Below are 55829 nucleotides of genomic sequence, written 5' to 3' on the forward strand. Positions count from 1 at the left end.
CTGAGAGGGCGTAAACCACCTCGAAGAAGACCCCTCCCCCCCCCTTTCTCCCCCGCCTTCCCCCCCTCCTGCCCGAACGTCGGGGGTAGGCGGCCCCGAATCCCGGTTCGGGGCCGCCGCGCTGTGGGGTGCCGGCTTGCCTCAGGTGCAGTTCCGGCCGCTGTTGATGCAGTTGACCGCCTGGTCCATCAGGTTGTCCGGCATCACGTTGATGAAGTCACCGTGGTCGGTGACCGGCTTGTGCAACTGCTCGGGGAAGCTGTCCACCGCGAAGCTCGCGCCCTGCGGCACGTCGTAGGTGATCCGCTGTACGAGCTGCGGCACCGCCGTGAAACCGTTCGGGCAGTTGCCGTCGCGGTCGGAGAACGCCATGTGCGTCCGGTGGTTGGCGCTGTCGATGGAGCGGCCGTCCCAGCAGTTCTGGAAGGCGAAGGTGCGCACCACGTTGGCGCCGTTGGGGCACAGGGGATACTTGTCCTTGAGCTGGCGGTCCTCGAACCCCTCGCAGCTCCAGGACGCGTTGGCGTTGGCCGTGCCGTTGGTGAACGCCTTGGCGTCACCGGTGATGATCTTCAAGAAGCGCGGCATGGCCCGCACCTGGCCGGCCTGGTTGCCGCGGAACTGCAGCGTCACCGAGGCGGGGCGCAGCACCGAGCCGTTGTTGCCGTCGTGCCCGGCACCCGGCTTGTGCTCGGAGGTCCCGTCCAGTTGGCGCAGCACCGGCCAGTAGTGGGTGGAGAGGTCGCCGTTTTGGCAGGTGGTGCCGGAAGCGGCGAGTTTGCGGTCGTTGGAGAAGGCGTCGGTCGCTTCGTTGCCGACGTAGTCGTGGGTGTGGTGGGCGCCGTTGCCGACGCCCGGCGTCACGATGACGTTGTCGGAGTTGAAGTGACCGTTCTCGTTACGGCCGCACTCGGTGGTGAAGGTGCCGGTGGAGGCGCGGTCGCCGCGCGGGGCGGCGAACGGCGGATCGCCGGCGTTGGGCTGGACGGAGGTGATGTCGGCGAAGTCGTCGAGCGAGGGACCGCCCTGCTGCCCCTGGTCCTGCCCCTGGTCCTGTCCCTGATCCTGCTGGTCCTGGCTCTGCTGGTCCTGATCCTGGTTGAAGTCGCCTCCCCAGCCCTGCTGCCCCGAGCCGTCCGCGGACTTCGCGGAGTCCTGGCCGGCCGCACCGGTCCCCGTCGGCTTGGTCGTGCAGCCGCTCAGCCCGGTCAGGTAGGTGGGCCGCTGGGCGCTCTTGGCTATCGCGTCGGCCATCGTCGCGATCGTCCGGCCGCGCTGCTGCTTCAGCCGGTCCAGGACGTCCTCGCCGCCGCCCGCCGTCATCTTCCCGTAGGCGTCCGCCACCTGGCGGTCCAGCGCGGCCAGGCCCTTGGACACCTGCAGTCGCGCCGCGCGCGGCACCTGGCGCAGCTCGTCGCCCACGTCCGGGCAGGAGACGGTGACCGCGGACACGGTGTGCCGCTGGTGGCCGGCCGCCGCGTCCGGCTCGGAGTCGCCGGCCAGCGCGGTGGTGGCGACGGCCGCCAGACCGCCGCCACCCAGCAGCAGGGCGGCCGCCGAGATCAGCATTCTGTTCGTCAACCGCGAGCGTTTATGGGCTTGTTGTTTCTGCCTCATGAGATCACTTCGCTTTGTCGGGGGTGAGGGGTGGGAGGGGTACCGGGTGCCGTGCCGGGCCGGGACATCACCGCCGCGGTCCGGCCCGCGCCCGCCCGGAGTTCATTGGGAGTGGAGGGTGTTGAAGTCGACCTTTCCGGTCTTCTCCAGCATCGTGATGTGGTCCAGGACGACGGTGTTGGCCCGGTTCGCCAGGGCCCGCACCATCGAGTTGCGGGTCTGGTCACGGACCATCGCGACCAGTCCGAAGACCTTGCCGTGGGCGCGGCGCAGCAGCTCCGCGAACACCGGGGCGAAGTCCTCGCCCTGCGCCGCGTTCATCTGACCGAGCCAGCCCTGCTGATCGGCGTTCGGCTGGTTGGGCAGCGGAATGCCCAGCGCCCGCCCGGCCTCCACCGCCCGGCGGTCCAGTTCGGTGTGGCCGGCCACCAGATGGTCGCCGGCCGCGCGCACCGCGGCGGTGGTGCCGCGCTCCTGTGCCTGGCGGCCGGCGGGTAGCTCCCACAGGCCGGCCAGCCTGACCTTGCGCACGAAGTCGCGGTCCAGCGCGGTCAGCGGACCGTAGCGGGTGGAGAGCGTGCCGCGTCCGTCGTCCTCGTAGGCCGGCCCGCTCTGGGCCGCGGCCGCGTTCTCTCCGAAGAGGTGCACCGGCAGCAGCAGCGCCGCGAGCGTGGCCACGAGTGCGCAGACCACCAGCCCGGTGGCGATGGTCCGCCCGGATACTGCGGAGTTGTTGACGATCGACCGCACACGGCCCTCCCGGTTGGTCCCAGTGGTGGCGTCCCGCCGGACCGGCCTGTGCGGCCCACCGGGAACGCCACCGGACGCTAAGCGCCGCGGGCCGTCCGCGGGCCCGGGTCCTCACCCCTGGACAAATAACGGCCGGACCCGGCGCGGCGCTGCTACGGTGCCGCGGGCGGGTCCGGCCGTGTGCCGGGCGCGGACGGCCGCCGCGCGCCGCCCTCCCGTCGCGTGCGCGCCGCGGTCCTCCGGGTGGGGCTCAGCGCGGATGCGGCCCCGTGGCCGCCGGCCGGTGGCGGTCCTCGCACGGCCGCCGGGCCGCGCGCTCGCCCGCGGCGTAGAGCGCGTCGATCTCCGCCGCGTACGCCCGGACGATGGCTGCCCGCCGCAGCTTCAACGACGGCGTCACCAACCCGTCCGCCTGGCTGAACTCGCCCGGCAGGACGCGGAACGCGCGGATGGATTCGGCGCGCGAGACGGCGGCGTTCGCCCGGTCCACCGCCCGCCGCACCTCGGCGTACACCTCCTGCTCCGGCGACAGCCCCTCGCTGTGCGGGCCCTGCCCCGCGCGCAGCCGGTGCCAGTGCGCCAGCGCCTCCGGATCGAGGGTGATCAGCGCGCTGACGTAGGGCCGGTTGTCGCCGACCACCACGCACTGGGAGATCAGCGGATGGGCGCACAGCCGCTCCTCCAGCGCCTGCGGTGCCACGCTCTTGCCGCCGCTGGTGATGATGATGTCCTTCTTGCGGCCGGTGATGACCAGATAGCCGTCCTCGTCCAGGTGCCCGAGGTCGCCGGTCGGCAGCCAGCCGTCGTACAGTCCGCCGTCCGGCGCGCCGTCGTCGTCGAGATAGCCGGCGAACACCACCGCACCGCGCACCCACACCTCGCCGTCCAGCGCCAGATGCACTGCGCTGCCCGGCAGCGGCCGCCCCACCGTCCCGAACCGCACCCGGCCCGGCGGCTGCGCGGTGATCGCGCCGGTGGTCTCCGTCAGGCCGTAGCCGTCATAGACGGTGATGCCGGCCCCGGCGTAGAGCAGCCCCAGCTCCCGGCGCAGCGGCGAGCCGCCGGAGACGGCGGTGCGCACCCGGCCGCCGAGCAGCTCCCGCAGGCGGGAGTACACCAGCCGGTCGTAGAGCGCGTGCCGGGCCCGCAGGAGCGGGTCGGGGCCGCGCCCGGTGCCCCGCTGCCGCTCCGCGACCGCCTCCGCGTGGCGCACCGCCACCGTCATCGCCGCCTCGAACTGCCGCCGCCGGCCGGCCTGTTCGGCGGCCCGGCGGGCGCGGTCGCAGAGCTTCTCGAAGAGGTAGGGGACGCCGAACAGGAACGTCGGCCGGAACGACGCCAGCGCCGGCAGCAGCGCGTCCGTCGACAGGTCCGGCTGGTGACCGAGCAGCACCCCGCCGCGCAGGCACGCCACCTGCACCGTCAGGCCGTAGACATGCGCCAGCGGCAGGAACGCCAGCAGGGACGGGCGTTCGCCGGGCGCGGCCAGCAGCCCGCCCCAGCCCGCGCAGAGCGTGTCGCACTCCGCGGCGATATTGGCGTGGGTGATGACGCAGCCCCGGGGCCGGCCGGTGGTCCCCGAGGTGTGGACGATCGCGGCGACGGCGCCCGGCGTGACCGCGTGGCGCAGCCGGTGCACGTCGGCGTCGGCCAGCCGGGTGCCCTCCTCGCGGAGCCGCCGTACGCAGTCCCGGTCGAGCTGCCAGATCCGCCGCAGCCCCGACCCCGCGTCGCAGGCCGCCGCCACCGTCATCGCGTGCGCCTCGTGCTCCACGAGGATCGCGGAGACCCGCGCACCGGACAGGATGCAGCGCAACTGCTCGGCGGAGGCGGTCGGATAGACGGGTACGAGCTCGGCGCCGATCGCCCACACGGCATAGCTGAAGAGCGTCCACTCGTAGCGGGTCCGGGACATCAGCGCGACCCGGGTCCCCGGACGCACCCCGTCGGTCAGCAGCCCCTTGGCCAGCGCCATGACCTCGTCGCGGAAGGCGGCCGCGGTCACCTCCCGCCAGGTGCCCGGCGCTCCGGCGTCGCGGCGGGCGAGCTGGACGAGATCCGGGCGCAGTTCGGCGGTGTCGAAGACCGAGTCGGCGAGACCGCCGGTCCGCAGTGGAGCCGCCAGGGCCGGAACGCTGATATCGCGCACAGCACCTCCTAGGTGTTCCCCCTGATCCGCCGCAGGTCCCGCGGCAGGCAGGGCAAGCTACCGGCCGGTCTGCCGGTTGCCCAGGTCTATGGCTACTCTTGAGCGGAAGACGACAAGTCCCGCGCACGCGACGGCGCGGCATGATCAACCACTCGGGGAGGAGGACGCCGGATGCACCGCATCGCCGATGCCTGGCGGCTCTCCCTCTCCGCCCTGTTCTTCCTCCTCGCCGGATTCCTGCTGTCGCAGTCCGGCCTCGTGACGGCGCTCACCGCCGCCGCGACCGCCGCCGCCGTGCTGCTGCTGTGCAGCGCCCTGTTGATCGCCGCCGTCGCCCGCCCGGTACCACCGGGCCGCGTCCGTACGGCCATCCGCGACCGCGAGCGGCGTACGGCGTTCCTGCCGCAGCGCGATCCCGACGCGGCGGGCCGCCCCCGCCCCCGAGCACCGGGCCGCGCCCTCCCGACGGCCGCGTAGGCGCACCGCTTCCCGCTGCGCCCCGCGCGGCTCGTCACGCCGATGCCCCGGCACGTCCGGGGCCATCCACCCGGCACGACGAGACCCGTGGAGGGCTCCCCCATGTCCGTTTTCGGCATACTCGGCGACGCGCTGGCGCGCGGCGCCGCGGCGATCGACCCGCTCTTCGGCACCGCGGCCACCGCTGTCGCCATCGTCCTGTTCACCCTCGGCGTGCGCGCCGCGCTGCACCCGCTCGCCCGCGCGGCGGCCCGCGGCGAGAAGGCGCGCGCCGCCCTCGCCCCGCAGCTCGCCGCGCTCCAGCGCAAGCACAAGGACAACCCCGAACGCCTCCGGAAGGCGATGGCCGACCTGTACGCCGAGACGGGCGCCTCCCCCCTCGCCGGCTGCCTGCCGACCCTGATCCAGCTCCCCGTCTTCCTCGTCATGTACCACCTCTTCTCCACCGGGGGCGGCGGGCTGCTCGACCACACCCTGCTGGGCGCGCCGCTCGGCGGTCACTGGGGCCAGGCCCTCGCCGACGGCGGGGTGTTCGGCCCGCGGGGCCTGGTCTACCTGGGGCTGTTCGCCCTGATCGCGGCGGTCGCCACCTGGAACTTCCGGCGCGCACGGGCCGCGGTCGCGGCCGCCCCGCAGCCTGCCGCGGGCGACCGGGGCACGCCGCCCGGCCCGGGCGGAATGGCGAAGATCATGCCGCTGCTGTCCTTCGGCACGCTGATCACGGTGGCCGTGGTGCCGCTGGCCGCCGGGCTCTACACGGTGACGACCGTGACCTGGACGGCGTGTGAGCGGGCGCTGCTGCACCGGGAGCGGGGCCGTGCCGGAACCTCCGTCGCGGGCAGGCCCGCGACCGAGGAGACGGGAATCGTTACTACCGCTCAGTAACGGTCCAGTCCGTGAACGAGGTCTTGCGGAGTGGACCGCCTTCTTGGAGGATCGACCAAATCGCTCGATGGCCGTCCCCCATCGGCCGGACCGGAAGGACCCTTCCGGTCCGACCTTCGACCACGGGAGTTGTACCGATGAAGCTGCTGCGTGTCGGAACGGTGGGGGCGGAACGCCCGGCGCTGCTCGACCGGACCGGGGTCCTGCGGGACCTGTCAGGCCATGTACCGGACATCGACGGGACGCTCCTCGCGGACGACGAGACGCTGGCGCGCATCCGTGCCGCCGCGGACTCCGGCGGACTGCCCGCGCTCGACGCCACCGGACTGCGCACCGGCCCGCCGGTGGGCCGGATAGGCAAGGTCGTGTGTATCGGGCTGAACTACCACGACCACGCCCGGGAGACGGGGGCCGCGATCCCCGAGGAGCCGATCATCTTCATGAAGGCTCCGGACACGGTCGTCGGCCCCGACGACACGGTGCTCGTGCCGCGGGGCAGCGTGAAGACCGACTGGGAGGTGGAGCTGGCGGTCGTCATCGGCCGCACGGCCCGCTACCTGGAGAGCGACGAGCAGGCCCTGGCGGCCGTCGCCGGCTACACCATCGCGCACGACGTCTCCGAGCGCGCGTTCCAGATCGAGCGCGGCGGCCAGTGGGACAAGGGCAAGAACTGCGAGACGTTCAACCCGCTGGGCCCCTGGCTGGTGACCGCCGACGAGGTGCCCGACCCGCAGGCGCTCGGCGTCCGCCTGTGGGTCAACGGCGAGCTCAAGCAGGACGGCTCGACCGCCGACCAGATCTTCCCGGTGGCCGAAGTGGTCCGCTACGTCAGCCAGTTCATGACCCTCTACCCGGGCGACGTCATCAACACCGGCACCCCGGCCGGCGTGGCCATGGGCCAGCCGGAGCCCAAGCCGTACCTGCGGGCCGGGGACGTCGTGGAGCTGGAGATCGACGGCCTGGGCCACCAGCGCCAGGAACTGAAGGACGCCTGACGGCCGTCCGGCGACGAGGGGCGAGGGCGGCCGGTGCCCGAACAGGCACCGGCCGCCCTTGGCCGCCGCGCCGCTCCCCGTCGCTCCGGCGGTGTTCAGCCCGCCGGATGCAGATAACGCTCTGGATCCAGATAACGCTCCAGGGCCTCGACGACCAGCGCGTGGTCGTCGGCCTGGGGCAGGCCGGAGACCGCGACCGCGCCGATGACGCCCGTGCCGCGCAGTCGGATCGGGAAGGCGCCGCCGTGCGCGGCGTAGCGGTCCGGGTTCAGCCGGCTGAACTCCTCGAACGTGCGGCCCTTGGCGCGGAAGCGGGCGCCGACCAGGTAGGAGGACTCGGCGTAGCGCTCGACGACGGCGCATTTGCGGGCGATCCAGGCGTCGTTGTCGGCGGACGTGCCGGGCGAGGCGTAGTGGAACAGCCGCTGCGCGCCGCGCCGGATGCCGATCGTCACCGCGGCGCCGCGCTCACGGGCGAGCTCCACCAGCAGCGAACCCAGGCGCCAGGCGTCGTCGTTGCCGAACCTCTCGAACACCAGGCGCTCCTCCTGGCCCGTCAGCTCACGGATCTCCTCGGCCGCCCCCGGCGTACCGGCCGCGCTCACGCGCCCGCCCCGATCCGGACCGTACGGCCCTCGGCGGCCGACAGCTTCGCGGCCTCCAGGACGCGCAGCGCGGCGGCCGCCTCGGCGGCGGTCACCGGCGGGCGGCCGCCCTCGCGCAGCGCCCGCGCGATGGCCTCGTAGTAGGCCGGGTAGTCGCCCGGCAGCGTCGGCACGGGATCCCCGCCACCGGTTCGCGGCGACTCGCCCGAGCCCAGCAGGCCCCAGTCGGACTCCGGCTCCACGCCCCACGCCGTACCGTCCGCCCCGGGCCGCAGGCCGGCCCGCAGCGCGGCCTCCTGCGGATCGAGGCCGTACTTCACATAGCCGGCCGTGCTGCCCAGCACCCGGAAGCGGGGGCCGAGTCGGGCGGTGGTGGCGCTCATCCACAGATGGGAGCGGACGCCGCTCGCGTGGGTGAGGGCGAGGAAGGTGTCGTCGTCGGCGGCCGCTCCCGGGCGGCGGATGTCGGACTCGGCGTAGACCGAGACCGCCGGGCCGAAGAGGGTCAGCGCCTGGTCGACGAGGTGACTGCCCAGGTCGTAGAGGAGTCCGCCGATCTCGGCCGGGTCACCGGACTCGCGCCAGCCGCCCTTGGGCCGCGGCCGCCAGCGCTCGAAGCGCGACTCGAAGCGCTGGACGTCCCCGAGCACACCGTCCTCGACCAGGGTGCGCACGGTGCGGAAGTCGTTGTCCCAGCGGCGGTTCTGGAAGACGGAGAGCAGCAGTCCCCGGTCGTCGGCGAGCGCGGCGAGCTTCTCGGCCTCGGCGGCCGTCGCGGCGAGCGGCTTGTCGACAACCACCGGCAGACCGGCTTCCAGCGCCGCGGTGGCGAGCGGCACATGCGTCTTGTTCGGCGTCGCCAGCACGATCAGATCAAGGTCGGCGGCGCGGTCGAGGACGGCCTCGGGGGTGGCGACCGTACGGACCTGGGGGTGCTCGGCGCGGGCCTGCGCCTGCCGGTCGGGGTGCGCGGTCGAGACGGTGTCGAGCACCAGGCCGTCGGCGGCGGCGATCAGCGGGGCGTGGAAGACCGAGCCGGCCAGACCGTAACCGAGGAGGCCGACGCGGAGCGGGGCGCGGGTGCCGGGGGTGTCGGAGGGGTCGGAAGTGCCGGGGGAGCTGCTCATGGCGTCCACTTAAGCAACGCTGTTGCCAAAGTGCAAGCGGTGCGGACAATGGGTGGGTGACCAGCAACGATCCCGAGAACCAGGGTGCCCTTCCGACGACCGTGCGGGAGGGGGAGGAGCGCGCGCCGGGGGGCGCGGCCGAGCCCGGGGCCGCCACCGGCGCCAACCTCCCCGCGCTGCGCGGCCACAACACCGCCCTGGTCCTGGGCCTGTTGCGGGCGGCGGGGGAGGCGGGTGTCAGCCGGCTGGAGCTGGCCGAGCACACCGGGCTGACCCCGCAGGCCGTCAGCAAGATCACCGCACGGCTGCGGGCGGAGGGCCTGGCGGCGGAGGCGGGCCGCCGCGCGTCGACGGGCGGCAAACCGCGCACCGTCCTACGGCTGGTGCCCGGCGCCCGGCACGCCGTCGGCCTGCACCTCGACCGCGACGAGCTCACCGCCGTCCTCACCGACCTCGCGGGCGAGGCGGTCGCGGTCCGCCGCGCCCCGCTCGCCTTCGAAGCGGGCGCCGCGCGGGTGCTCGCCGGCGTCGAGCGGGAGGTCGCGGCGCTGCGCGCGGCGGCCGGCGGACCGCCGGTACTGGGCGTCGGCGTGGCCTGCCCCGGCCCCCTGGACCACCGCACCGGCGTACTGCACCGGGTGACCGGCGCCCCCCGGTGGGACGGCTTCCCGCTGCGCGACGCGCTCGCCGCCCGGCTCGGCCTGCCCGTCGTGCTCGACAAGGACACCAACGCCGCCGCGCTCGGCCTGGCCCAGCACGCGCCGGGCACCGGGTCGTTCGCGTACCTGCACCTGGGCACCGGGCTGGGCGCCGGACTCGTCCTCGGCGGCGCCCTCTACCGGGGGCCGCGCACCGGCGCGGGCGAATTCGGGCACCAGATCCTGCAGTGGGACGGGCCGCGCTGCGACTGCGGCCGGCGGGGCTGCGTCGAGGCACTGTGCCTGGCGGCGGTCGCGTCCGGCGACCGGGCCCGCGCCGCCCGGGTATGGGGCGTGGCCGCCGCCAACCTCGTCGAACTGCTCGACATCGACCGGATCCTGCTGGGCGGCCGCACCGTACTGGCCGACCCGGACGAGTTCCTGACCGGCGTGGCCCAGGAGCTCACCGAGCGGGCCCGGACGCGGGGCGGACCCACGCCGACGGTGGAAGTGGCCCCGGGCGGGGCGCGCGTGGTGGCGAACGGCGCGGCACAACTGATCCTCGCGCCCCTGTTCGGCCCCCACACGCCCACTCTCGCCACCCACCGGGACACCGCCGGCCACACCTCCCGGCCGGTGGGCGGCGGCCGTCCGTCCACTAACCCGGACGGCCGGAAAGTCATCTGATAAGGGGGGATTCGGCGTCTGGTCGGGTGCACCCCTGCCCGGACCTCCCCGCGGCGCGCGCCGGACGTGGCAGGGTCCTGAAGTACGCCGCAAGTAGGCCGCAAGTACGCCGCCCACCACGGTCCTTCACGGTCCTCCGGTCGGGCGCGTGTGCCGCATGCCTGCTGGCGATGTCCTGTCCGATGCCGCAGCCGACGCCGACGCCGACGCCGACGCCGACGCCGACGCCGATGCCGCAGCCGACGCCGACGCCGACGCCGCAGCCGACGCCGATGGCGTTTCCTGCCCGCGCCTTCACGGCTTCTTGTCTCCCTGCCTGTCCCTATATCTGCCCCATCTGCCCCATCTGCCCCATCTGTCCCCGTACCCGTCCCACGCCGATGTCCTCCGCAGCCCCTCAGCCCTCACCGCCCTCACCCTTCGTCCCACCCCTGTCCCCAGCCCGCCGACCGAGCAGCGGAGGATCGTCATGCATCCGTCCGGCGCCCCCACGCCCCCCGTACGCACTGCCCGTTGCCCACGCCCGGACCGCGCTGATCCCTCGTCCGGCCGACCGCTCGGGCCACGGGCCGCCGGTACCCGTAGAGCCGCACGCGGGGCACTCACCGCCGGCCTGCTGACCGGTCTCCTCGGTGGCGCGGCGGCGCTCGGCACGGTGCTCGCTCCCGGCACGGCACGGGCCGAGACCGCCGCGCGGGGCCCGGCCGGCCCGGCCGCGTACACCCGCCCGGACACCCCGGCCGGCCCCGTGCCCACCGTCTCCTGCGGCCGCCCGGACAGTACGACGTTCCCCGTCACCTCCCGCCTCAACGGCGGGCCGCGCGCCTACCCGGCCGGCGGCGGCTGGCAGACCTGGCAACTGGAGCTGCGCAACACCACCGACGCCGCCTGCGAGGACGTCCACCCCGTCGTCGTCCTCCTCGCCGCCCACCACGCGCTGCGTCCCGAACGGATCCGACTGGAGTACCGCGATCCGGCGGGCGGCGGCTGGCGGCCGGTCGCGTTCGAGTCCACCGACCGCGACGAACAGATCGGCGTCTTCGCCAAGGGCGCCGACGACGCGGGCGCGGCGGACGGAGGCGGCGCGCCGGAGGGCGGCCGGGCCAGGACCGGCGGGGCCGACGCCAAGGGGCTGACCGTGCCGGGCAAGGGGACCGCGACCGTCCCCCTGCGGCTGCGCTTCACCCCGGACACGCCACCGGACGACATCACCGCCAAGGTCACCACCGTCCAACGCCGGGGCGCCGACGGCGAATGGATCGCCCAGTCCGACGACTACCGCTTCGCCATCCGCCCCGCCGCCTCCCACGCCCCCGGCCAGCCCGCACCCCCCTTCACCCGCGCCTCTCCCGGCGCCCCGCCCGCACCCCGCCTCCCCGCCCCGCCCTCGCAACTCGCCACCACCGGCCACGGTCCCGTCCTCCTCTTCGGCGCGGTCGCCGCGTGCCTGCTCCTGGGCGGCGGCCTGCTCTTCCTCGCCGCCCGCCGCCTCCGCGGCTGAGCGCCGCTCCGGCCGCCCGTCATCGCCTCGCGTTCGCCACCCGGCGCCGGGCAGGGGAGCCCCGCCGCCCCCTGACTTAGGGTGGGGACGTCGGCCGTACGTGCGAGACGCGCGTCACAGAGGTGGCGCGCGCCGGGTGCGGTACGCGGTCGGCGCCCCTGGTCAACACGCACGGCAGGAGTCCGGCAGTGGCAGAGCGCAAGCCGATCGAGTCATGGCTCACCGATATGGACGGCGTCCTGATGCACGAGGGGATCCCGGTGCCCGGGGCGGACGCTTTCATCAAGCGGCTGCGGGAATCGGGCAAGCCCTTCCTGGTGCTGACCAACAATTCCATGTACACCCCGCGTGACCTGCACGCCCGGCTGTCCCGTATCGGCCTGGACGTGCCGTGGGAGTCGATCTGGACGTCCGCGCTGGCCACCGCCCAGTTCCTGGACGACCAGCGGCCCGGTGGCACCGCGTACGTCATCGGCGAGGCGGGCCTGACGACCGCGCTGCACGACATCGGCTACGTCCTGACCGACCACGCCCCGGACTACGTCGTCCTCGGCGAGACCCGTACGTACAGCTTCGAGGCGCTGACCAAGGCGATCCGGCTGATCAACGGCGGCGCCCGGTTCATCGCCACCAACCCCGACGAGACCGGCCCATCGGCGCAGGGCGCGCTGCCCGCGACCGGGTCGGTGGCCGCGCTGATCACCAAGGCGACGAGCGTCGAGCCGTACTTCGTCGGCAAGCCCAACCCGCTGATGATGCGCCACGGACTCAACGTCATCGGCGCCCACTCCGAGACGTCCGCCATGATCGGCGACCGGATGGACACCGACGTGCTGGCCGGCCTGGAGGCGGGCATGGAGACCTTCCTGGTGCTGACCGGCCTGACCCGCCCGGAGGAGGTCGAGCGGCACCCGTTCCGCCCGTCCCGTGTCGTCGACTCCATCGCGGACATCGTCGACCTGGTCTGACGCCGGGGCACGAGCGCCCGTTGGGGCAGCGCGACCGCCCGCGTTCGGGGCAGCGCGAGCCCCGCGCGGGGGTAGCACGACCGCCCGCGCCCGCGGGCGGCGGCTCGGCTACTCGTTCGGCGCACCGCCTCACCTGGAAGGCGCAGCGCCGGACCGTACCGGGTGCGGGCGGTCTCACCCGGGTGGATCTTCGGAGTATGCGGAGGTTCACCAGGCGCGCACCGGGACTCACCCTCTGTGCCGCGCTCGCGGTCTGCGCGGCGACGACGGCGCCCGCCCGCGCAGGGGACGAGCGCGGCGCGCGGACCTCCACGGCCTCCGCCGCTGCCGCCGCGGTGGGGGTACCGGCGATGCTCGCCACGGCCGGGGACTCCGTCACGCTCGCCCCGGCAGGGGACTCCGTCACGCTCGCCCCGGCCGGTGCGGGGACGACGGCTCCCGCCTCCTCCACGGATTCCCTCGCCCCCGCCCCGCCGGGCGTCTTCGTCACCCCCGCCTCGGCCGTGCCCGGGAGCAGGGTCGGTCTGCGGGTGAGGGGTTGCGCAGCCCGGGCGGCCGGGGCCCGTTCGGCGGCCTTCATCGGTACGATCCCGCTCGCGCGCGGTGGTGACGGGCCCACGGGCGACCTGTTCGGCGCCGCCCACATCCGCGCCGACGCCGTCGCCGGTACGTATCCCGTCACGGTCTCCTGCCCTGGTCGGCCGGGCCGTGGGGGGCGGGTCGGGGCCGATGGGCGGGCCGGAGCGGATGGGCGGGATGGGCGGGACGGGCCCGATCGGCGGGGGGCCGAGCCCGATGGGCGGGACGGCCCTGGCGGTCCCGACAGGCGGGGTGGCCCCGGCGGTCCCGACAGGCGGGACAGCCCCGGTGGCCACGACGGGCTGGACGTGCCGGACGTGCCGGACGGCGTGCAGGGTTCGGGCGGCTCGGCGGGCCCGGAGGGCTCGGCGGGTCCGGGCGACTCGGCTGCACCGGAGGGCTCGGCGGCTCCGGGCGGCTCGGCAGGCCCGGGTGGCTCGGCGGCCCCAGAGGGCTCAGTGGCCCCCAACGGTCCGGCGAGCCTTGCACGTTCGGCGGGCCCGGGTGGCCGCACGGTCACGGTCGTCGGGGCGCTACGGGTCGTCGCCGCCCCCTCCGGAGCGGCCCGTTCCAGGGACGGCGCGCACCCCGCGGCGCGGGCCACCCCCCTCGACTCGGCGGGCCCGGCCGGCCGGCCCGCCTCCGACCACGAACTGAGCAGCACGGCCGCCGTGGGCCTGGTGCTGGCCGGCGGCGCGCTCCTCGTCATCGCGGGACAACTGCTCCGGCTCCGGCTGCGGCTGCGACGGGAACGGCAGGGGGGCGGGGATGGCGGCTGACGACGGCCGGGCGGGCCCGCCCGGTGCCGGTCATGGGCAACTGCTGACCGGCGTGGCCTGGGCGGTCCTGCTGCTGGGCCTGTGGCTGTGGGGCCGCGACCTGACGGCCGGCGCCGCCGGCGGGCTCCCCACCACCGGCGACATCGCGGCCGTCGGCCGCCCCGCCGGCCGCGCCGCACCGGCCGCCCACGGACCGGCACCGGCGGACGCGGCCGTCATCCCCACCCAGGTCACCATCGACGCCCTCGGGGTACGCGCCGCCGTCATCGGGCGCGGACTCGACGCGCACGGCACGGTGACCCCGCCGCCCCAGGCCGCGCCGGACCTCGTCGGCTGGTACGCCGACGGCCCGTCACCGGGCGCGCGCGGCACCTCCCTCCTCGTCGGCCGGGCCGGTGGATCCCCCGCCCACCGCGCCCACCGCGCCCACGCGGACACCGACCCCGACAGCGAACCCGGCCCCCACACCGGCACCCGCAGGGCCGTCTTCCAGGGGCTGGCCGGCATCAAGCCGGGCAACCACGTCGACGTACAGCGCTCGGACGGCAGCACCGCCCGGTTCACCGTCGAGGACGTCCGGCTCTACGACCGCGAACACTTCGACGCCCGGCGCGCCTACGCCACCCGCGAGCCGGGCCGCCCGGAACTCCGCCTGATCAGCACCGCCGACACCTCCGAGACGCCCCAGCCTCCCTCCGATGCCCACGCCGTCGTCGTTTCCGCCTACCTCACAGACCTCGACGCCAACCCGAGCCCAGCCACCGGCTGACCGCCAAACCCCCACCGGACCGCTCCGCCCTCCCCCACCGGACCGCTCCGCCCTCCCGCACCGGACCGCCCCCCTCCTCCCCACGGCCGTCCTCCCCCCTTCCCGACGGCCCGTCATCACGTTTTCCACAGGCCCGCTTTCCCTCCGCGGCCGTGTGCCACGATGGGTTCGGCCGGCGGGGCTCCGCCGGCCGGGATCCTTGCTCCGAGGGGGGAGTGGATGTACGGCAGTCTGCGGAAGGCCGGGAGCGGCCCGCCCGGTGCGCACCGTTCCGGCCGATGGCGCACGGCGCTCGGCGCGGTGGTGGCGATGGGGGCCCTGCTGCTCGCCGGATGCTTATCCGGGCCCGACGAAGGCACGGACGGCGGCGCCATCCCACCCGCACCGAAGCAACGCCCCAAATCCGTCGTGCCGTTCTGGGTCAACCCCGATGGCAAGGCGGCCCGCCAGGTCAGCGCCTACGGCAAGGACCGCAAGTCCGCCGACGCCCGGCTCGTCGGCAAGATCGCGGCGCAGCCGGTCGCCGAGTGGATCGGCGTCGAGGACCCCGAGGGCGAGGCGCGCGGTTTCACCCAGGCGGCCGCCGCCGCCGACCGCGAGGCCCTGCTCGTCCTCTACAACATCCCGCACCGTGACTGCGGCAGCTACTCCCGGGGCGGCGCCGCCGACGGCAACGCCTACCGCGCCTGGCTGGACGGCGTCCTCAAAGGCATCGGCGACCGCGCCGCCACCGTCATCCTGGAACCGGACGCCTTGCCGCACATCGAGGACAAGTGCACCCCGCAGCAGTTCCACGAGGAGCGCTACGCCCTCCTGGCGGAAGCGGTCGGCAAGTTGAAGAAGCTGGCACACACCAAGGTCTATCTGGATGCCGGCAACCCGCACTGGATAAAGGACCCGGGTCGGATGGCCGAGCCGCTGAAGCGGGCCGGCATCGATCGGGCCGACGGCTTCGCGCTGAACACCTCCAACTACCAGACCACCAAGGAGAACATCCGCTACGGCAAGCGGCTGGCCGCGATGGTCGGCGGCAAGCACTTCGTGATCGACACCAGCCGCAACGGCAAGGGCCCGGCACCCGGCGGTGACGTGCCGGAGAACTGGTGCAACCCGCCCGGTCGGGCGCTGGGCACGCCACCCACGACCAGAACCGGCGAGCCGGGCGTGGACGCCTACCTGTGGATAAAGCGGCCGGGGGAGTCGGACGGCACCTGCAAGGGCGGCCCCAAGGCCGGCGCCTGGTGGCCCGAGTACGCCCTCCAACTGGCCCGCAACGCGAAGGACTAGCGCCGCGCCGGGGGAGAGAAGGACGCGAGAGGCGTCACCGGGAGGGGAGGGGGGCGGGGCGAGCTGCGGCGCCGACTGCTCCCGGGCCGGCTGGTCGTGTACTTCGTGTTCGCGCTGTGCCTGTTCGCCCGGGAGTCCTACGAGGAGGTGATTCGCATGCTGACCAGCGGTATACCTGGCAGCCGGGTCCTGGCCCGGGTCAACCCGCTCGTCGCTGTGCCCTAAGCAAGCTACAAACAGCCGTATGCGGGGCTACGCTCGTGAAGTCGCTCCGATGCCATCGCCGTGCTGTTATTGACTCAGCGTCAGGTCAATGAGTTGAGCCTGTTTGCCGGGCCTTCGAACTTGAGCGGTGTGGCACCGGCGCGCGCTGACCGTCTCCCTTTCCCACGACGAAATCGAATTTTCGCGGGAAGGTGGGACCTCCCTCCACCGGAAGGACCTCCCCATGCGCCTGACGCGCACCGCAGCCCTGACCACCGCCACCGCGCTCGCCCTGCTGCTTCCCGCCGCCAACGCCCACGCCGCCGCCATCGCCTGCGGCGGCTCCGTCTCCACCCAGGGCATCGCCGCCAACGGCTGCATCAGCGCCGAAAGGGGCAAGGAAGGACGCATCCACCTCCGCGATATCAAAGCCCACGTCGTCCTGTCCAACACCCGCCCCCACGCCGCCTACGTCGAGTACGAAGCCTTCTTCCGCGTCGTCTCCGGCGGCCACTGGGTCAAAATCGGCAACGGACGCACCCTCGTCCCCCGCCGCACCACCACTGGCCCCATCGAAATCGGCAGCACCACCCGCGTCTGCTTCGTCGTCAACGCCAAGGTCGAGATCCGCGTCCACGTCAGACCCGCAAGAGGCGCCTGGAGCAACTGGACCGGCGCCGCGACCTCCCAGTGCCAGACCTGACCGCCACGGCGCCCCGCGCACGCCGTCCCCGTGAAACCCCAGGCGGAAATTTTCGCGGGGACGACGTGCTCCGCCACGGACCCCAGTAGTCATCCAGCGGCTCCCTGCGCCTCCCTGCGGCTCTCACAGCGGCTTCCCGTGGCGCTATACCGTGTCTTCCGCATCTCCCAGCCCCCGACAGGGGCTTTTGCTCCCGTCCCAGTAGCTGTCCGGAAGGTTCCCCCAGGCCAAGCCCCGGTCGGTGGCGACGAACGCATTGACCGGCAGAGTTCCCGGGTGCCACAGGGCGGTGACAGCAGCCTCGCGCTCAACCAGCAAGGTCAGCAGCATCAGACGGCCGTCCAGAAGGGATCTCCGTCGCCCGCCGCGCGACATGAGCGTCTGAAGCCGCTCGGCCGCACGTATCAGCGACGTCGGCGGCGCCGTACCGCGAGGCGTAGGCGCCGTCGGGAGGGGGGCCGCGGTGCATCTGACGGTGACCCTCGCGCAGTTCGCAGTTCGCAGATCCGGCCGAGGGCAACGTGCGCGGCCCCACAGCGCTCCCTCCCCCGCCTCAGCGCACCCTCACCTCACCCCAGGCCCGCTGAGCCCGACGCCGGTACCTTTACCCAGATCGCCTTGGACGGTGTGCCGTGGCCGTCGACGGCGTTGAGCATGTACCAGCCGGGCGGTACGAGCGACGGGTCGTCCGGCAGCGTTACCGTCACTCCGTCCTTCGAGGTGGTGAAGTCCAACGCCACGGACCGCTGTTCGACGTTGGTGACGTGCGTGAACGAACCGGGGCGCATCAGCCGCATCTTCTTGATGGCCGAGGCGTGCGGGGACCGGTAGGTCGCGGTGCCGCCGAGAGGGACCGTCTTCGGGCCCGGGTCGGTCAGCTCGGGGCGCGTGTCGCGGAAGAGGTACGGCGGCGTGTAGAGGTCGATCTGCTGCTGGAACTCGCCGGGCTTGGTGTTCTCCTTGTCGGCGTAGAGCGAATCGGACCCGAAGGTCATCACCCGTCCGTCCGGCAGCAGCAGCGCCCCGGAGTGGTAGTTGCGGCCCACCAGTGGATCGGCCACCCGCCGCGAGGTGTTGGCCGGCGGGTCGTAGAGCTCCGCCTTGAGGATGTTGGTGTCGCCGCGCCCGCGGTAGTCGCCGGAGCCGTTCGTGGTCAGCACGGTGTCGTCCGGCATGATCACGCTGCTCGGGTAGCGCGCCTTGGCGTAGAGGTCGGGGCCGTTCTTGAAGCGCGGGCTGGGGGCGTGCAGGTCGACGATCCGGGTGCGGGCCGTCGACCGGGGGTCCTCGCCGACGCCCCCGCCGCCGAGCACCATGTAACGCTGTTCCTGGGCGGGCGGCAGCAGCACGGACATCGACGTCTCAAGGATGTCGGGGTCGCTCATGCCGGGCACGGTCTGGAACTTGTTGGACTTCAGATCCCAGATGCCGGGGGTGCGGCCGATGTTGTCGGGGCCGTAGCCGGCGTTGGAACCGGTGTAGAAGATCCGGCCCTGGTCGGTGAGGAAGAGCGTCGGATAGGTGGGGAAGAAGCGTTTCTTGGGGAGGTAGGTCCATTTCTTGGTCTTCGGGTCGTAGACCTCGTTCTTGCCGGGGACGACCTGGCCGATCTCGTCCAGCCCGGAGACCGAGAGGACCTTGCCGTCCTGGAGCGTGGTCAGCGTCGGATACCAGCGGGCCTCGTTCATCGGATCGACGGGTACGTAGCGCTCGGCGACCGGGTCGAATTCGAAGGCGTCCTTGATTCCCTGGAAGTCCTTCTTGTCGAACGACAGCTTCTGCGCGATGCCGTAGAAGTTACGGGCGTCCGCGCCGGTCAGGCCGTGAATGCGGTAGTTGTCCTGGGAGCCGGTGGAATGCTCGCGGCCTTCCTTGAGCGCCTCGACATAGACCCGCGCCTCGCTGTGCGTCACGGTGACCTTGCCGGTCGCCGGGTCCTTGGTCTTTTTCGCCCGCGGTACGAGCACCGGGTCCTTCGAGATGAACGTCTTGCCGTTTTGCTTGCCCGTGAAGAGGGTGCCGGCCGGAAAGGTCCGGGGGCCTTCCGGGTCCTCGTTGTAGACGATCATGAGGCCGCCGGCCTTCTTCACGTCACCGCCGAGTTTCTCGTAACGCTGGGTGCCGCCGGCGACCAGGAGTTTGCCGTCCGGGAGCTGGGTGTGCCCGGAGCAGAACAGATCCTTGGGCGTGGGTATGTTCTTGAAGGTGTTCTTCACCGGATCCCACAGCACCGTGCGGAAGGATTTCGCCCGGAAGTTGGCGGCGTTGTTTCCCGATCCCGCGACCAGCAGCACCTTCCCGGTGTGCAGCAGTGCCGCGTGAATGGTGTTGATGCGGTAGGCGTCCGGGACGTCGACGACATCCCAGTGGCCCATCTCCGCTGTGTATTCCGGCTTGTTGATCTCGTACTGGTGGTACTGCGCCGAGGCGAAGCCGTAGAGGGCCGGACCGTTCATTCCGGCCAGCGCGAGCACCACCGCCGTCGCTATCGCCACTCTGCGCGTGCGACGGCTCGGACGGTACTTCATGTGTGTCGTCCCCCAAGGGCGGTGTGCAGGGTGTGTTCAGCGGTGGCCGGCCCGGTGGCGGGGGCGACCGTCGGGGCGCCGGCCGGGCCGCCCGCCTCGTAAACCGGGCCCCCCGCCTCGTAAACCGGGCCGCCCGACTCGTCAGCCGGGCCGCCCGCCGGCTCGCCAGAGGGGCCGCCCGCCGGTTCATCGGCGGGACCGGCCGTCGGTTCCTCGCCCGGATCACCGGCCGCCGCCGCGGCGGCCTTCCGCTTCTTCCGTGCCGCCCGCACGCTCAGCCGCCAGGCCACGATCGGCGCCGCGGTGATCAGCAGGGCGAGCGCCGCCCAGGTGATCATGGCTGGGTGGCTGTGGCCCAGCACGAACGAGGCGCCCAGCGAGCCGCCGAAGACCGCCAGGAAGAAGAGGTGCACCCGGAACGTTCCGAAGAGCGTGTCCGGACTGGAGGAGTCGCCCTTCGGCGTCACCACGAACGTGCTCTTGCGGCGCAGCACCGCGTCGAACAGCGAGCGGGCGTAGATCGGGGCGGACAGCGCCGACATCACCATGCCCGCGATTCCACCGGAGCCCTCCGGCTCGTGCGGTGAGACATTGTGCCGGCGGTTCCAGATGTACAGCCCGATCTGGAGCGCCGAGGCATTGCCGTAGAGCATCATCCACACCGCCGGGTCGATCTGCACACCCGAGGCGCCCAGGCCCAGGAACAGCGCGCAACTGAGCGCCGCCAGAATCCAGTTCAGCGCCGACATCGGATAGAAGATGACCATCATGGTGTAGTTGAACAGTCGGCCCGGCGGCAGCGTGAACGGCGCCTTCCAGAACTGCTTGAGCAGGGTCTCGTACGTCCCGCGCGACCAGCGCAACTGCTGGGTGAAGAAGTCCGTCCAGGCGGTGGGGCCCTCACCGACCGCGAGTACGTCCGGGGTGTAGACCGAGCGCCACTTGTTGCCGGTCTCCGGATTGCGGTGCCGGTGCATTTCGAAGCCGGTCGCCATGTCCTCGGTTATCGAGTCGTACAGCCCGCCGATCTGTTTCAGCGCGCTGATCCGCACGGCGTTGGACGTGCCGACGAACATCGGCGCGCCGTAGCGGTTGCCCGCCCGCTGGATCAGCGCGTGGAAGAGGAACTGCTGGGATTCGGCGGCCTTGGTGACGAACGATTCGTAATTGCCGTACACCTGCGGGCCGATGACGAAGCCCACGTCCGGGTCGCGGAAGAAGCCCAGCATCCGTTCCAGGTAATTCGGCAGCGGAACGTGGTCGGTGTCGACGGACGCGAAGTAGTCGTAGGCGTCACCGTGCGCGTCGAGCCAGGCGTTGTAGTTGCCGTGTTTGGTCCGGGCGCGGTGCGGGCCGGTGGGCCGGTTCCACTCCGGCACGCCTTTGCGGGAGAAGTGGTGCACGCCCAGGCGGCGGCAGACCTCTTTGACCTCGGGGTCGTCGCCCTCGTCCAGCAGCCAGACGTGCAGCAGTCCGCGGTGCCGCACCCGGACGGCGGCCTCCAGCGTTTTCGTCACCATGGCGAGGGGTTCCTTGCCCGGCACGAAGGAGGTCAGGAACGCGACGCGGGTGCCGTTCTCCGGGACGACCGGGACGGGGTCGCGGGCGACGAGGGTGGCGTGTGCGTTCGAGAGAACGTTCATGCACCGGAAGAACTCGATCAGACCGATCGAAACGAGCATGACGACATCCAGCGCCGGCAGGAAGTCGTAGGCGGGATAGTCGCGTTCGGTCCAGTGCGCCGGCTGCATCAGCCAGGCGAGCAGCCCGAGCGAGACCAGTGGCGCGGCGCCTAAGAGGAGGGCGGCCCGGATGCGGTGCGGTTCGTCGGCCAGCAGTGAGCGGTAGCGGACCTTGTAGGGCCGGTCCGGGTCCGGTTGGGTGAGCGGCCCGGCGAGGCGGCTGTAGTGCTCGTAGTCATAGCGCGGCAGCGGTCTGCGCTGCGCCCGGCGCTGCCAGTGCTGGCGCGGCACGCGCAGGCGTGTCGTCGCGGACGGGTCGTACGAATGCTGCGGCCGGGCGCCGTCAGGCGGCGACGTCATGAATCCATCCCCCCGGCACGCGGCGCGGGCCGCGTGCCTTTGCCGATGGCCCGAAAGCCCGGTCCCCCTAGACCGACTCGGGCGCGGTGGTGTCGGCCGCCGCAGTCCGCCGGACGGTGACGGCCGTCTTCCGGTTGCATGATGAACGCCCCGCCCATGTTTCCAAAACGGCGCGCGCCCCGTACTCACCTCACGACAACCGGTGCATCCCCCTGGTCCCGCTTCCCCCGACTCCCACGGCCCGGGCACTTTTCGGCCGGGGTTCCCGGTCAGGTTCCCGAACCCCCATCTTGATCACAAGACCGGAAGACGGTGGTGAAGGACCGAACGGGGCCGCCGGCGCACCCACGCGAGCGCCGGGCGCCGACCAGGAGATGGCTGAAGAGATGGCCGGATCTTTCGCCCGCCTGCCGCCGTCCGGCACGCGTGCGCAGGCCGGAGCGCCCCTGGGAGAGTGAAACGGGTCACTCGGAAAACGGTTGCCGGGGCGCGCGCCGGCGGCGGGCCGAGGCCGGGGACCGTGGCCGTGGATCGTGCCGACGAACGACTGAGGCCCCTCGCATGGCGAGGGGCCTCAGTCTTACGTGCGCCGCCAGGGACTCGAACCCCGGACCCGCTGATTAAGAGTCAGCTGCTCTAACCAACTGAGCTAGCGGCGCGCGCTGACCTGAAGAACATTACACGAACTTCAGCAGTGGTCCGTACCCGCTCCCGCCCCCTTCACGCACCGGGGAGGCGTGATATCCGTCACGCTCGGTGGTCCCCTGGTGATCGATTTCCCTGGCCTCGGCGCAACCGCCGCCGTCAACATGCGGTACCCACCGCCCGTTGAGAGGCTGACGCCAACGCACCGTACGAGCGGGGAGGGGCTGGTGGGAACGGGAAGAGACGAACCGGAGGAGGCCCGGCGCGGTCCGGTACGGGTGCCGCCGGCGAGGGCCGCGCCGCCCCTCCCGGCCCGCGTCGCGCCCATGGCGTCCGTCACTCCTTCCGCGCCTCCGGCAACCCCGCCCCCCAAGGCAGCGTCTGGTAGGACGCGCGCCCGGCCCGGGCCTCCCGGGACTCGTCCCTCCCTCGGAAAGGTTGATCGTCATGGTGTCGACAGCCAAGCGCACCCTTGACATGCGGCTTCTTCTCGGGCCGGACGACACGGTCCCGGTGGCCGGCCGGTTCAGCTACCGCGCCGACCGCCCCTTCGAGATCGAGGTCGCCTTCCTCAGTCGCGGCCGTACGGTCACCACCTGGCTGTTCGCCCGGGAGCTGCTGCTGAGCGGACTGCGCGGCGAAGTGGGGGAGGGGGACGTACGGATGTGGCCCTTCCACGAGGTGGGCGGGGAGCGCACCCTCCACATCGAGCTGTCGACCGATGACAGCGCCTGCGAGCTGTCGGTACGCGCGTCGGAGCTGACCGCCTGGCTGGCGCAGACCGCGGCGATCGTGCCGCCCGGCCAGGAGGACCGCCACCTCGACATGGACACCCACCTGGCCCGGCTGTTCGCGGGGAAGTGCTGATGACGAGCCCGATAGCCACCATGAGTCTCGCCCCGAGCGATCCCCGCGCGCACGGCTTCCTGCCCGAGCGGCCCCCCGTCCGTTCCATGATCGGCACCTGGACGCGGCTGGACGCCATGGCCCGCGCGGCGGCCGTCGCGCCGGGCCGGGAGGCGGCCGTCTCCCTCGTCGAACGCGCCGCCCGCGCCGAGGAGTTGAGCGATCTGCGCCAGCGCGTCTCCAGGCTGTCGCCGAGGAACGCCGAGGCCGCCGCGATGCGGGTGGCGGTGATCGCGGTGGCGTGCGGCTGGGCCGGTCTGGACCCCCTGGCGCCGGCCGCCCGGCGGGTCGCCGACGAGGCGTTCCTCGACCTGTGGGCGGCCATCGCGCACCGGATCGACCACGACCAGTTCGTCGCGCTGCCCACGCTCGCGCTCCACAACTGGGCGCCCGAACGCAAACCGCGCCGGCACGTGCCGATCGACCAACTGGCCCGCACCGAAGCGCTCGTCCCGATCGTCCGCTGGGCCCCCGAAGGGCAGCCGCTCAGCCGCCTCGACCGGCTGATGCTGGCCGCCACCCGGCTGGAGGCGCACGGCATCTGGCTCTTCCGGCTCGCCGAAACCCTCGCCGGCCGGGCGCCCGACGACTCCTCCACCCCCACGGCGCTGCGCCGCCTGGTCCGCGTCCAGCACGCCCTGCGCGCCCAGCTCCACTCCGAGGGCGCGCAGCTCGCGGCGGCGCCGGCGACCGCACCGCAGCGCGCGGTGCTCGGCGCGCTCGCCGCGCAGGGCGCCCTGGAGCCGCCGGTGCTCCAGGCCGCGGACGCGGTGCTGGGCATCGGTTCGCGGCGCGCGGGCGAGGGCGGGCGGCAGCTACTGCGCCGCCACCTGCCGGCCCGCCACCGCGCCTGGCTCGGCGCGATGGACCGCCACTGCGCGCCGGTCCGCACGCTCGCGCACCGGGGCGGCCCGGACGCGGCCGTCTACCGCGAGGCCCAGGAGTCGCTGATCGCGCTGCGCCGTACGTACACGGCCCTGGTGCACACGGCCGCCGCGCCGGCCGGGGGCTCGCTCATCGCCGCGGCCTGAGCCGGCGGCCGGCGGGTGCGACCCCGCGCGTTCGGTCGTTGTTATTGGTATGGACATGCCCAACGGCGCTGATTAGTCTGCCATTTGGTCTAGACCGCATTTCGGCTCAGGAACTCCCCCCACGTTCTGCAGGAGCGAAGCATGCGCAAAAGTCTCGGCGCCGCCGTGATCGGCCTCGGCGTCCTCGGCGTCTCCGTCCTCGCCACCGGCAGCGCCACCAGCCACGGCTACAGCGACGCGCCCCCCAGTCGGCAGGCCCTGTGCGCCAACGGCACCGTGAAGGACTGCGGCGCCATCCAGTACGAGCCCCAGAGCGTCGAGGCGCCCAAGGGATTCCCGGCCGCCGGCCCCGCCGACGGCGAGATCTGCTCCGGCGGTCATGACGGCTTCGCCGAACTGGACGACCCGCGCGGCGGCGCCTGGCCCGCCACCAAGCTCTCCGCCGGGCAGGGCTACACCTTCACCTGGCGGCTGACGGCCCGCCACGCCACCACCGACTTCGAGTACTTCATCACCAAGGACGGCTACGACCCGGCCAAGCCGCTCACCCGCGCCGACCTCGAACCCGAGCCGTTCATGACGGTGCCGATGGGCGGCACCCAGCCCGACGCGACGGTCCAGCACCAGGGCACCGTCCCGACCCAGAAATCCGGCCACCACCTCATTCTGGGCGTCTGGAACATCGCCGACACGGGCAACGCCTTCTACGCCTGCTCGGACGTCGACCTGTCCTGACGCGAGCCGCCGGCCTCTCCTGACGTGGGCGGCGGCCACCCCGGAAACGACGAAGTGGGCGTCCTCGGAGAACCGAGAACGCCCACTTCACACGTGCGCCGCCAGGGACTCGAACCCCGGACCCGCTGATTAAGAGTCAGCTGCTCTAACCAACTGAGCTAGCGGCGCGCGCTGACGAAAGAAATACTACCTGGTCCGAAGGGGTGCTCCGGACCACGCCCGGCGGACGGCCGGGAACGACGGGCGGCCGGGAACGGCGGGCGGCCGGGAGTGGCCGGCGGCCCGGGACGGACGCGGATCAGATCGCCAGCGACAGCAGGACCGGAGCGGCCCGGCGGTTGAGGGCGTCGGCGGCCTGCCGCAGGCGGTGGGCGTGCTCCAGCGGCATGGACAGCGCCAGGCAGCCGACCGTGGCACCGGCTGTGATCGGTACGGCGGCGCAGACCGTGCCGACGGCGTACTCCTGGAGGTCCAGGACGGGCACCGTCGGGGGCTGGCTGTCGAGCTTGTGGAACAGCACCTTCTCGTTGGTGATCGTCCGGGAGGTGAGCCGGGCGGTCTTGTGGCGCGAGAGGTGGTCCTTGCGCCCGTCGTGGTCGAGCTGCGCCAGCAGGCACTTGCCGATCGCGCTGGCGTGCGCCGTGCGGCGGAATTCGGCCCACTCGTTGACCTTGGGCGCTAGCGGTCCGTCGGCGTAGTGCAGGATCTTCACCTCGCCGTCGATGTACCGGCTGATGTAGACCGCCGCGCCGACCGAGTCGCGCAGCTCGTCGAGGGTGAGCTGGAGCTTGTCGCGCAGGGCCTGGTCGCGGGCGCCGCCCGAACCCAGCAGCAGCAGGGACTCGCCGACGACATACGCGCCGTCCGCGACCTGCTCCACATACCGCTCGCGCCGCAGCATCGACAGCATGTGGGCGAGGTGGCCCGTGGACAGGCCCGTCTCGCGTGCGATCTGGGCGTCGGTCACGCCGTCGGCGTGCCTGGAGATCGTTTCGAGCACGCGAAGGGCGTACTGCACCGATTGGAACGGCGCGGTCGGCTCGGGCTTCAGCGCCACGGTGTCCCCCTAGCAGGTTGTTACCGCTTGCGTCGTGACCTTCGTTGGTGGTCACGGCCGCCGAAATGCGGCGGCCGCTCCCGGACAACGGGGCTCGTATCACGATAGCGGTCAACCGCCCTCGATGGAGGGGGTCTTGACCGAAAAGAAGGGCCCTCCGGCCGGTTGTCCAGCGGAGTGAGACAGGGGCATATGCCAAAGGCACGAAACTTCCCGCGGTGGTGCGCCCCGGTTCGATACCGGGGCGCACCGTTTCCGCGTTTATCGCCCGCCGGCGGAAACCGGCGACGGACGCCGCGCGGGCTCGTTCACAGCACCGCGCTGAGAAATTCCCGGGTCCGCTCGTGCTCGGGCTCGGTGAAGATCTTCTCCGGCGACCCGGATTCGATGACCCGGCCCGCGTCGAACATCAGGACATCGTCGGAGATGTCCCGCGCGAAATTCATCTCGTGCGTGACGCACAGCATGGTGATGTCCGTGGTGCGGGCGATGTCCCGCAGGACGTCCAGCACCCCCGCCACCAGTTCCGGGTCGAGCGCCGAGGTCACCTCGTCCAGCAGCAGGACCTGCGGGCGCATCGCCAGGGCCCGCGCGATGGCGACCCGCTGCTGCTGGCCGCCGGAGAGCTGGGTCGGGTACTTGTCGAGGTGGTCGCTCAGGCCCACCAGATCGAGCAGCCCCCGCGCCCGCTCCTCGGCCTCGTCCTTCCCCAGGCCGAGCACGTGCACCGGCGCTTCGGTGATATTCCGCAGCACCTTCATATTGGGGAAGAGATTGAACTGCTGGAACACCATGCCGATGTTCTTGCGCACCTCGCGGGTGTGCTTCTCGCCGGCCGGGACGAGTTTCCCGCCCTTCTCCTCGTGGGTGAGGTATTCACCGCCGACCTTGATGGTGCCCTCGTCCGGCTTCAGCAGCGTCATCAGCAGCCGGAGAATGGTGGTCTTCCCGGATCCGGACGGGCCGATGAGCGTGACGTGCTTTCCGGACGAGACGGTGAAGTCCAGCGAATCCAGGACGGTGTTGGTCCCGAACCGCTTGGTGACGTGGTCGAAGCGGATCAGCTCGCTGCCGTCCACCGCGGGGTTGGCCGATTCTTTCGAGAGATTGCTGTCAGCGGACAAGGCGACGCTCCAGGACTCGCAGGAGGAGGGAGGTGGGGTAGGAGATCACGACGAAGAGAATGCCGACGACGGTGATCGGCTCCATGTAGTCGAAGGTGGTCGCACCGATGCTGTTCGCCTGGAACAGCATTTCGGCCACGGTGATGGCCTGGAGCATCGGTGTGTCCTTGAACATCGCGATCACGTAGTTGCCGAGGGCCGGGACCACGCGGCGGATGGCCTGCGGCAGGATCACCGCGGTCCAGGTGCGGCGGCGCGGCAGGCTCAGCGCGGTGGCCGCCTCCCACTGCCCCGCCGGTACGGCGTCGATGCCCGCGCGGTAGACCTCGCTGGTGTACGTCGAGTAGTGCAGGCCCAGACCGATGACGCCGGTCGTCAGCGGCCCGAACGTCACGCCCCAGCTCGGCAGCACGAAGAACAGGAAGAAAAGCTGCACCAGCAGCGGGGTGTTGCGGATGAACTCGACGACGGCGCTCACCGGCCAGGTCACCCAGCGGCTGCCGGAGCGCAGTGCCAGCGCCCACACCAGGCCGAGCGCGAAGGCCACCAGCGATCCGTAGACGGTGGCCTGGACGGTGATCCACAGCCCGTCGAGGAGCTGCGGCATGATGTCGCCGACGTAATCCCACGACCAGGTGTTCATCGGTTCCCCCCGGCTGCCGCACCCTGCGGCTCATGGCTTTGGACGGGGAGCTTGCGCGAGAACCAGCCCGACCGCTCCGGCCGCTGGCCGATCGACGCCTTGGCGCGCCGCTCCAGCAGGCGCATCACCCGCGTGACCAGGAACGCGATCACGAAGTACATCACCAGGATGATCCCGTAGACCTGCGCGCTCTCCCCGGTGGAGAGCCGGGCCAGCTTGGCCTGGAAGGTCAGCTCCCCGATGGACAGCAGGGAGGCCAGCGCGGTTCCCTTGAGCAGCTCGATCAGCAGGTTGTTGAACGGCGGCATCATCTCGGGCACCGCCTGCGGCAGGATCACCTTCCGCATCCGCTGCCAGGGCGAGAAGCTCAGCGCGAGGGCCGCCTCCCGCTGGGCCGGCGCCACCGACTGCAGGGCGCCGCGTACCACTTCGGACCCGTAGGCGCCGTAGGACAGGCCGAGCGCGAGGGTGCCCGCCCAGACGCCGGCCAACTGCCAGCCCAGCAGCGGCAGCGCGAAGAACAGCCAGAACATCAGCACCAGCGCCGAGGTGCCGCGGAAGAACTCCACGTAGACACCGGACAGGAAGCGGACGATCCAGTGGCGCGAGGTGCGGGCCATGCCGATGCCGAAGGCGACCACACCGGCCAGCAGGGCGCTGTAGAGGGTGAGCTGGACGGTGATCCAGGCGCCTTTGAGGAAGAGTTCCCAGAGGGGACCGGTCATTTCTTGCAGAGCTCCTCTGCTGTCAGGTCCGTCATGAACTCCTCGGTGAAACCGAACGGTTTGGCGATACGCAGCAGCTCGCCGCTCTTCTTCATCTTGCGCAGCTCGGTGTTGAAGGCGTCCCGGAGCTTGGTCTCGCCGAGCCGGAAGCCGTACCCGCCGCCGTCACGCTGCGGTTTGCCGTCGACCACGGGAGTGAACGGATCGGTCATGCCGACCTTGGGATGGTTGCCGGTCTTCAGTGCCTCGATCATCGTCAGCGCCGTGCCCGCGAAACAGTCGATGCGCCCGGCCTCCAGGGCCTCCATGCCGCCGATCTGGTCGGGATAGAGGGCGATCTGGCTTTTCTTGACGCCGTTTCCCGTGGCGTAGTCGATTTCCGTGTAGCCGACGCCGGTGCCCATCCGCAGGCCCTTTTTCGCGACATCCCGGTACGACGTGATCTTCTCCGGGTTGCCCTTCGGGACGAGGAAGCCGTCCTTCGATTCGTAGTCCGGGTCGGAGAAGAGGACCGCCGCGCAGCGGGCCTTGTTGATGAACATGCCCGCGACGATCACGTCGAACTGGAGCGAGTGCAGCCCCGGGACGAGACCGCCGAATTCCACCGGCACCGGTTCGAAATTCTTGATCCCCAGCCTCTGGAAGATCGTTTTGGCCACGGCGGGAGCCTCGCCGGTCAGCTCCCCGCGGTCGTCGATGGAGGCGTACGGAGGTTCGCTGGCGATGCCCAGGCGCACCGTGCCCTTGTCGATCAGGTCCGCCAGCAGATGCCCGCCGTCCGTCGCACCGGTGATGTCCACTTGTGCGCAGCCCGCGGTCGCGCCGAGGGCGCCCGCCGCACCGAATGCCGCCGCTCCTGCTAGCAGCGAGCGGCGGCGCATCCCTTTTCCGTTGATTTCTGAGGTGTTCCCCTGTGGTGGAGCCATGGGCGCGCGACTACCCGACCCGACCGAAGATATGCCGATAGTTTCCAGCCCTTGATGCAAGCGGCGCGCGGCGGTGACGTAAGGCGGCGACTCTCCGGCTATTTCCGTCAAAAGCGTTGCATCACCGGTGACTTCACCCGGTGGGCGAAGAGATTCCGCGCGGACGTGCATCGTCCCTGGGGGTGCGTCACTATTGATCCGCAAAGGACCGATAGGAGGCCACATGGTTGACCGCTTTATCGAAGTGTCCCTGGACAAGCGCGGCGTGCGCTGCACCGCCAAACTGCTCGACGACCGGGCGCCGGTCACCTGCGACGCCGTCTGGAACGCCCTCCCGCTCGGCGGCGACGTCTACCACGCCAAATACGCCCGCAACGAGATCTACGCACTCATCCCGCCGTTCGCTCCCGAGGAGCCGCCGCTGGAGAACCCGACGATCACCCCGATCCCCGGCGACCTGTGCTACTTCACCTTCAGCGACACGCAGTTGGGCACCGCCTCCTACGGCTACGAACGCCAGGCCAAGCACCAGGGCCGCGCCACCGTCGTCGACCTCGCGCTCTTCTACGAACGCAACAACCTGCTGATCAACGGTGACGCGGGCTGGGTCCCGGGGATCGTGTGGGGCACCGTCGTGGACGGCCTGGACCGGATGGCCGAGGCGTGCCAGGACCTGTGGCGGGCCGGCGCCCTGGGGGAGACCCTCAGCTTCCGCCGGGCATGACGGGCGCGGGGAGGTCCGCGATCCCCGCCTCGTAGAGCGCGTGCGCGGCGCGCAGCACCAGCGCGTCCGCGTGCCGCGCCCCGACCAGTTGCACCCCGATCGGCAGCCCGTCGCCGTCCACCCCGCAGGGCACGGTCGCGGCGGGCTGCTGGGTCAGGTTGAACGGGTAGGTGAACGGCGTCCAGCCCGTCCAGCGGGTGTGGCCCGACCCGGCCGGCACCTCGACGCCCGCCTCGAACGCGGTGATCGGCTCGGTCGGCGTCACCAGCAGGTCGTAGGTGGTGTGGAAGCGGCCCATCGCCTGGCCGAGCGCCATCCGCGTGTCCACCGCCGCCAGGTAGTCCAGCGCGCTGTAGCGCGCGCCCTGGGCGCACACCTCACGCAGCCCCGGGTCCATCCGTTCGCGCTCCGCCTCGCCCAGCGGCTGCACCACCCGTGCGGCGCCGCTGAACCACAGCGTGTGGAACGCCTCCACCGGGTCCGCGATGCCGGGGTCCGCCTCCTCGACGTGCGCGCCCAGAGCGGCGAGCGAGGCGGCCGCCGCGCGCACCGCCGCGGCGACGTCCGGCGCCACCGGCACGTCCCAGCCCAGCGACGGGCTGTAGGCCACCCGCAGCCCGGCGACTCCTTCCGGCCGTTCCAGCGCCGCCCGGAAGGAGTCGCCGGCCGGCGCGAGCTGCGACCAGTCCCGCCAGTCGGCGCCGGTGATCACATCCATCGTCAGCGCCGCGTCCGCCGCGTCCCGGGTCATGGGCCCGACGTGTGCCAGCGTCCCGAACGGGCTCGCCGGATAGTGCGGGACCCGCCCGTAGGTGGCCTTGAGGGCGAAGATCCCGCAGAAGGAGGCGGGGATGCGGACCGAGCCGCCGCCGTCCGTCCCCAGGCTCAGCGGTCCCGCGCCCAGCGCCACCGCCGCGCCGCTGCCGCCGCTGGAGCCGCCCGCGGTGCGCCCCGGGTCGTAAGGGTTGCCCGTCACGCCGTGCCGCGGGCTGTCCGTGACGCCCTTCCAGCCGAACTCGGGGGTGGTGGTCTTGCCGACGAACACCGCGCCGGCCGCCCGCAGCCGGGCCACCGACGGCGCGTCCTCGTCCCAGGCCGCGCCCTCGGCCCGGATGGCCCACGAGCCGCGCAGCGTCGGCGCGCCGCGGGTGAGGAGCAGATCCTTGACGGTCACCGGCACGCCGTCCACCGGCCCGGCCGGCTCTCCCGTCCGCCACCGCTCCGCCGACTCCTTGGCCTGGGCCAGCGCCTCGTCGCCGTCGATCCGGGTGAAGCAGTTGGTCCACGCCTGGGCGGCCTCGGCGCGCTCCAGTACGGCCCGGGTCGCCTCGACGGGGGAGAACTCGCCGGCGGCGTACCCGGCCGTGAGCCGGGTGGCGGTGAGGTCGGCCAGGTGGGTCGGTTCGGTGGTCATGCGTCCTCCGAGCGTTGGCCGCCCCGGGCCGGGGCGGCGGGCGGGGTGCGGAGCCGGTGCCGGGCGGGGACCGTCCGCCGCCGGTGGGTGACCGGCGCCGGCCGTACCGCCGCCGGCGTCACCGCACCGGTACGTACCCCAGGCGCTTGTCGACCAGGTTGCGCAGCGGCTGACCGGCCACCCACTGGTCGAAGTTGTCCTGGAACTGCTCGGCGAGGGCGTCCCGCCAGCCCAGGGTGTCGCCGCTCATGTGGGGCGAGACGATCAGATGGGGGACGTCCCACAGGGGGCTGTCCGACGTCAGCGGCTCGCGCTCGAAGACGTCGAGCGCGGCGGCCGCGATCCGCCATTCGCGCAGCGCCGCGACCAGGTCGTCCTCCACGACGAGCTGTCCGCGTCCGATGTTGATGAACCGTGCCTCCGGCTTCATCAGGGCGAACGTCCGCTTGTCGAAGAGCCCGCGGGTGGCGTCGGTCAGCGGCGCCGCGCAGATCACCCAATCCGCACGCGGCAGCAGGCCGTTGAGCGCGTCGCCGGCGTGCACCGTGCCGAAATCGGGGTCGGGGGAGCGCTCCCGGCGGCCGACAAGATCCACCGTGACGCCCAGTGCCTTGAGGGTCGTGCCGATGGCCCGGCCGATCGGCCCGGAACCCACCACGACCGCGCGGGTGCCGGCCAGCCGCAGCGTCTCGCGGTGCCGCCACCGCCGCTGTCGCTGCAATTCCCAACTTCCGTAAAAATCTTTGGCCATGGCGAGCACGAGGCCGGCCACGTATTCCGCGATCGGCTGCTCGAAAACGCCGCGCGCGTTGGTCACGAGTGTGTCGTCGGCGATCAGTGCCGGGCACAGCAGACGGTCCACACCCGCGCTCGCGGTGTGCACCCAGCGTGGTCGCGGCCCCTCGGTGGGCCAGGCCTTCCGGACGGCGTCGGAGGTGAAATCCCAGGCCAACAGCACGTCGGCGGAGGGGAGTCGGTCGGCGAGGGTGGTGTCGTCGGCGAAGACCACCCGGGCCCGGCCGGCCAGCCGGTCCAGCTTCGGCGGCGGGTCGGAGCCGAGTACGAGGACGGTGCTTCCGGTGCTTTCGGACATAGGCCAGAAACCGTTCTGAAACGTGTGCCCCTTATTTATGAAGAGGACGCCGACAGATGCCTGAGATGCGAGGATTGACCACGCTAAGAAGTCGTATCTACCGTGTCAACAACGGCTCTGTCCCGACGTCCCGGCTTGCACCGGCTGCACCACATCCACGGCCACTGGCCTGGCCATCCAGCCCTTCGTTCTTCTAGGGGCCTTTATGGACGTCTCTTTTCTCGGGGGCCCACAGCCTCAGCTCGGCGTGGGCGTCGTCGCGCCTTTCGACTTCGCGCTCGACCGCGAGCTGTGGCGCTGGGTTCCCGACGACGTGTCCCTCCACCTCACCCGGACTCCCTTCGTGCCCGTCGAGGTCAGTCTCGACCTGGCCCGTCTGGTCAGCGAGCACGAAACCCTGCACGCCGCCGTCCAGGCGCTGTGCGCGGTCTCCCCGCAGGTCGTCTCCTACGCCTGCACCTCCGGCAGCTTCGTCGGCGGCACGGCGGGCGAACGCGCCATGTGCGCCGCCATGACCCAGGCCGGTGAGGTCCCCGCGCTCACCACCTCGGGCGCGCTGATCGAGGCGCTGCGCGAGATCGACGCCCGGCGCATCGCGGTGGTCACGCCGTACACCAAATCGGTCACCGACTCCCTGGAGGACTATCTCGCCGAGGCGGGCATCACCGTCACCGGGCGGGCGTATCTCGGGCTGACCCGGCACATCTGGAAGGTGCCCTACCGCGACGTCGTCGACATGGCCCGCCGGGCCGTGGTCGGCGCCGCGGACGCGCTCTTCATCAGTTGTACGAACCTGCCGACCTACGACGTCATCCCGCAGCTCGAGGCGGAGCTGCGGATGCCGGTCCTGTCGGCCAATCAGGTCACGATGTGGGCCGCGCTGCGTGCCATCGGCGTGCAGGCGGTAGGCCCGTACCAGGCGCTGCTGGATCCGGTGGCCAGACGCGGTCCCGCCGCGATGTCCGGATCGGGGGTGGCGGACGCGGGGCCGCGGGCGACCCCCGAGGCCGCCTTCGCCGGGCCGCCGGCCCCGCCGGAGGGGGAGCTGGGGGACGGCATCGATCCGCCGCCCTATCTGCCCGAGGATCCCGGGCCCCAGCCGCCGGTCTGAGGCCGCCGCACCCGGCGCGCCGGCCGACCGGAGCCGGCGCCCGGCGCGTCCGGAACCGCCGCGGCACCGGGACCGCCGCGCCACCGCAAGTACGAGCGGCACCCCAAGACAGCGCCACCGCAAGTACAGCCACCGCACCACCGCACCCGCAGCCGTACACGCAAGGGAGACCCGCATGGCATCGGTCGGCTTCCTCTACCCCGGCCACTCCGCCGAGGACGACTACCCCCGGCTCGAAGCGCTCCTGGGCGGCACGGTCCGCCTGCCGCTCGTGCACACCGATATCGGCGAGGACGCCCACCGCGTCGACGCGCTGCTGGAGATGGGCTCCGCGGCACGGCTCGCCGCGGGCGTCGCCGAGCTCAAGAGCCGCGGTGCCCAGGCCGTGGTCTGGGCCTGCACGAGCGCCAGCTTCGTGTTCGGCTGGGAGGGAGCCCACGAGCAGGTACGGGAGTTGTCGGCCACCGCCGCGCTGCCCGCCTCCAGTACCTCCTTCGCCTTCGCGCACGCCGTCCAGGCGCTCGGCGCGGAGCGGGTCGCCATCGCCGCGACCTATCCCGCCGACGTCGCCGAGCACTTCCACGCGTTCTTGAAGTCCGCCGGTACGGAGGTCGTGGCCACCCGCGGCAGCGGCATCATCACCGCCGCGGAGGTCGGCACCTGGGGCCGGGAGGAGGTGCTCGCGCTGGCCCGGGCCGGCGATCATCCGGACGCCGAGGCGGTGCTGCTGCCCGACACCGCCCTGCACACCGCCGCGCATCTGCCGGCCCTCGAAGCGGAGCTGGGCAAGCCGGTGCTCACCGCCAATCAGGTGACGGTCTGGGAGGGGCTGCGGCTGCTCGACCGGGAGATCGCCTGCCCGCCGCTCGGCACGCTGTTCACGCGCACCGCGCGCGGGTAGCGGGGGAGCGGCGCGGGGGCGGGACGCCGCCCCGGGAATAAGCGGAGAAGCACTCCGGTTGTCCTCCTCGCACACCAGCGACGCGAGGAGGACCCGCACCGTGAGCGGCGTAGACGGAGTAGACGGCGTGGCCGACGCGGCCCCGGCCACCGGGGACGGCACCCGGACCACCGGCGACGAGACCCCGGCCACCGGCGACGGGATCCGGGCGACCGCCCGGGGCACCGCGCCCGTCCCCCTTTCCGTGCTCGACCTGGTGACGGTCGGCGCGGGCAACACCGCCTCCGGCGCGGTGCGCACCGCCGTCGACATCGCCCGTACGGCCGAGCGCCGCGGCTACCACCGCTACTGGGTCGCCGAGCACCACTCCATGCCCGGCGTCGCCTCGTCCTCCCCCGCGGTGCTGCTCGCCCACCTCGCCGCGCACACCGGCTCCATCCGGCTCGGCTCCGGCGGCGTCATGCTGCCCAACCACGCGCCGCTGGTCATCGCCGAGCAGTTCGGGACGCTGGAGGCGATGGCCCCCGGCCGCGTCGACCTGGGCCTGGGCCGCGCGCCGGGCACGGACGGCGCGACCGCGGCCGCCCTGCGGCGCGGTACCGCCCACGAAGGCGCGGACGAATTCCCGCAGCAGCTCGCCGAGTTGACCCGCTTCCTCGACGACTCCTTCCCCGACGGCCACCCGTACGCCAAGATCCACGCGGTGCCCGGCCCGGTCCAGGCCACCTCGCCGGGCGGGGTGCAGTCCCGCCACCGCCCGCCGCTGTGGCTGCTGGGTTCCTCCGGTTTCAGCGCCCGGCTCGCCGGCTCCCTCGGCCTGCCGTTCGCCTTCGCGCACCACTTCTCCGCCGCCAACACCCTCCCCGCGCTGGACCTCTACCGCGCGTCCTTCCGCCCCTCCGAGGTGCTGTCCGAGCCGTACGCCCTGATCGGCGTCTCCGCGCTGGCCACCGACGAAGAGCGGGAGGCCCGCCGCCAGGTCCTGACCGGCGCGCTGTCGATGATCCGGCTGCGCACCGGCCGCCCCGGCCTGGTCCCCAGCCCGGAGGAGGCCGCGGCGCACCACTTCACCGAGCGGGAGCGCGACTTCGCCGACAGTTGGCTGGCCAACGTCGTCCACGGCACCCCCGATGCCGTCCGCCAGGGCCTCGACGACCTCGCCAAGCGCACCGGCGCCGACGAGCTGATGCTCACCGCCAACGCGCACGGCGGCGCGGTGCGGCTGCGCTCGTACGAGCTGATCGCGGACGCGTACGGGCTGCCGCGGTAGGCCGGCTCCGGCGGACGGGCGGGCGCCGGCGCGGGCTCAACCGCCCGTGCGCCGCCCGGCGTCCAGGAGCGCCTCGACGCGGTCGGGGGCGACCGGGCGGGAGTAGAGCCAGCCCTGGCCGGTGTCGCAGCCGATGCGGCGCAGCCGTTCGGCCTGCTCGGCGCTCTCCACGCACTCGGCGGTGACGGTCAGCCCGAGCCGGTGCGCGAGCGCGACCAGTGCCTCCACGATCACCTCGTCGGCCGGGTTGGGATGCTCCTTCGACCGGAAGCCGCGGACGAAGGAGCCGTCCAGTTTCAGGACGGACACCGGCAGGCGGCTGAGGTAGGCGAGGTTGGAGTAGCCGGTGCCGAAGTCGTCGATGGCGATGCGTACGCCCATGTCGCTGAGCGCCTGGAGGGCCTGGAGCGGCCGGCCCGCCGAGCCCATCACCGCGGACTCGGTCAGCTCCAGTTGCAGCAGCCGCGGCGGCAGCCCGGTCTCGGCGAGGATGCCGGCCACGTCCGCGACGAGGTCGGAGTCCCACACCTGCCGCACGGCCACATTGACGCTGACGAACAGCGGCTGGCCGCCGGGGTGCGCGAGCTGCCAGGCACGCGCCTGGTGGCAGGCCCGCTCCAGGACCCAGCGGCCCAGTTCGACGATCGCGCCGTTCTCCTCGGCCAGGGCGATGAACCGATTCGGCGAGAGTGTCCCGAATTGCGGATGCCGCCAGCGCACCAGCGCCTCGACGCCCTGCGCCCGCCCGTCGTCCAGCCCGACCAGCGGCTGGTATTCGAGCGTGAACTCGCCGCGGTCCACGGCCGGGCGCAGCGTGCTGGACAGCGCCTGCCGGGTCATCCGGTGGGCGTTGCGCTCGGGGTCGAAGAGCGTCCAGCGGGCCTTGCCGTCCTCCTTGGCCCAGTACAGCGTGGTGTCCGCGGCCTGCATCAGCCCGGTCGCCGTCGTGCCGGTGGCCGCCCGCTCGACGACGCCGATGCTCGCCGACACCGACAGCCGCTGCCCGGCCAGGTCGAAGGGCCGTTGCAGGGCGTCCAGCACGCACTGGGCCAGCTCGGCCAACTGGTCGGTGCCGGTGGAGTCCTCCACCAGGATCGCGAACTCGTCGCCGCCCAGCCGCGCCACCAGATGCCCGGCCGGTCCCGGCCCGCGGTCGGCGGCGTGCTCCGCGCAGCGGGTCAGTCGCTGCGCCACCGCGCTCAGCAGCCGGTCGCCGACGCGGTGGCCGAGGGTGTCGTTGACGGCCTTGAAGCCGTCCAGGTCGAGGTAGCACAGCCCGATACGGCCGGTGCCGGACGGTTCGAAGGCGCCGGTCTCCAGGGCGGCGCTCTCCAGCGACGCGGAGAGCCGTTCGAAGAAGAGGGCGCGGTTGGGCAGCCGGGTCACCGGGTCGTGCATCTGGAGGTGCCGCAGCCGGGCCAGCAGGTCGTGCCGGTCGCTGATGTCCGCCACCGACAGCAGCATCCGCTCCTCGCCCGCCAGCGGTTCCACGGTCACCTCCACCCAGACGGAGTGCCCCTCGGGGTGTTTGAGGCGGCGGGTGCAGCGCAGCCGGTCGCTGCGGCCGCACAGCACCTCCCGGTAGGCGGTCCACACCCGCGGGTCCGCGCCGAGGTCGGTCAGGTCCGCGGCGGTGGCGGCGACGAGTTCGGCGGGATCGGTGCCGACGAGTTCGCCGAAGGCGGGGTTGGCGGCCAGCACCAGGCCGTCGCGGTTGAGGACGGCCATGGGCAGGCGGCCGGCGTAGAAGGCGGCGCGGTAGTCGCCGAGTGAGGCGGCGGTGTCGTCGCAGGGCGCGGCGCCGTCCTGGGCCGTGGCCGGCGCGGGGCGGACGGCACCGGATTCTTGGGCCGTACCGTCACGCTCCGTCACTGAGGGAAGCGTCGCTCCGGGCGTGCGGCCCGGGCTGTCGGGGTGTCCGCTCACTGCTCGCTCCCGCATGGCGCTTGTCTCGTGATGGAGGGGGGATCTCGCGCTGGAAAGTGTGGCGATCATAGAGGCTGGTGCGACGGCCGATCCAGCGACGCAGCCGGGATCGTCGGCCCGCATGACGGAACTTCAACCATTTCTGCCCGTCTCTGTTCGCGCCTATTACGCCATTGGTCGTTTATTACTTTCCGTAACGGCGTGGCCGAGGCTTGCCGGTCACTCGTCTGGACCCTCGGAACAGGACGAAGAGCATTAAATCGCCACAGGGTGGAACAGCTTTCCCGATCCGTCCTGGAGGTCGATGTGCCGCGCGCCCAGACACCCGACGGAGTGGACCGCCGCCCCCTGCGGCGCGTCGCGGCCGTCCTGACGTCCCTGAGCGCGCTGATCGCGACGTCCATCGTCGCCGGACCCGCCACCGCCTCCGAGGCGACCCTCTCCTGCGCGCTCGGGCGCACCGACGCCCACCACTCCGAGGGCCTGGACACCTGGAACGGCGCCTACCCCCGCCCCGAAGGCGACCTCGACGCGGTGCTGGTCTTCCTCTCCTTCCCGGACTCCCGGCCCGTGGCCGACCCGCGCGACCTGTCCGCGGACTACTTCCCCGCCACCTCCCGCTTCTTCGACCGCGCCTCCTACGGCACCTTCCGGCTGCGCCCGCACCTGCACCGCCACTGGGTACGCATGCCCAAGCCCTCCGGCGCGTACGGCATAAGGCGCGACTGGGACGCCGGCCGCCGCGCGGCCTACCTGCGCGACGCGGTGGCCACCGCCGACCCCTCGGTGGATTTCAGCCGCTACGACATGGTCTATTTCGTCGCCGACCCCGACGCACCCGGCGTCGACTCCGACGCCACCAAGGTCGTCAACCTCGATCAGCCGATGCACGCGGACAACTCCGACCTGCGCCGCTTCGTCACCGTCTTCGAACAGAGCCCCCCGGACCGCAACGTCCTCGCCCACGAGACCGGGCACGTCTTCGACCTGCCGGATCTCTACCACCGCCCCCAGGACGGCAAGGGCGACTGGGACACCCACGTGGGCGACTGGGACCTCATGGGCAGCCAGTTCGGCCTGGCGCCCGACCTCTTCGCCTGGCACAAGTGGAAACTCGGCTGGATCGGCGACAACCAGGTCGACTGCGCCGAGCTGACCGACCCCACCCCGCACGTCCTGCGCCCGGTGTCCGCGCCGCGCCGTGCGGGCGAGCGGCACCTGCCCCGCCTGGTGGTGGTCCGCACGGGAGCGGACAGCGCGCTGGCGATCGAGGCGCGCGGCGCCGAGGGCAACGACCATGCGGCGTGCAGCGAAGGGGTCCTCGTCTACCGGGTGCGCAGCGCCACCGCCTCCGGATCCGGGCCGGTACGGGTCCTCGACGGGCATCCCGCCACCGAGGCGTGCTGGGGCACCTCGGTCTACCCGCCGCTCGCGGACGCGCCCCTGGGCGTCGGGGAGAGCCTGACCGACTCCGAGAGCGGCGTACGGATCCAGGTCGCCGGGCGGACGGCCGACGGCGACTGGACGGTCGAGGTGGGACGCGGCTGAACGGCCACCCGGCGGACAACGACGAAGGCCCCCACCGAGGTGAGGGCCTTCGACTGTCTGTGCGCCGCCAGGGACTCGAACCCCGGACCCGCTGATTAAGAGTCAGCTGCTCTAACCAACTGAGCTAGCGGCGCCTGCTGACGGGGAAAACATTAGCACCCTGATCGGGGACGGCAAAAATCGGTTTTTCCCAGCGCGGGGTGGGGGCGCGGCCGGCGGGAGAGGGGGCGGTGTCAGGGCGAGGCCAGGGCCGCGATGGGGCGCTGAGCTGCGCCTTCGCCGGGGTCCGCGCTGATGTCCGGGGCGGGGCGCGTCGCCGTGGCCGCGTCCGGGCCCGCCTCGGCCTCCGGATCGCCGGCCGCCGCGCGGGCGGCGCGCACACAGGCCCAGAGCAGCACCTCGGGGCCGGGCAGCCACGGGCTGCGGACGTCCGGCGCCACCAGCCAGCGGGAGGCGGCCGGGGCCGCGGCGTCCTCGGCGGCCGCGTCCGGGCCGTCGGCGGCTCCCGGCCGACCCGGCCGGGGGCGCAGCGGCGGGATGGTCACCGCGTCGCCCCTGCCGTGGCACAGCAGCGGCGGCACGGTGGTGCCCCACTCGCCGCCCGACCTCGTCGGGGGCGCCCCCACCCAGTCGAGCAGCGCGGGCAGCCGCTGGGCGGTGCCGGGGGCCGCGAAGAGGAGGATCCGGCCGCGGTGGGACGCCACCGGCCCGGAGCCGGGCCCCGCGGACCACAAGCGGTCCACCATGCGGCGCCCGAAGAGCACCGGGGCGTTGATCACGTCGAAGGCGGTGCCGCACGGCAGCACGCTCGGGGCGGACGGGTGCGCGGCCCACAGGGCGTGCACGGCGCGCGGATGAGGGCTGGCGGAGGCGAGCCAGTCGGCGCCGGCGAGGGTGACGTACGCCGAGGTGGGAAAGGCCAGGGTCCGGGGAGTGTCAGGCAGCCAGTCGCTCATGGGGACAGGTCTACCGATTCGACGCGTTCCGCTTCCGTTGATTGGCGGAAACCGGGACGGGGCGGGCCGGTGAGGGGTATCTTCCCTCCCCCGCATATGCCAACGGCTCATGGTTGTGGACCATGAGCCGTAGCGGGGCGTGTGTGACACGAGAGGCGGGCGGCGCCTTCCCGGTGTCGTGCTCAGGTCCCGTCGCCGGGCCGGGGGCCACCCTCCCGCATCAGGCTGCGGCCGAACTCCACCATCCGCTGCGCGTAGTCCTCGCTCCATTCCGCCCGCTCCGCGAGCACGGACAGCGGCAGCCGGTCGAAGTGCTTGGGATCGGTGAGCTGGGCCGCCGCCAGCGCCTGGAACTCCGTCGCGCGGTCGGCCGCCGCGCGGAAGGCCAGGGCCAGCTCCGTGGCGCGGCTGAGCAGCGCCCGCGGATCGTCGATCGACTCCAGGTCGAAGAAGTGCTCGGGGTCGGCTGCGGCCTCCGGCGGCTCGAACAGCAGCGGCGCGGGTTTCCTGCGCCGCGGCCCGGGCGCCGTACCGCGGGGATCGGGAGCCGGTCGCGGCTCGGACATGTACGTACCTCCAGGATCGTGTGCCGCATTCCATTGTCCCGCCTCGCGCAAGTAGGCCCCGGTCCCTCGCGCGCCCCCCTTCACGACCGGTTCGGCTCACGCCCGGCATGTCCCTTTCCGGGGAGCCGGAGGGCGGCCCGGGCGGGACGGTGAGCGGCGCCGTCCCGCCCGGGCCGACAGGCCGGGCGGCTCACGGCCGCCACACCACCCGGTGCTCCGACAGATGGGCCAGGACCGCGTGGTTGGCCTCCCAGCCGTCGGGGAACTTCACGGTGACGCTGAGCTGGACGGGCTCGGTCGAGGGGTGTTCGTCCAGCAGGTCCGCGACGCCCGCCCGGCAGACGACGACGCAGGCGTGGCGGTGGCGGGAGGCGAGCACGCACAGGCGGCCGGTTTCCAGGTGGAAGGCCGTGGCGTCGGGGCGGCCGGAGAGCGGGTGCAGCACGACCGTGACGTCGAACTCGCGGCCCTGGAGACGGTTGGCGGTGTCCACCGCGACGCCGCCCACGCCCAGCTCGGCCAGCGCGGCCCGGACCGCCGCGGCCTGGTCGCGGTGGGCGGTGCCGACCGCGATCCGGGCGGCGGTCAGCGGCGCCGGATCGGGGGAGTTCTCACTGGTCGCGGCGCCGCCCCGGTCCAGCATGCGGCGCACCACCCAGGCCACCGCGCGCACCGCCTCGGGGTCCGTACGCGGCGTGTGCCGGGCGGGCAGTTCCAGCAGGCCCCAACCGGACTCGGCGGCCTCGTCCACCACGCGGTCCACCGCCGAGCCGTCCCCGGCCACCGCGAACGCCAGCCGCCGGTCGCCGTGGCCGGTGCCGCTGCGGAAACGGGTGTACGGGTAGAACGCGTCGGAGACCAGTGGCGCGGCCGAGGCGGGCAGCCGCCAGGACACCGGCAGCCGGTGCTGCGGCAGGTCCGGATTGTGGGCCAGGAGGGTGGACACCGCGCTCGCCGACGGGTCGTAGGACAGCCCGGCCCACTGCTCCGCGCCGACCACGCTGAACGGATCGAGCTGTCCGGGGTCGCCGACGAACAGCGCCCGCTCGAAGAGCCCGGCGACGGACAGCAGCGCGTCGGAGCGCATCTGATACGCCTCGTCCACGATGGCGTGCCCCCACGGCTCGTCGACCTTGGTGTAGGCCCACTTCGCGGCCGTCGAGACGACGATGTCCAGGCCGGCCAGATCGGCGGCCTTCGCGGACGTCACGACCGAGGGCAGCTCCGCCAGAGCCGGGTCGAACGCGCCGGGCTCGCTGCTGTGCAGCCGGCCGACCGGCAGCTCCGGGTCCTTCGCCGCGATCCGCAGGACGAGATCGTCGACCTGGGCGTTGGTCTGCGCGACGACCATCAACGGGCGCCCGGCGGCGGCCAGTTCGCGGGCCGCCCGGACGACCAGGGTGGACTTGCCGGCGCCCGGCGGGGAGTCCACGACCACCCCGCGCCGGTCGCCGTGCAGCGTGTCGCGCACGATCGCGTCCGTCGCGGCGGCGGCCGCCGCCGACGGGTCGAACGGCGCCGTGCCGGGCGCCTGCTGAGCCGCCGTCATCGGGCGACCGCCCGGCGGGCGGACGGGCGGTGCGGGAGAGGGGTCACAGGAAGTCCTCCGCGGTGACGGGATCGGGGGCGTCCGCGGGCGCGCCCTCGCCGGCGGTGGCCGGGGGGCCGCCGTGCGTCCAAGGGGTGTCCTCGGGCTCGGGCAGCTCCGGGCCGCCGCGCGGGGCGTGTTCGAACAGCGTCCAGCAGACCGTGTCACCCGGCTCCGGCACCGAACCGGGCTCGGGTGTCCTGGCGCGCCCCATCCCGCCCGTCAGCCGCACCACCAGCCCGCCCGGCTCCGGCCCGGTGTACGCGACGAACTCGGCGGTCTGGGCCCGGCCGTCCGCCAGCGGGCGGTAGAGCCTGGCGCGCTCGGCGAGCTGCGGGCGGTCGGCCGTCCGCAGCGTGACCAGCGGCCGGGGCATGGGCCGCTTGCCCTCGGAGTACGCCATCTCGACGGCGGTGACGCTGCCCTCCAGCGCCTCACCGGCCAGCCGGCGCCCCGCCATCACCAGCGGGTCGTCGAGCGCCTCCTGCGCGTCCAGTTGGGCCTGCGCGGCCTCCCGGGAGGCCAGCTTGCGCGCGGCGGTGACGGCGTCGTCCCGCTTGGGCTGCGGCGGCTCCCCGGCCCGCACCCGGTCGCGGTGCGCGGTGTAGGACCAGCGGTCGCGCTTCCAGCGGTCGGCGACCCGCGCGCCCTCGGGAAGGCCGCGCAGCAGATCGACGCCGTGCCACACCGCCTCCCAGGTCGGCCGCAGTTGTCCTTCGACGAGCCGGCGGACCTCGTCCTCGGCGCCGGGCAGCCGAGCGTCGTAGCGGGCCATCGCGGGGGCCAGCAGCCGGTTGTCGAAGGCCGGGTCCGTGGCGGGGCCGGCCGGCGGGCACCGCAGTTGCCCGTCCGCGTCACGCGCCGACTCCGCGACCTCGGCGGCGGCCCGCCCGGAAACGCCCGGCGGGGGATCGATCCAGGCGAGCAGCGCGCCCAGGTGCTGGTCCTCCAGCACGCTCTGGCCGGTCGCCCAGTGCCGCGTCAGCAGTCCGGTCATCGGCAGCAGCAGGCAGGCGCCCGGCACCCGCGCCCGCTCACCCAGATGAGTGAACCAGCGGCCCAGCAGCGGTACCTGCGGCGGCGCCGGATACGGGGCCTCCGGCTCCTGCTCGGCGGTCCGCCGGAACCGCATCGAGCGCCCCAGCAGCCGTACGAAGTCGATTCCGGCCGCGCTCGGCACGATCAACTGGGGTGCGTCCGCGCACAGTTCGACCTGGACCGTGACCTTCTTGCCGGTCTGCGGATCGGTCTCCTTGCGCTCCTCCCACTCCACGCCCTCGGCGAAGCCCTCCACGTACGGCAGCACCGACTCGGCGAGCTCGGCGAGGAAGGCGAACCGCAGATCGCGGTCGCGCGGCTGCGGGACGACCAGCAACTGTGGCTTCTCCCGGTCGGTGCCGACCAGCGCGCCCAGCGGGGCGCCGGCCTCGCCCGCGGTGGTCAGCGGCACGAAGACCAGCGGCCGCCGGGACAGATGGCGGTGGCGCACCGTGGCCAGCGGCCGGGCGCGGCCGGCCGCCACCGCCTCCATCCTGGCCAGCGTCCCCATCAGCGACATTCCCGCTCCTCCCGCCGGTCCGCCGCGGCGGACGACGCCAGCGCCTCGGCGCGCAGGGCCGCGGCCCGGCGCAACGCCTCCACGGCCGGATCCTGGGCACAGCCGTGCACACCGCCGGGCCCGTCCTCGCCCGGCCCGTCCCCGCCGGGCCCGTCCTCCTCCGTACGCGGCCCCGGCACCCCACGGGCCGCCGCGAGGACCTCCCCGACGGTGCGCAGACCGCCCAGCTCGCCCCGCACCCCCCGCCCCAGCGCCTCCACCGCGCCCTCCTCGCGCGCCCGCCCCCGGCAGTGGAAGGCCAGCTCGCAGGCGGCCAGGCACTCCGGTGCGTACGCCGCGCCGACCGCCTCCACCGCCCGCGCCAGCTCCTCGGGCGGCCGGGTCGGCGTGCCGTCGTCCGCCGGCCGCAGGTCGAACGTGGTCCGCTCGGGCAGGGCGGCGGCGATCTCCTCGACGCGGGTGAGCCGGGCCAGTTGCCGCCGGGTCGTCGCGAGCTGCTTGCGGACGTCGACGGCCGCGGCGGTGGGGATGTTGGAGAAGTCCTTCGGGCAGACCTGCAGCACCCGGTCGCGGACGAAGACCTCGCGGCCGGTGTGCGCGGCGACATGTCCGGCGACGCTCTCCAGGGCCAGGACGTACACCGCCGCCTGCCGGGCCGCCGCGCCCACCTTCGCGGCGTCCGCCACCCCGTCGATCATCGGGAACGACTTGATCTCCACGACCGTCCAGCCGCCGTCCGGATGCACCACGACCGCGTCCGGCTCCAGATAGGCGGGCGAGCCGGCCACCTCCACGGCCAGCATCGGATGGTCGAGCAGGGCCCAGCCGCCGGCCGCCGTCGCCTCGCGCAGCGCCAGTGCCGTACGGGCCGCGCGCCCCTCGGGCCCGGCCGCGGACAGGTCCGGGACGGCGACGCCGTCGCCCTCGGGTGGCGCGGCGCCCGCACGCAGCCGCTCGTGCAGCAGCCGCAGCAGGTCGGCGCCGCCGTCGGCCTTCACCCGCGCTTCGAAGGCGTTGCCGCGCACGAGCGCGAACTGGGACTGGCCGTAGGACGCGGGCGAACCCAGCGCCAGGGCCAGCGCGGCCTTGTCGATGCCCGCGCCGTCCAGCAGCGCGCGGCGCCGGCAGCCCGGGTTGGCGGCCAGCGCGGCGAGCGCGCGGGCGTCGAGCGCACGCGGCCGCACACCGGGCCCGCGCAGCTCGGCGAGCCGCTTGCGCAGGCTCGAAGCGGGCGCCGGCTGCCCCGGCTGCGGGGCGGCCGCCGCGGATCGGCTGTCGCGGGAGACGTTCACCCGCGGAAGTCTCGCATCCGGCACTGACAACCGGGGCGGTTACCTGCCGGGCCGGCGCCCGCCGCCCGGGCCCCGAGGTCCCCCCGGTCCCCGACCACGGCGGAATCGACCAGGTGCGCGATGATGGGAGATCCGCGGTCCGCGCAGGCGCCGCCCGCGTGAACCGCCCGCACGAGCGACGAGGAAGCCGGGAGACCGGCGAGAGGTACGACCCATGGCACCGCGCATTCTCCTGGCCCGGCACGGGCAGACGGAGTGGTCCCGTTCCGGCAGGCACACCGGACGGACCGACATCCCGCTGCTGGATGAGGGCCGCCGCGGCGCCGAGCTGCTGGGCGAGCGGCTGCACCGCGCCCCCTGGAACGGCCTGCCCGGTGTCGAGGTCCGCACCAGCCCCCTGGTACGCGCCAAGGAGACCTGCGAACTGGCCGGCTTCGGCGACCGGGCGCGGGACTGGGACGCGCTGATGGAGGTCGACTACGGCGCGTACGAGGGCCTGACCCCGGCCGAGATCAAGGCCGGCCGGCCGGACTGGCTCATCTGGCGCGACGGCGTCCCCGAGGGCGAGACCCTCGCGGAGGTCTCCGCCCGGACCGACGAGGTCATCGCCTGGGCCCGCTCCGCCGACCGCGATGTGCTGGTCTTCGCGCACGGCCACGTCCTGCGCGCCCTCGGTGCCCGCTGGCTGGGCCTGGACATCTCCTTCGGGGCGCGCATCCGCCTGGAGCCGACCTCCCTGTCGGTGCTCGGCTGGGCCTACGGGGAGCCCGCCATCGAGCGCTGGAACGACACCGGCCACCTGGGCTGAGCCCCGCCCCCGGGACCGGTGCGGCTCCGGGGGCGCGGACCCGCCGTCAGATCAGCGTCCGGCCCGCCGGGCCCTGCCGTCCGGACGCCCGCGCCGACGCCGTGTGCCGGGCCAGGAACTCCGCGACGCCGGCGTGCGCGGCGTACGGCCGCAGGGCGCCGGCCGTCGCGTCCAGCATCGCCCGGATCCGCGCCGAGCGGACCCGCTCCAGCAGCTCCAGCACCCGCGAGCCGGCCTCGGCGGCCTCCTCCGGCGCGCCGCTGCCCGCGAGATCGCCCGCGAGTTCCGCGGTGAACAGGGCGATGTTGCGCGTGAAGTGCGGGTCCTGGAGCGCCACCGCCCGGCGGGCGTGCTCGGCCGCCCGGCGCCGCTCGCCCAAGGCCGACCAGCACTGCGCCTCCAGGCCCGCCAGCTCGGCCTCGCCGTAGAAACTCATCCACTCCGGGTCGTTGTCCGACGGTCCGGCGGCGAACAGCCGGTGGGCCCGCGCCAGCGCCTGCTCGCAGCCCGCCCGGTCCGCCAGGCCCGCCCAGCCGCCCGCCTCGCGCAGCGCGAGCAGCGACAGCAGCCGCGGCGAGCCGAGATGTCTGGCGGCCTGCTGCGCGGCCTGGGCGGCGCGCACCGCCTCGCGCGGGCGCCCGGCGTCGCGGGCGAGGAAGGCGGTGTTGCAGAAGGCGTGCGCCTCCAGGGCCGCGTCGCCGCAGACCCGGGCGGTGGCCAGCGCCTCGGCGTAGTGCGAGCGGGCGTCGTCGAAGCGGGCGGAGTCGTGGGCCAACCAGCCGACGGAGATGGCGAGTTCGCCCGCTCCGGAGTGCAGCCGGTCGGATACCGAGCGGCGCTGGACGTCGGCGTCCAGCAGGTCGTAGGCGGCGCGCAGCGGCTGCGCTGCGCGCCGGTAGAGGCCCTCGGCGCCGTGCCGGTCGTCCAGCAGCCGGATGCGGCGCACGGCCTCCTCCACCGCGGCGGCCTCGGTGGCGCCGGCCCGGCCGCCCCCAGGAGCGCGCGGGCCGGGGACGGCGGCGGAAGCGGCCGTCGGGCCGGGATACAGGGCGGTCAGGCCCAGGGCGGCCGCCGGGCCGCCGGTGATGAACGCGCGACGCAGCACGTCGCTCTCCTCGCAGATCTGGATACGGGTATCGCGGTGGTCGGGTTCGGTTGCCAGGGGCGCGGCGCTGACCGCCGCCGTACGCGCCCCCCGTCCGCGTACCGTCTCGCGTGGTGCGAAGCCCATGTCCGGCAGCGTCAGCCCGGGGAACATGTGCCGGAACACCCGTTCATAGGCGTAGTTCGGACACCGGATCTCGCCGGACTCGACGCGGCCCACATAGCGGGCGTCGCACGAGACCTGCTCGCCGATCTCACGGGCGGACCGTCGGACCGCCGCCGCGAACTCGCCTGGTGACAGCCGGCCGCGAAGCTGCCGGAAGGCGGTGTTCGGGCGGGCGGCCACGGTGCGGGACGACGCTGATCTTGCTGGTTGCGACGCCATGGCGGACCCTCTCCGTGCCCAATCCGTGCCATCTTGATGGCGGTGCCGCTCCTGGCGGTGCGGCGGGACGACCGTACCGTCTGTGACGGACTCGATACACAGAGTTTGGCTACAAACCGGATATCTCCCCCGTGATCCGCCATGAACTGCCATCCTTTGCAGCGGTACGCCGCCGTAGCTGTTGACGCCCCGCGCCGTTGAACACGGTGTAAAGGGTGCGGCGTGTGCATGAGGAGGGGTTCCCCGTGTGGGAGACCGTGAGCAGGGGCGTCAAGGATTGCGCGGAAGCGGCCGCCGACCGGGACCGCGGCGTGCCGGCGGACCCCGCGCGGGCCTGTGACCTCGTCACGGTGCCCGCCCGGCAGGGCCTGGAAGCCGTCGACATCCTCCGCCTGCGGGACGGCGTCGGCCCGGTGCTGCACGACGGCGCCTGCCACACCCTCGGCTTCCTGGTGCCGGCGGGCACGGCCGACGGCTGGGACGTGCCGGGCAGCGCCTGCACGCAGACCTACGGGCGCGGGGTGGCCATGGGGGCGCTGTGCGGCGGCGAGGGCACGCTCATCGAGCCGCCGGTGACCGGCACGGGCTGGCTGGTGCCCCCCGAGGGCGCGTTCGCCGACGCCACCGACCCCGTCGTCCTGCGCGCGGCGCTCGGCGAGGCGGCCCGCACCATCGAGGCCGTCGACCGCTGCCGATAGAGGGACCGCCGCGCCCGCGGCGGTCCCTGACGGGAGCGCTACAGCGCGCGCTCCCCGGCCGGGGCCTGCGGTTCCGTCGGGCCCGGGACGGCCGGGGCGCCGTCGCGGGCCGGGCGCGGGATGGCGAGGGTGCCGCGGTGGTCGCCCAGCCGCCGCCGCAGACCGCGCAGCGTCCGCTCCGCCGTGAAGGTCGCGCCGTACACGAACCGCATCGACGGGCCGAACGACGGCGCGGTCAGCAGCCCGGCGAAGAACAGGCCGGGCCAGGACGACTCGAAGCCGGGGCCGACCTCGGGCGCGCGGCTGCCGCCCACCGTCCGCAGCGCGCCGCGCAACCGCGGGTCGAGCAGGCGCAGCCGCCCCAGGTCGGTGTTGAAGCCGGTCGCGGCGACCACGTGCTGGGTATCCACCGTCTCGGTGCCGCCATCCGTACGGGTGAGTTCGAGCCGTACGCCGTCGTCATGGGCGGCCGCGGCGCGGATCCGGTGGCCCAGCAGGACCGGTACGGCCGGCTCGAAGCGCTCGCGCAGCCACCAGGCGCCGGCCGGGCCCAGCGCGGTCCGGGCGATACGGGTCCGGGCCGAGGCGGGCAGCCGGCGCACCGCCCAGGGGATCTCCGACCACACCCAGCTCGGCCATCCGGTGCCCAGGCCGCAGTGCGGGTCGCGCAGGGAGCGCAGCGGGCCGCGCTCCAGCGGCTGCGGCGGGGTGTTCCAGTTCAGCCGGCCGGCGCGGGCGACGACGCGGACCCGGGCGCCCTCCTCGGCGAGCAGCGTCGCCGTCTCCAGGGCGGCCTGACCGGAGCCGATCACCGTGACGTCCTGGCCGGCGAAGCGGCTCAGATCGCGGTGGTCGCTGCTGTGCGAGGCCAGTCGCGGGGAGAGGCCGCGCAGCGGTCCGGGGCGGTGGGTGAACGGCATCACGCCGACGGCGAGCGCCACCGTCCGGGTCGCGATGTTCTCCCCGGTGTCGGTCGCGACCCGGAAGGTGTCGCCTTCGGGGCGTACCGAGGTGACCGTGACCTCCTCCACCGGCGGCACCGCCCGCTCCCCGAACCATCTGCCGTACGCGGTGAAGGTGCCGATGGGCAGCGGGACGCCGTGCCGTGCGGTCACCTGATGGGCGGCGCAGTAGTCCGCCAGGGTGTGGCCGGCGCCGGGGGCCGACAGGTTGGAGGCCCACGGCTCGGATTTCAGGTACATGCCGCCGGGCATGTGGTCGCGCCACGACGCCATCGGCCGGCCCAGCACCCGCAGGCGCAGCCCGGCCGCGGCCGCGTGCGCGGCGATCGAGAGTCCGTAAGGGCCGGCGCCCACCACCACGAGGTCATACATGGGAGTTCCTGCTCTTTCTCTTCGTGCGGACGGACCGTCGCCGCCCGCGGCGGTCAAGGCTGTTGGGGGGCGCCGACGCGGTGCGCGGGCACCGGGCGGGCCGGGGACGGGGTGGCTTCCGGTGCGGCGGTGCGCATCCGGAGCGCGCCCTTGCGGACGCCGCGGCGCAGCCACGAGGCGGTCATCGCCAGGAACGGCAGCGGATCGTCGGCGGCGAACCACGCCCGCTCCACCCCCCGGTGCGGCCCCGTGGGGGCGGGCGCGGCGGGGGCGGGAGCGGTGGTCCGCGGCCGCCGGGTGAAGGCGGTGGCGGCGGCGGACAGCAGGGCGTAGTTCTCGGCGCGGAAGAGCCGCCCCGGCGCTCCGCACCGGCCGGGCACCGTACGGCCCGTCAGGTCCAGGTGCAGCGCGCGGACCACGTCGAGTCCCGAGGCGTCGGTGAACAGCCGGAACTGCGCGCCGGGCCGGGGGTTGAAGTCGAGCAGGTGGTAGCGGCCGCGGGCGTCGCGGCGGAAGTCGAGGTCGAGGATGCCGCGGTAGCCCAGATGCCGGGCCAGCCGCACCGACGCCCGCTCCACCTGGTCGTTGGGCAGCCAGCGGCCGACCGCCGTCAGGCCGGCGCCCGGCGGCCAGGCGCGTTCCTTGCGGCCCGCTCCGCCGATCAGGCAGGCGTCGCCGCGGGTGAAACAGCCGTGGAAGAACCAGTCGGTGTCCGGGCCGCCGGGCAGCCGGCGCTGGAGCAGCAGCGGGCTGCCGGCGCGTTCGGTGAGGTCGAACAGCCGGCGGGCGTCGTCGGGTGTCCGCACCAGCGTGGTGCTGCGCAGTCCGGTGGCGGGCGCCAGCAGCCAGGGGCGGCTCCACTTGGCGACCACCGGCAGCCCGAGTTCGGTGGCCGCGGCGGCGGCCTCCCGGGCACTGCCGGGCAGGGACGTCGCCGGGTGCGGCAGGTCCAGCTCCCGGCACAGGCGGGCGAGTTCGGCCTTGTCGGCGACGCGTTCGGGCAGGCCGGCGGGTTGCGCGGGGAGCAGGAAGCGGTCCACCAGCCGGTCCGCGAGCCGGGCCGCGACGATCGCGCCCCGGTCGTCCATGGGGATGAGTACGGCGGGCCTGCCGATGCGTTCGGAGACGGCGCGCAGCAATTCCAGCAGCGCGGCCTCGGCCTGCCGCCCGGCGGGGAGTTCATGGGCCCGGTGCAGATATCGGGACCGGGCCACCGGGCCGCGCGCCGATTCGACGACGGCATGGACTTCGATTCCCGCCCGCCCCAGCGATCTGACCGCGCCCAGTGTGCCATGGTGAAAGGGATTGGGATCGAGCCGCAGCAGCAGAACGGGCACCTCGGTGTCGAACAAGGGCATGAACTTTACGTCCTTCACTTCGATGGACCGTGCGGGGGAAGGAAATCGCTAATGGGCTATCAGAAGGCATTCCTACGGCCCTTTTTGGGGATCTTCTGATTACCGTAATGGGAGCAGTACGCCGAACAGCGGGCGTCCCCGAAGGAGTCACCATGTCCCAGCGAAGCCGGAGGTCGGCGGGCACCGCTATCGGGGCGATCACCATCGGCCTGCTCGCCTCCTGCACCGCCGTACCCGCACCCGACCGCGCGGGCGGCACGGACGGACGCAACCGCGGCCCGGCCGCCGTCTCCCCGGGACCCGCCGCCCCCGCACCGCCCGCGGGGAACGTGCCGCCGGTGCCGGTGGTCGAGTTCCCCGCGGTGCCGACCCTGGGCGCGTTCCTGGGGTCCGGCGAGGCAGGCGTACGGCGGCTGGCCGAGCTGGAGAAGTGGCTGGGCGGCACGGACATCCGGGTCGGCCACACCTACCTGCCCGGCGACCGCTGGGCGAACATCGAGGGGCGGCCGGAGTTCCTCCGCCCGTGGGCGCGGTGGAAGCGCGGCGCGGCCGACCGGATGTTCGTCCTGAACGTCCCGATGATGGAGCGCAACGAGGCGGGGCTGTCGGACTCCGAGGTGCGCGGGCTCCTGGGGAAGGCCGCGGACGGCCAATTCGACGCCCATTTCACCGCGCTGGCCCGGCACCTGGTCGAACAGGGCGTCCCGGACACGGTGATCACCCTCGGCTGGGAAATGAACGGCGTCACCTACACCCACCGGTGCGCGCCCGATCCGCAGGCGTGGAGGACGTACTGGCGGCGTATCGTCCGCGCGATGCGCGCGGTGCCCGGCCAGAAATTCCGCTTCGATTTCACGCCGAACCGCGGACGGGACGCCATCGGCTGGACGAAGTGCTACCCGGGCGACGACGTCGTGGACATCATCGGCATGGATTCCTACGACCAGCCGGCCGGCGAGACGTTCGACGAAATGATCCGCGAGCCGTACGGACTCCAGCACCAGGTCGATTTCGCGGCCGCGCACAAAAAGCAGATCTCCTATCCCGAGTGGGGCCTGTTCCGCAACGGCGACAACGCGGAATTCATCCGGCACATGCTGGCCTGGATGAAGATCCACAAGCCGCTCTACCAGACGATCACGGACTACTGCCCGCACGGCGTCTGGCAGTGCCGGGAGAACCCGCGCTCCTCCCGGGCGTACCGCTCCGCGCTCTTCGACGTGCCCGAGCCCCCGGCCCTCCCCACGGTCCCGGCCATCCCGACGCCCTCGCCGAGCGGGCCCCAGCCCACGCCCGGGAGCCCGACGTCCCCGCCCCCGGCGGCGAACGGGCGGAACTGCCTGCCGATCGACCTCGGGGAGCGGTTCGCCTCGATGTTCGGGGTGCGTCAGTTGTGCGTCCGGTTCGACGTGGTCCAGCGGCTGCTGAGCAGGGCCTTCGGCTCGCCCTAGGCGGCGCCCGGGGGGTCCCGGCGGCGGCCCGCCCGGTCGGCCGGCGCCGGCCGCGTACCGGTGGCTCCTCACCCGCCCGCCCCCTTCGCCCGCCAGGCGTTCAGCCGGACCCGCACCCCCCGCGGCGACGTCAGCCGCCGGCGGAGCGCCCCGGCCGCCAGCGACCGGCCGGCCACCCGCGCCGCGTACAGGCGCAGCACCGGGGCCAGGGCGCGGCGGGACAGCAGCAGCCGCCGGCTGGTCACCCGCTCCGGACGCCAGCGCTGCTTGTACGGCTCGGTGCCGCGCAGCAGGCTGAGCGTGCCGCGGCCGGTGCCGACCACATGCCGGGCGTCGTGGCGCATCAGCATCGTGGTGATGTCGACCTTCCTGGCCCGCAGTTCGGGGTCGGCGCCGCACAGGTACCCGCCGGCCAGGTCCGCGGAGAGCAGCATGAGGTCGGCGGCCATCACCGTGCCGTCCATCCGGTACTCGGTCAGGACCGCCTCACCGCGGGCGACCATCTCCCGGGTGGCGCGCACCAGATGCGCGGCGAACCGCGGCCGCAGATGCTCGCGTGTCACGCCCCGGCCCCGCCACTGGAGGCCGTGCAGGCGCAGCAGGTTCGTCACCGCGGCGGGCACCTCGGGCGCGGGCACCGCGCGCTCCTCGATGCCCAGCGCGTCGAGCCGGCGCAGCGTGGCCCGCACCCGGCGGGCGCGGGCGCCGCTCAGCCGCGCCAGGAGGTCCTCCATCGGCACGCCGGGCAGCTCCAGGCACACCGAGTCGGCGAGCGTGCGGTGCGGGCCCGGCCACGCCGCGCGCAACCGCTCGGCCGCGGCGCCGGGGCGCACCTCGCGCAGGTCGATCAGGGTGCCGCGGGCCGTCCGGTACAGGAACCCGGCCAGCGCCTCGGCCGCGGCCTCGGCGCACGAGTCGTCCAGCAGCACGTCGCAGAAGTCGGAGATGCTGCCGCCGAGCGGCCTGAGCACCGGGAACGGGCGGTACGTCAGCATCAGCGGCGCCGCCCCGACCAGCCGGCCCGCGCGGCGCACCAGCACCACCCGCAGCCGCCCGGGGACGCCGTACGACAGCCACCAGGAGTGCAGCCAGGCGTGGCTCTGGAAGGGGGTGGCGGTCCGGCAGCGGCGGTGCAGCGCCCGCCACTCGCCGGCCAGCGCGGCAAACCGCAGCGGATCGCGGCAGAGGGTCGCCGACAGTGCGGCCGGCTCCACCGGACCGGCCGGCCGGGGCAGCCCGGAAGACAGGGGCCGGTCCGTCGCTTCCGGGGGCCGGGTCGGCCCGGGGATGGCGGAGGCGGGCAGGGCCCGGTCCGTGGCTTCCGGGGGCCGGGTGGGGCCGGGGATGGCGGCGGCGGACGGAACCCGGTCCGCCGCCGCGGGCCGGGCGGGGCCGGGAACGGCGGCGGCGGACGGTGTCCGGCGCTCCGTCATCGCACCCGTCCTCGGACCGCGGGAGACGGCGCCGGCCCGCCCTGTGCCGGGGCCCGGCCCGCCGCCGCACCGGCCGCCGCGCGCCGCTCCCGGGGCCGTACGAGCAGCAGCAGGCCGCCCAGCAGGCCGCCCGCGCAGCCCCCCACCGCGGTGGCGACCGGTACCGACGGGGCGATCGGGGCGTCGGGTGCGGACGCCTGCGCGAACACCAGCAGCTTGGTGCCGGTCCGGGCGGCGGTGTCGTTGCCGGTCCGGGTCAGCGAGCGGGCCACCGCGTTGGCGACGTCGGCCGAGGCGCGCGGGACCGCCGCGGTGCCGGTGATCTCGATCATCGGGGCGTCCGGCGAGGTCGTCGCGCGGACCTTGCCGCGCAGCGCTTCGAGCGGCAGCCCCGAGACGCGGTGGGCGTCGGCGAGTACCGCCCCGCTGTCGGCGAGCCGCCCGAAAGCCTGCGCGAAGCCCAGGGTGCCGGCGGGGTCGGCGTGTTCGGCGGGGACGACCACGACATAGCTGGTCGCGGCGTACTGCGGCGGCTGCGTCAGACCGTAGGTCGCGCCGCCGACCGTCCCCAGCAGCGCGCACAGCGGCAGCGGCCACCACGGGGGCAGCCGGCGCAGCCGCGCGCGCAGCCGGGCACTCATCCGGCGCGCGCGCCGGGCGGGCGCCGGGGATCGTTCTCCCACGGTCTCGGCCACAGTGGTGCTCAGCACGTCGTTCACCTCTTAGACAAGGACTGGTTGCTCGGGGACGGGGACGGGGACGGATCGGGCAGTGACACCTGCGGCCGGGCCGGCCCCGCGGCGGGCGCGCCGCGCGGCGGTGTCCGGGGCGCGGCGGCCTGCGGCGCCCGGCCCAGGGCCCGTTCGTAGACGGACGTCAGGGACTCGGCGCTGCGGGCGATGTCGTAGCGCTCCACCACCGGCGGTACGGGCAGCCGTCCGGGGCCGGTGCGCCGCAACTCGGCGAGGGCGGTGGTCAGTTCCTGGGCGCCGGGGCGGAAGCGGCGGGCGCCGGGTGCCTGGTCGGCGGGCAGTTCGTCGACCGCCGGGCAACTGTCGTACAGGACGTGCAGCCCGGCGGCGAGCGCCTCCAGGACGGCCAGGCCGAACGCCTCCTCCGAGGACGGCGAGACGAAGACGTCCATCGCCGCCAGCAGACCGGGGATGTCGGTGTCGTCGGCCGGTGCGCCGGCGGGCGGCGGGCCGGCCACGCCGCCGCGCTCGCCCAGCAGGTGGACGCGGTCGGCGGCGCCGTACTGCTCGGCCATCCGCCGCAGCGTCCCGCGCTCCGGCCCCTCGCCGGCGAGCAGCAGGTGGACGCCGGAGAGCTGGGCCACCGCGCGGACCAGTACGTCGAAGCGTTTGCCGGGTACCAGCCGGCCGACGCCGCCGACGACGAAGGCGTCGGCGGGCACGCCCAGGCGGGCGCGGGTGGCGGCGCGGGCGGCCGGGTCGTACGCGAAGCGGTGCGCCTCGATGCCGTTGGGCACGACCTGGATCCGCCGCTCGGGCACTCCCCAGCGGCCCAGCCGGGCGGCGACGGTCTCCGAGACGGCGACCGTGGCCGATCCCAGGCGCTCGGTGGCCCGGTAGAGCGCGCGGACGCCGCGGGTCAGCCGGCGGCCCTCGATCACCGCGTCACCGAGCGAGTGCTCGGTGGCGACCACGGCCCGGACGCCGGCCAGCCGGGCGGCGAGCCGGCCGTAGACGCAGGCGCGGTAGAGGTGGGTGTGCACCAGGTCGTAGCGGCCGCCGCGGATGAGCCGGACCAGGCGGGGCAGGGCGGCCAGGTCGCGGTTGCCCTTCATGCCCAGGTCGGTGACCGGGGTGCCGTCGGCCTCGATGGCCTCGGCGACCGGGCCCGGGTTGGTGAGGGTGATCACCTCGCAGGACACCGGTAGGTGACGCAGCATCAGCCGTAGCTGCTGCTCCGCGCCGCCGACTTCGAGGCCGGTGATGATGTGCAGAACTCTCACCGAGGGCCCCCGGCGGCAGCGGTCGGCACGGCCTCGTCGACGGGCAGCGGGCGGCGGCGCAGCGGGTGCAGCGCGCGCTTGAGGTGCAGGCGCCAGGAGGTGTCGGAGGCGCCGATGTGGACGCGGGGCAGGGCGTACTGCCCGGTCAGTGGGCCGGGGTCGATGGCGCAGGCGTAGCCGTAGCCGGCCGCGCGGACCGCCGCCGCCACCCGCGCGTCGAGCGTGCCGTAGGGGTAGCAGAAGCCGTCCGGGGC

Annotated in this window: 49 protein-coding genes and 3 tRNA genes (1 of these 52 cut by a window edge); 22 read left to right on the forward strand and 30 right to left on the reverse strand. The window is 73.6% G+C overall.

All coding sequences use genetic code 11. The features are described 5' to 3' along the window. Positions 1-141: 141 nt before the first annotated feature. The 3 genes from ACZ45Z_RS04525 to ACZ45Z_RS04535 all read right to left on the reverse strand — a co-directional run bounded on the left by ACZ45Z_RS04525 (position 142) and on the right by ACZ45Z_RS04535 (position 4516). Positions 142-1569, reverse strand: a complete 1428-nt coding sequence (locus ACZ45Z_RS04525; RefSeq protein WP_468357327.1) for a DUF1996 domain-containing protein — start codon at positions 1567-1569, stop codon at positions 142-144. 150 nt (positions 1570-1719) lie between these two features. Beyond that, positions 1720-2367 (reverse strand): DUF4142 domain-containing protein, encoded by a 648-nt coding sequence (locus ACZ45Z_RS04530; protein ID WP_468355974.1) that lies wholly within the window; start codon positions 2365-2367, stop codon positions 1720-1722. A gap of 250 nt (positions 2368-2617) precedes the next feature. Further along, entirely contained in the window at positions 2618-4516 is a 1899-nt protein-coding gene (locus ACZ45Z_RS04535; protein ID WP_468355977.1) for an AMP-dependent synthetase/ligase, read from the reverse strand. A gap of 171 nt (positions 4517-4687) precedes the next feature. Here ACZ45Z_RS04535 and ACZ45Z_RS04540 point away from each other — a divergent pair, with 171 nt between their 5' ends. The 3 genes from ACZ45Z_RS04540 (at position 4688) to ACZ45Z_RS04550 (ending at position 6873) form a co-directional block, all read left to right on the forward strand. Further along, positions 4688-4993: a DUF6412 domain-containing protein gene (locus ACZ45Z_RS04540; protein WP_468355980.1), complete on the forward strand. Its 306-nt coding sequence runs from the start codon at positions 4688-4690 to the stop codon at positions 4991-4993. Positions 4994-5095: 102 nt separating this feature from the next. Beyond that, a complete protein-coding gene (locus ACZ45Z_RS04545; protein WP_468355983.1) occupies positions 5096-5878 on the forward strand; it encodes a YidC/Oxa1 family membrane protein insertase in 783 nt (260 codons plus the stop codon). A gap of 137 nt (positions 5879-6015) precedes the next feature. Continuing rightward, positions 6016-6873 carry a fumarylacetoacetate hydrolase family protein gene (locus tag ACZ45Z_RS04550; protein ID WP_468355986.1) on the forward strand — a complete coding sequence of 286 codons (858 nt, stop codon included), beginning with the start codon at positions 6016-6018 and terminating at the stop codon, positions 6871-6873. Positions 6874-6968: 95 nt separating this feature from the next. Here ACZ45Z_RS04550 and ACZ45Z_RS04555 read toward each other — a convergent pair whose 3' ends face one another. Together ACZ45Z_RS04555 and ACZ45Z_RS04560 are read right to left on the reverse strand one after the other, a co-directional pair. Beyond that, a complete protein-coding gene (locus tag ACZ45Z_RS04555) occupies positions 6969-7478 on the reverse strand; it encodes a heme-degrading domain-containing protein (protein ID WP_468355989.1) in 510 nt (169 codons plus the stop codon). Beyond that, a complete protein-coding gene (locus tag ACZ45Z_RS04560) occupies positions 7475-8605 on the reverse strand; it encodes a Gfo/Idh/MocA family oxidoreductase (RefSeq protein WP_468355992.1) in 1131 nt (376 codons plus the stop codon). The genes ACZ45Z_RS04555 and ACZ45Z_RS04560 overlap by 4 nt, the downstream gene beginning before the upstream one ends. 56 nt (positions 8606-8661) lie before the next feature. On the opposite strand from ACZ45Z_RS04560, the gene ACZ45Z_RS04565 reads away from it, so the two are divergent. The 8 genes from ACZ45Z_RS04565 (at position 8662) to ACZ45Z_RS04600 (ending at position 16720) form a co-directional block, all read left to right on the forward strand. Continuing rightward, positions 8662-9930, forward strand: a complete 1269-nt coding sequence (locus tag ACZ45Z_RS04565) for an ROK family transcriptional regulator (protein WP_468355995.1) — start codon at positions 8662-8664, stop codon at positions 9928-9930. A 157-nt stretch (positions 9931-10087) separates the two neighbouring features. Beyond that, a complete protein-coding gene (locus ACZ45Z_RS04570; RefSeq protein ID WP_468355997.1) occupies positions 10088-11431 on the forward strand; it encodes a hypothetical protein in 1344 nt (447 codons plus the stop codon). Between the two features lie 188 nt (positions 11432-11619). After that, entirely contained in the window at positions 11620-12399 is a 780-nt protein-coding gene (locus ACZ45Z_RS04575) for an HAD-IIA family hydrolase (RefSeq protein ID WP_468356000.1), read from the forward strand. Between the two features lie 197 nt (positions 12400-12596). Next, complete coding sequence (locus ACZ45Z_RS04580; protein WP_468356003.1) at positions 12597-13757, forward strand: hypothetical protein; 1161 nt, start codon at positions 12597-12599, stop codon at positions 13755-13757. Then, complete coding sequence (locus tag ACZ45Z_RS04585) at positions 13747-14526, forward strand: class F sortase (RefSeq protein WP_468356006.1); 780 nt, start codon at positions 13747-13749, stop codon at positions 14524-14526. The genes ACZ45Z_RS04580 and ACZ45Z_RS04585 overlap by 11 nt, the downstream gene beginning before the upstream one ends. A gap of 219 nt (positions 14527-14745) precedes the next feature. Then, the gene (locus ACZ45Z_RS04590; protein WP_468356009.1) at positions 14746-15813 is read left to right on the forward strand and encodes a glycoside hydrolase family 6 protein; all 1068 of its coding nucleotides are present in this window, start codon (positions 14746-14748) and stop codon (positions 15811-15813) included. Between the two features lie 63 nt (positions 15814-15876). Continuing rightward, the gene (locus ACZ45Z_RS04595; RefSeq protein ID WP_468357330.1) at positions 15877-16038 is read left to right on the forward strand and encodes a transposase domain-containing protein; all 162 of its coding nucleotides are present in this window, start codon (positions 15877-15879) and stop codon (positions 16036-16038) included. Between the two features lie 223 nt (positions 16039-16261). Next, positions 16262-16720, forward strand: coding sequence for a hypothetical protein (locus ACZ45Z_RS04600; protein WP_468356012.1), 459 nt, complete (start codon positions 16262-16264; stop codon positions 16718-16720). A 569-nt stretch (positions 16721-17289) separates the two neighbouring features. On the opposite strand, the gene glxA is transcribed toward ACZ45Z_RS04600, so the two are convergent. From glxA to ACZ45Z_RS04615, 3 genes are all read right to left on the reverse strand, one after another. After that, on the reverse strand, positions 17290-19248 hold the full coding sequence (glxA, locus tag ACZ45Z_RS04605) for a radical copper oxidase GlxA (RefSeq protein WP_468356015.1): 1959 nt from the start codon (positions 19246-19248) through the stop codon (positions 17290-17292). Beyond that, positions 19245-21290, reverse strand: a complete 2046-nt coding sequence (locus tag ACZ45Z_RS04610; RefSeq protein WP_468356018.1) for a glycosyltransferase family 2 protein — start codon at positions 21288-21290, stop codon at positions 19245-19247. The genes glxA and ACZ45Z_RS04610 overlap by 4 nt, the downstream gene beginning before the upstream one ends. A 585-nt stretch (positions 21291-21875) precedes the next feature. Next, positions 21876-21949, reverse strand: a tRNA-Lys gene (locus ACZ45Z_RS04615). Positions 21950-22382: 433 nt separating this feature from the next. Here ACZ45Z_RS04615 and ACZ45Z_RS04620 point away from each other — a divergent pair. The 3 genes from ACZ45Z_RS04620 (at position 22383) to ACZ45Z_RS04630 (ending at position 24607) form a co-directional block, all read left to right on the forward strand. Continuing rightward, complete coding sequence (locus tag ACZ45Z_RS04620; RefSeq protein WP_468356021.1) at positions 22383-22802, forward strand: SsgA family sporulation/cell division regulator; 420 nt, start codon at positions 22383-22385, stop codon at positions 22800-22802. Continuing rightward, entirely contained in the window at positions 22802-23872 is a 1071-nt protein-coding gene (locus ACZ45Z_RS04625; RefSeq protein ID WP_468356024.1) for a hypothetical protein, read from the forward strand. Before ACZ45Z_RS04620 ends, ACZ45Z_RS04625 begins: the two co-directional genes overlap by 1 nt. A gap of 141 nt (positions 23873-24013) precedes the next feature. Then, positions 24014-24607: a lytic polysaccharide monooxygenase auxiliary activity family 9 protein gene (locus ACZ45Z_RS04630; protein ID WP_468356027.1), complete on the forward strand. Its 594-nt coding sequence runs from the start codon at positions 24014-24016 to the stop codon at positions 24605-24607. Positions 24608-24701: 94 nt separating this feature from the next. Here the strand turns inward: ACZ45Z_RS04630 and ACZ45Z_RS04635 are convergent. From ACZ45Z_RS04635 to ehuB, 6 genes are all read right to left on the reverse strand, one after another. After that, positions 24702-24775, reverse strand: a tRNA-Lys gene (locus ACZ45Z_RS04635). 130 nt (positions 24776-24905) lie between these two features. Continuing rightward, positions 24906-25664 carry an IclR family transcriptional regulator gene (locus tag ACZ45Z_RS04640; protein ID WP_468356031.1) on the reverse strand — a complete coding sequence of 253 codons (759 nt, stop codon included), beginning with the start codon at positions 25662-25664 and terminating at the stop codon, positions 24906-24908. A 308-nt stretch (positions 25665-25972) separates the two neighbouring features. Then, the gene (gene ehuA, locus ACZ45Z_RS04645; protein ID WP_468357333.1) at positions 25973-26743 is read right to left on the reverse strand and encodes an ectoine/hydroxyectoine ABC transporter ATP-binding protein EhuA; all 771 of its coding nucleotides are present in this window, start codon (positions 26741-26743) and stop codon (positions 25973-25975) included. Positions 26744-26777: 34 nt separating this feature from the next. After that, the gene (gene ehuD / locus ACZ45Z_RS04650) at positions 26778-27431 is read right to left on the reverse strand and encodes an ectoine/hydroxyectoine ABC transporter permease subunit EhuD (RefSeq protein ID WP_468356034.1); all 654 of its coding nucleotides are present in this window, start codon (positions 27429-27431) and stop codon (positions 26778-26780) included. Further along, complete coding sequence (gene ehuC, locus ACZ45Z_RS04655) at positions 27428-28156, reverse strand: ectoine/hydroxyectoine ABC transporter permease subunit EhuC (protein WP_468356037.1); 729 nt, start codon at positions 28154-28156, stop codon at positions 27428-27430. The genes ehuD and ehuC overlap by 4 nt, the downstream gene beginning before the upstream one ends. Then, on the reverse strand, positions 28153-29082 hold the full coding sequence (ehuB, locus tag ACZ45Z_RS04660; protein ID WP_468357336.1) for an ectoine/hydroxyectoine ABC transporter substrate-binding protein EhuB: 930 nt from the start codon (positions 29080-29082) through the stop codon (positions 28153-28155). The genes ehuC and ehuB overlap by 4 nt, the downstream gene beginning before the upstream one ends. 223 nt (positions 29083-29305) lie before the next feature. Between ehuB and ACZ45Z_RS04665 the strand changes: the two genes are divergently transcribed. Continuing rightward, complete coding sequence (locus ACZ45Z_RS04665) at positions 29306-29806, forward strand: DUF3830 family protein (protein ID WP_468356040.1); 501 nt, start codon at positions 29306-29308, stop codon at positions 29804-29806. Here the strand turns inward: ACZ45Z_RS04665 and ACZ45Z_RS04670 are convergent. Both ACZ45Z_RS04670 and ACZ45Z_RS04675 read right to left on the reverse strand, forming a co-directional pair. Beyond that, entirely contained in the window at positions 29787-31220 is a 1434-nt protein-coding gene (locus ACZ45Z_RS04670; protein WP_468356042.1) for an amidase, read from the reverse strand. The genes ACZ45Z_RS04665 and ACZ45Z_RS04670 overlap by 20 nt on opposite strands. A 118-nt stretch (positions 31221-31338) precedes the next feature. Further along, positions 31339-32313: a D-2-hydroxyacid dehydrogenase gene (locus ACZ45Z_RS04675; RefSeq protein WP_468356045.1), complete on the reverse strand. Its 975-nt coding sequence runs from the start codon at positions 32311-32313 to the stop codon at positions 31339-31341. 205 nt (positions 32314-32518) lie between these two features. Here ACZ45Z_RS04675 and ACZ45Z_RS04680 point away from each other — a divergent pair, with 205 nt between their 5' ends. The 3 genes from ACZ45Z_RS04680 (at position 32519) to ACZ45Z_RS04690 (ending at position 35595) form a co-directional block, all read left to right on the forward strand. Next, positions 32519-33424, forward strand: coding sequence for a maleate cis-trans isomerase family protein (locus ACZ45Z_RS04680; RefSeq protein WP_468356048.1), 906 nt, complete (start codon positions 32519-32521; stop codon positions 33422-33424). A gap of 175 nt (positions 33425-33599) precedes the next feature. After that, positions 33600-34325 (forward strand): maleate cis-trans isomerase family protein, encoded by a 726-nt coding sequence (locus ACZ45Z_RS04685; RefSeq protein ID WP_468356051.1) that lies wholly within the window; start codon positions 33600-33602, stop codon positions 34323-34325. 202 nt (positions 34326-34527) lie between these two features. Beyond that, positions 34528-35595, forward strand: coding sequence for an LLM class flavin-dependent oxidoreductase (locus tag ACZ45Z_RS04690; RefSeq protein ID WP_468357338.1), 1068 nt, complete (start codon positions 34528-34530; stop codon positions 35593-35595). Positions 35596-35631: 36 nt separating this feature from the next. Here ACZ45Z_RS04690 and ACZ45Z_RS04695 read toward each other — a convergent pair whose 3' ends face one another. After that, positions 35632-37467: a putative bifunctional diguanylate cyclase/phosphodiesterase gene (locus ACZ45Z_RS04695; RefSeq protein ID WP_468356054.1), complete on the reverse strand. Its 1836-nt coding sequence runs from the start codon at positions 37465-37467 to the stop codon at positions 35632-35634. 360 nt (positions 37468-37827) lie between these two features. Between ACZ45Z_RS04695 and ACZ45Z_RS04700 the strand changes: the two genes are divergently transcribed. Then, the gene (locus ACZ45Z_RS04700; protein WP_468357341.1) at positions 37828-39069 is read left to right on the forward strand and encodes a M6 family metalloprotease domain-containing protein; all 1242 of its coding nucleotides are present in this window, start codon (positions 37828-37830) and stop codon (positions 39067-39069) included. A 60-nt stretch (positions 39070-39129) separates the two neighbouring features. On the opposite strand, the gene ACZ45Z_RS04705 is transcribed toward ACZ45Z_RS04700, so the two are convergent. The 6 genes from ACZ45Z_RS04705 to ACZ45Z_RS04730 all read right to left on the reverse strand — a co-directional run bounded on the left by ACZ45Z_RS04705 (position 39130) and on the right by ACZ45Z_RS04730 (position 45029). Beyond that, positions 39130-39203, reverse strand: a tRNA-Lys gene (locus ACZ45Z_RS04705). A gap of 99 nt (positions 39204-39302) precedes the next feature. Then, a complete protein-coding gene (locus ACZ45Z_RS04710) occupies positions 39303-40025 on the reverse strand; it encodes a bifunctional DNA primase/polymerase (protein WP_468356057.1) in 723 nt (240 codons plus the stop codon). 182 nt (positions 40026-40207) lie between these two features. Further along, on the reverse strand, positions 40208-40591 hold the full coding sequence (locus ACZ45Z_RS04715; protein WP_468356060.1) for a hypothetical protein: 384 nt from the start codon (positions 40589-40591) through the stop codon (positions 40208-40210). Between the two features lie 190 nt (positions 40592-40781). Continuing rightward, positions 40782-42140, reverse strand: coding sequence for an AAA domain-containing protein (locus ACZ45Z_RS04720; RefSeq protein ID WP_468356063.1), 1359 nt, complete (start codon positions 42138-42140; stop codon positions 40782-40784). 43 nt (positions 42141-42183) lie between these two features. Then, on the reverse strand, positions 42184-43737 hold the full coding sequence (locus ACZ45Z_RS04725; protein WP_468356066.1) for a hypothetical protein: 1554 nt from the start codon (positions 43735-43737) through the stop codon (positions 42184-42186). Further along, on the reverse strand, positions 43728-45029 hold the full coding sequence (locus ACZ45Z_RS04730) for a hypothetical protein (RefSeq protein ID WP_468356068.1): 1302 nt from the start codon (positions 45027-45029) through the stop codon (positions 43728-43730). The genes ACZ45Z_RS04725 and ACZ45Z_RS04730 overlap by 10 nt, the downstream gene beginning before the upstream one ends. 214 nt (positions 45030-45243) lie before the next feature. Here ACZ45Z_RS04730 and ACZ45Z_RS04735 point away from each other — a divergent pair, with 214 nt between their 5' ends. Beyond that, entirely contained in the window at positions 45244-45837 is a 594-nt protein-coding gene (locus ACZ45Z_RS04735) for a histidine phosphatase family protein (protein ID WP_468356071.1), read from the forward strand. A gap of 46 nt (positions 45838-45883) precedes the next feature. Here the strand turns inward: ACZ45Z_RS04735 and ACZ45Z_RS04740 are convergent, their stop codons facing one another. Continuing rightward, positions 45884-47326, reverse strand: a complete 1443-nt coding sequence (locus ACZ45Z_RS04740) for a tetratricopeptide repeat protein (protein WP_468356074.1) — start codon at positions 47324-47326, stop codon at positions 45884-45886. Between the two features lie 245 nt (positions 47327-47571). Between ACZ45Z_RS04740 and ACZ45Z_RS04745 the strand changes: the two genes are divergently transcribed. Further along, positions 47572-48024 carry a hypothetical protein gene (locus ACZ45Z_RS04745; protein WP_468356077.1) on the forward strand — a complete coding sequence of 151 codons (453 nt, stop codon included), beginning with the start codon at positions 47572-47574 and terminating at the stop codon, positions 48022-48024. Between the two features lie 38 nt (positions 48025-48062). On the opposite strand, the gene ACZ45Z_RS04750 is transcribed toward ACZ45Z_RS04745, so the two are convergent. Further along, the gene (locus ACZ45Z_RS04750) at positions 48063-49358 is read right to left on the reverse strand and encodes an NAD(P)-binding domain-containing protein (protein WP_468356080.1); all 1296 of its coding nucleotides are present in this window, start codon (positions 49356-49358) and stop codon (positions 48063-48065) included. 53 nt (positions 49359-49411) lie between these two features. Next, positions 49412-50716, reverse strand: a complete 1305-nt coding sequence (locus tag ACZ45Z_RS04755) for a carboxylate--amine ligase (RefSeq protein WP_468356083.1) — start codon at positions 50714-50716, stop codon at positions 49412-49414. 152 nt (positions 50717-50868) lie between these two features. Between ACZ45Z_RS04755 and ACZ45Z_RS04760 the strand changes: the two genes are divergently transcribed. Continuing rightward, positions 50869-52167 (forward strand): glycoside hydrolase family 26 protein, encoded by a 1299-nt coding sequence (locus tag ACZ45Z_RS04760; RefSeq protein ID WP_468356086.1) that lies wholly within the window; start codon positions 50869-50871, stop codon positions 52165-52167. A 68-nt stretch (positions 52168-52235) separates the two neighbouring features. On the opposite strand, the gene ACZ45Z_RS04765 is transcribed toward ACZ45Z_RS04760, so the two are convergent. The 4 genes in view from ACZ45Z_RS04765 to ACZ45Z_RS04780 are tightly spaced (at most 5 nt apart) and all read right to left on the reverse strand, a layout consistent with a single transcriptional unit that may run on beyond the window. After that, positions 52236-53600 carry a GNAT family N-acetyltransferase gene (locus tag ACZ45Z_RS04765; protein WP_468356089.1) on the reverse strand — a complete coding sequence of 455 codons (1365 nt, stop codon included), beginning with the start codon at positions 53598-53600 and terminating at the stop codon, positions 52236-52238. After that, on the reverse strand, positions 53597-54310 hold the full coding sequence (locus tag ACZ45Z_RS04770; protein WP_468356092.1) for a YveK family protein: 714 nt from the start codon (positions 54308-54310) through the stop codon (positions 53597-53599). Before ACZ45Z_RS04770 ends, ACZ45Z_RS04765 begins: the two co-directional genes overlap by 4 nt. A 5-nt stretch (positions 54311-54315) precedes the next feature. Continuing rightward, positions 54316-55575, reverse strand: a complete 1260-nt coding sequence (locus ACZ45Z_RS04775) for a glycosyltransferase (protein ID WP_468356095.1) — start codon at positions 55573-55575, stop codon at positions 54316-54318. Continuing rightward, on the reverse strand, positions 55572-55829 hold the 3' portion of the coding sequence (locus ACZ45Z_RS04780) for a polysaccharide deacetylase family protein (protein ID WP_468356099.1). The gene runs 552 nt beyond the window's last position; only the last 258 of its 810 coding nucleotides appear in the window; the start codon falls outside the window, past its right edge; it ends in the stop codon at positions 55572-55574. The genes ACZ45Z_RS04775 and ACZ45Z_RS04780 overlap by 4 nt, the downstream gene beginning before the upstream one ends.

This window comes from Streptomyces sp. NPDC031210, assembly GCF_055570395.1.

What these genes read in the sequence shown, in the direction of transcription:
- ACZ45Z_RS04525 (WP_468357327.1), bottom strand. Translation starts at nt 1,569, where the DNA reads ATGCTGATCTCGGCGGCCGCCCTGCTGCTGGGTGGCGGCGGTCTGGCG.
- ACZ45Z_RS04540 (WP_468355980.1), top strand. Translation starts at nt 4,688, where the DNA reads ATGCACCGCATCGCCGATGCCTGGCGGCTCTCCCTCTCCGCCCTGTTC.
- ACZ45Z_RS04545 (WP_468355983.1), top strand. Translation starts at nt 5,096, where the DNA reads ATGTCCGTTTTCGGCATACTCGGCGACGCGCTGGCGCGCGGCGCCGCG.
- ACZ45Z_RS04550 (WP_468355986.1), top strand. Translation starts at nt 6,016, where the DNA reads ATGAAGCTGCTGCGTGTCGGAACGGTGGGGGCGGAACGCCCGGCGCTG.
- ACZ45Z_RS04560 (WP_468355992.1), bottom strand. Translation starts at nt 8,605, where the DNA reads ATGAGCAGCTCCCCCGGCACTTCCGACCCCTCCGACACCCCCGGCACC.
- ACZ45Z_RS04570 (WP_468355997.1), top strand. Translation starts at nt 10,088, where the DNA reads ATGCCTGCTGGCGATGTCCTGTCCGATGCCGCAGCCGACGCCGACGCC.
- ACZ45Z_RS04580 (WP_468356003.1), top strand. Translation starts at nt 12,597, where the DNA reads ATGCGGAGGTTCACCAGGCGCGCACCGGGACTCACCCTCTGTGCCGCG.
- ACZ45Z_RS04585 (WP_468356006.1), top strand. Translation starts at nt 13,747, where the DNA reads ATGGCGGCTGACGACGGCCGGGCGGGCCCGCCCGGTGCCGGTCATGGG.
- ACZ45Z_RS04590 (WP_468356009.1), top strand. Translation starts at nt 14,746, where the DNA reads ATGTACGGCAGTCTGCGGAAGGCCGGGAGCGGCCCGCCCGGTGCGCAC.
- ACZ45Z_RS04600 (WP_468356012.1), top strand. Translation starts at nt 16,262, where the DNA reads ATGCGCCTGACGCGCACCGCAGCCCTGACCACCGCCACCGCGCTCGCC.
- glxA (WP_468356015.1), bottom strand. Translation starts at nt 19,248, where the DNA reads ATGAAGTACCGTCCGAGCCGTCGCACGCGCAGAGTGGCGATAGCGACG.
- ACZ45Z_RS04610 (WP_468356018.1), bottom strand. Translation starts at nt 21,290, where the DNA reads ATGACGTCGCCGCCTGACGGCGCCCGGCCGCAGCATTCGTACGACCCG.
- ACZ45Z_RS04620 (WP_468356021.1), top strand. Translation starts at nt 22,383, where the DNA reads ATGGTGTCGACAGCCAAGCGCACCCTTGACATGCGGCTTCTTCTCGGG.
- ACZ45Z_RS04625 (WP_468356024.1), top strand. Translation starts at nt 22,802, where the DNA reads ATGACGAGCCCGATAGCCACCATGAGTCTCGCCCCGAGCGATCCCCGC.
- ACZ45Z_RS04630 (WP_468356027.1), top strand. Translation starts at nt 24,014, where the DNA reads ATGCGCAAAAGTCTCGGCGCCGCCGTGATCGGCCTCGGCGTCCTCGGC.
- ehuD (WP_468356034.1), bottom strand. Translation starts at nt 27,431, where the DNA reads ATGAACACCTGGTCGTGGGATTACGTCGGCGACATCATGCCGCAGCTC.
- ehuC (WP_468356037.1), bottom strand. Translation starts at nt 28,156, where the DNA reads ATGACCGGTCCCCTCTGGGAACTCTTCCTCAAAGGCGCCTGGATCACC.
- ehuB (WP_468357336.1), bottom strand. Translation starts at nt 29,082, where the DNA reads ATGGCTCCACCACAGGGGAACACCTCAGAAATCAACGGAAAAGGGATG.
- ACZ45Z_RS04665 (WP_468356040.1), top strand. Translation starts at nt 29,306, where the DNA reads ATGGTTGACCGCTTTATCGAAGTGTCCCTGGACAAGCGCGGCGTGCGC.
- ACZ45Z_RS04670 (WP_468356042.1), bottom strand. Translation starts at nt 31,220, where the DNA reads ATGACCACCGAACCGACCCACCTGGCCGACCTCACCGCCACCCGGCTC.
- ACZ45Z_RS04675 (WP_468356045.1), bottom strand. Translation starts at nt 32,313, where the DNA reads ATGTCCGAAAGCACCGGAAGCACCGTCCTCGTACTCGGCTCCGACCCG.
- ACZ45Z_RS04680 (WP_468356048.1), top strand. Translation starts at nt 32,519, where the DNA reads ATGGACGTCTCTTTTCTCGGGGGCCCACAGCCTCAGCTCGGCGTGGGC.
- ACZ45Z_RS04685 (WP_468356051.1), top strand. Translation starts at nt 33,600, where the DNA reads ATGGCATCGGTCGGCTTCCTCTACCCCGGCCACTCCGCCGAGGACGAC.
- ACZ45Z_RS04710 (WP_468356057.1), bottom strand. Translation starts at nt 40,025, where the DNA reads ATGAGCGACTGGCTGCCTGACACTCCCCGGACCCTGGCCTTTCCCACC.
- ACZ45Z_RS04715 (WP_468356060.1), bottom strand. Translation starts at nt 40,591, where the DNA reads ATGTCCGAGCCGCGACCGGCTCCCGATCCCCGCGGTACGGCGCCCGGG.
- ACZ45Z_RS04720 (WP_468356063.1), bottom strand. Translation starts at nt 42,140, where the DNA reads ATGACGGCGGCTCAGCAGGCGCCCGGCACGGCGCCGTTCGACCCGTCG.
- ACZ45Z_RS04725 (WP_468356066.1), bottom strand. Translation starts at nt 43,737, where the DNA reads ATGTCGCTGATGGGGACGCTGGCCAGGATGGAGGCGGTGGCGGCCGGC.
- ACZ45Z_RS04735 (WP_468356071.1), top strand. Translation starts at nt 45,244, where the DNA reads ATGGCACCGCGCATTCTCCTGGCCCGGCACGGGCAGACGGAGTGGTCC.
- ACZ45Z_RS04740 (WP_468356074.1), bottom strand. Translation starts at nt 47,326, where the DNA reads ATGGCGTCGCAACCAGCAAGATCAGCGTCGTCCCGCACCGTGGCCGCC.
- ACZ45Z_RS04750 (WP_468356080.1), bottom strand. Translation starts at nt 49,358, where the DNA reads ATGTATGACCTCGTGGTGGTGGGCGCCGGCCCTTACGGACTCTCGATC.
- ACZ45Z_RS04755 (WP_468356083.1), bottom strand. Translation starts at nt 50,716, where the DNA reads ATGCCCTTGTTCGACACCGAGGTGCCCGTTCTGCTGCTGCGGCTCGAT.
- ACZ45Z_RS04760 (WP_468356086.1), top strand. Translation starts at nt 50,869, where the DNA reads ATGTCCCAGCGAAGCCGGAGGTCGGCGGGCACCGCTATCGGGGCGATC.
- ACZ45Z_RS04765 (WP_468356089.1), bottom strand. Translation starts at nt 53,600, where the DNA reads ATGACGGAGCGCCGGACACCGTCCGCCGCCGCCGTTCCCGGCCCCGCC.